Below are 55469 nucleotides of genomic sequence, written 5' to 3'. Positions count from 1 at the left end.
CTCGGCGAAACAGCGCTGTGGGTCAAGCGCCGACTCCCGAACCCGCCCGTCCGGCTCAGGCCTCGTCGAGCAGGCCCGCCGCGGCCAGCAGGTAGGCCGTCATGGGGTCGTAGAACCGCGGGTCGCGGACGTGGTCGTCGAGCGGGACCGCCACCTGGAGCGTGCCCTCGGCCTCGCCGAGGAAGAGCGCCGGGTCGTTGCAGTCGGCGTACCCGACGGCGTCGATGCCGCGCTGGGCCGCGCAGCCCGCCCAGCCGTGGTCTGCGACGACGAGGTCCGGCTGCGATCGGCCTTCGGCGGCGAGCCCGTCGAGGATCGCGGCCATCGGGGCCGGCGAGTGGGTGTGCCACAGGGTGGCCCCGCGCTCCTGTACGGCGACGCCCGCGAACTGCCACACGGAGCCCTCGTCGGCGATGAGGCCGCGCGGGATCACGACGATCTCGCACCCCGCGGCCCGCAGGGCGTCGGCGGTGGCGCGGTGGACGTCGAGGAGGCCACCGGGGTGGCCGGTGGCGAAGAGGACGGCCTGCCGGTCCAGGGCCGCCTTGCGCAGGCGCGCGGCGAGCCGTTCGAGGCCGGACACGGTCAGCTCGGGGTCGATGGTGTCCTGGCCGAAGCGGTGCGCCGGGTCGTCCACGACCCCGCAGCGCTCCGCCATGACCGCGAGCACGTCCTGCTCGTCGCTCCAGCGGTCCCCGAGCTCCAGGCCCAGCCAGTAGTGGCGGTCCCCGTTGGCGAGCTTGCGGTAGTGGCTCAGGTTGTTCTCGCGCGGGGTCGCGACCTCCCCCGCGATCCGCGTGCGGACCAGGTGTTCGACGAGTTCGGCACGGCTGGGTACGGGCGTCTCTATCGGCATGGCGCCCATTCTGCCGCCGTCCGGCCGGAGCCGTCTGCTCCGTCCCGGACGTCGGACACCCGGCTTCAGTCCGACAGCGCCCCGAAGGCCCCGTTCGCCATGCGCCTCAACAGGGACTCCGTGGCGTCCCGGCCGAGCGCCGCGAGGTGGGGGGTGGAGTTGAGGAGGCCGAACACCGCGTGCACGGAGACGCGCACCTCCGCTTCGCCCACCCGGGGGTGCAGTTCCCGTACGACCGCGACCCACAGCTCCACGTACTGGCGCTGGAGCTGGCGCACGAGCTTGCGGTCGGCCTCCCGCAGGCGGTCGAGCTCCCGGTCGTGGAGGGTGATCAGCGCCCGGTCGTCGAGCGCGAAGTCGATGTGGCCCTCGACGAGGGAGGCGAGGAGCTCCACCGGGTCCCCGGCGGCCTCCTCGACGCGCCGGCGGCCGCCGGTCAGCAGCCGCTCGCTGATGCCGACGAGCAGTTCGGCCAGCATGGCGTCCTTGCCCGCGAAGTGCCGGTACAGGCCGGGGCCGCTGATACCGACCGCGGCCCCTATCTCGTCCACGCCGACGCCGTGGAAGCCGCGCTCCGCGAAGAGACGAGCGGCCTCACTGAGGATCTGCTCGCGACGGGTCGGGGCGGCCGCTCTGGTGCTCATGGGAATCCATTCTAGACAGGGCCGTTAGCGCTCGTTAACCTGGTGGCGAGAGTGTTAACGCTCACTAACCAGCATGCACCGAGCAAGGGAGCTCGACCGATGCAGCAGGCACCAGTGCTGACGAGCGCCGCGGACCCGGCGTCCGAGGCCTGGCGGACCAATGAGGCCGCCCACCGCGAGCTGACCGAGGGCCTGCGCGCCCGGCTCGACGCGGCCCGGCTCGGCGGCGGCGAGCGGGCCCGCGCCCGCCACACCGCCCGCGGCAAGCTCCTGCCCCGCGACCGCGTGGACACCCTCCTGGACCCGGGGTCCCCCTTCCTGGAACTGGCCCCGCTGGCGGCGGAGGGCATGTACGGCGGCGCGGCCCCGGCCGCCGGGGTGATCGCCGGCATCGGACGGGTCAGCGGCCGCGAGTGCGTCATCGTCGCGAACGACGCCACCGTCAAGGGCGGCACGTACTACCCGATGACCGTCAAGAAGCACCTGCGCGCCCAGGAAGTGGCCCTGGAGAACCGTCTCCCCTGCCTCTACCTGGTCGACTCGGGCGGCGCCTTCCTGCCCATGCAGGACGAGGTCTTCCCCGACCGGGAGCACTTCGGCCGGATCTTCTACAACCAGGCCCGCATGTCGGGGGCCGGGATCCCGCAGATCGCGGCCGTCCTCGGCTCCTGCACGGCGGGCGGGGCGTATGTCCCTGCGATGAGCGACGAGGCGGTCATCGTGCGCGGCCAGGGCACGATCTTCCTCGGCGGCCCGCCGCTGGTGAAGGCCGCGACCGGTGAGGTCGTCACGGCCGAGGAGCTGGGCGGCGGCGAGGTCCACTCCCGGGTCTCCGGCGTCACCGACCACCTCGCGGAGGACGACGCGCACGCGCTGCGGATCGTACGGAACATCGTGGCGACCCTGCCGGAGCGCGGGGCCCTGCCCTGGTCGGTGGAGGCTCCCGAGGAGCCCAAGGTGGACCCGTACGGCCTGTACGGCGCGGTCCCCGTCGACTCGCGCACGCCGTACGACGCGCGCGAGATCATCGGGCGGATCGTGGACGGCTCCCGCTTCCAGGAGTTCAAGGCCGAGTTCGGGCAGACCCTGGTCACCGGCTTCGCGCGGATCCACGGGCACCCGGTCGGGATCGTCGCCAACAACGGCATCCTGTTCTCCGAATCCGCCCAGAAGGGCGCCCACTTCATCGAGCTGTGCGACCAGCGCGGCATCCCGCTGCTGTTCCTCCAGAACATCTCCGGCTTCATGGTCGGCCGGGACTACGAGGCCGGCGGCATCGCCAAGCACGGCGCCAAGATGGTCACGGCGGTCGCCTGCACCCGGGTCCCGAAGCTGACCGTGGTCGTCGGCGGCTCGTACGGCGCGGGCAACTACTCGATGTGCGGGCGGGCGTACTCGCCCCGCTTCCTGTGGATGTGGCCCAACGCCAAGATCTCGGTGATGGGCGGCGAGCAGGCCGCCTCCGTCCTGGCCACCGTCAAGCGGGACCAGATCGAGGGCGCCGGCCAGGAGTGGCCCGCCGAGGACGAGGAGGCCTTCAAGGCCCCGGTCCGCGCGCAGTACGAGGAGCAGGGCAGCGCGTACTACGCCACGGCCCGGCTGTGGGACGACGGGGTCATCGACCCGATGGAGACCCGGCAGGTGCTGGGACTGGCCCTGACCGCGTGCGCGAACGCCCCCCTGGGCGAGTCGGGCTTCGGCATCTTCCGTATGTGACGTGAGGACCTCACTGATGTTCAGCACTGTTCTGGTCGCGAACCGGGGCGAGATCGCGGTCCGGGTCATCCGCACCCTGCGGGAGCTCGGCGTCCGCTCCGTGGCCGTCTTCAGCGACGCGGACGCCGACGCCCGGCACGTGCGGGAGGCCGACACGGCCGTCCGGATCGGCCCGGCGGCGGCCGCCGAGAGCTACCTGTCCGTGGAGCGGCTGCTCGACGCGGCCCGCCGCACCGGCGCCGAGGCCGTCCACCCCGGCTACGGATTCCTCGCCGAGAACGCGGCCTTCGCCCGGGCCTGCGAGGAGGCCGGGCTGGCCTTCATCGGTCCGCCGGCCTCCGCCATCTCCCTGATGGGCGACAAGATCCGCGCCAAGGAGACGGTGCGGGCGGCCGGCGTCCCGGTGGTCCCCGGCTCCTCCGGCAGCGGCCTGACCGACGCCGAACTCGTCGCGGCGGCGCGGAAGATCGCCATGCCCGTCCTGCTCAAGCCCTCGGCGGGCGGCGGCGGCAAGGGCATGCGGCTGGTCCGCGACGAGGCCGTGCTGGCCGAGGAGATCGCGGCGGCCCGGCGCGAGGCGAAGTCCTCGTTCGGTGACGACACCCTGCTCGTGGAGCGGTGGATCGACCGGCCCCGGCACATCGAGATCCAGGTCCTCGCCGACGCCCACGGCAACGTGGTGCACCTGGGCGAGCGCGAGTGCTCCCTCCAACGGCGCCACCAGAAGGTGATCGAGGAGGCCCCGTCGGTGTTCCTCGACGAGGCGACGCGGGCGGCGATGGGCGCGGCGGCCGTGGAGGCGGCCCGCTCGTGCGGGTACGTCGGCGCGGGCACGGTGGAGTTCATCGTCCCCGGCGAGGACCCGTCCTCGTACTACTTCATGGAGATGAACACCCGCCTCCAGGTCGAGCACCCGGTGACGGAGCTGATCACCGGACTGGACCTGGTCGAGCAGCAGCTGCGGGTCGCCGCCGGCGCCGAACTGGGCTTCGGGCAGGCCGACGTCACGCTGACCGGCCACGCGATCGAGGCCCGCGTCTGCGCCGAGGACCCGGCCCGCGGGTTCCTGCCCTCCGGCGGTACGGTCCTCGCGCTCTCCGAGCCGTCGGGCGGGGCGGTGCGCACCGACTCGGGGCTGACCGCCGGCGTCGACACCGGCTCCACGTACGACCCGATGCTGTCCAAGGTGATCGCGTACGGCCCGGACCGGGCCGCCGCCCTGCGGGTGCTGCGCGGGGCGCTGGCCGACACGGTGATCCTGGGCGTCCAGACGAACACCGGGTTCCTGCGCCGGCTCCTGGCGCACCCGGACGTGGTCTCGGGGAACCTGGACACCGGCCTGGTCGAGCGGGACCTCGCCGAGCTCCTGCCCGACGGCGTGCCCCCGGAGGTGTTCGCGGCGGCGGCGCTGCTCGCGGCCGCCCCGCCGGCGCGGACGCCGGGCTGGGTCGACCCGTTCGACGTGGCCGACGGTTGGCGCCTGGGCGGCACCCCGGCCTGGACCGTCCACCACTTCCGGCTCCCCGGGCAGGAACCGGTGGAGGTCCGCACCCGCCCGTCCGGCGCCGGCACGGAACTGCTGACGCCCACCCCCGACGGCGCGGCCACCCCGGCCCACGGCCGGATCGTGGCCCGCACCGCGGACCGGGTGACCGTCGAACTGGACGGCGTCACCCACACGTTCAGCTGCGCCCCCTCCCCCGAGGGCACCTGGCTGGGCCGCTCGGGCGACTCCTGGCACCTCCAGCGGCACGACCCCGTCGCCGCCCAGGGCCGGGCGAGCGCGGGGGCCGACACCCTGGCCGCCCCGATGCCCGGGACCGTGACCGTCGTCAAGGTCGCCGTCGGGGACAAGGTCGTCGCGGGTCAGAGCCTGCTCGTGGTGGAGGCCATGAAGATGGAGCACGTCATCTCCGCCCCGCACGCCGGCACCGTCACCGAACTCGACGTCTCGCCCGGCACCACGGTGGCCATGGACCAGGTCCTGGCCGTGGTCACCGCCGACGAGGAGGCGGGCGAATGAACGGCCTGCCGATGACCGTCCCGGCCCCCGCCGGGCTGCCCGCGCGGGTGCGGATCCACGAGGTCGGCGCGCGCGACGGGCTCCAGAACGAGAAGACGGCCGTCCCCACGGAGGTGAAGGCGGAGTTCGTGCACCGCCTGGCGGCCGCCGGCCTCACCACCATCGAGGCCACCAGCTTCGTCCACCCGAAGTGGGTGCCGCAGCTCGCGGACGCCGAGCGGCTCTTCCCGCTGCTCGCCGACGTCGGGGCGGCGCTGCCCGTCCTGGTCCCCAACGAGCGCGGCCTCGACCGGGCGCTCGCCCTCGGCGCCACCCGCATCGCGGTGTTCGGCTCGGCGACGGAGACCTTCGCCGAGCGGAACCTGAACCGCACGGTCGCCGAGTCCCTGGCCATGTTCGAGCCCGTCGTGGCCCGCGCCAAGCAGGAGGGGGCGCACGTCCGGGGCTACCTGTCCATGTGCTTCGGCGACCCGTGGGAGGGCGCCGTACCCGTGGAGCAGGTCGTGGGGGTCGCCAAGGCCCTCCTCGACCTCGGCTGCGACGAGTTGAGCCTCGGCGACACCATCGGCGTGGCCACGCCGGGACACGTCCAGGTCCTGCTCCGCGAGCTGAACGCGCGGGGCGTGGGCACCGACCGGATCGGCGTGCACTTCCACGACACGTACGGCCAGGCCCTGTCCAACACCCTCGCCGCGCTCCAGCACGGCGTGACGACGATCGACGCCTCCGCGGGCGGCCTGGGCGGCTGCCCGTACGCCAAGAGCGCCACCGGCAACCTCGCCACCGAGGACCTGGTGTGGATGCTCGACGGCCTCGGCATCGAGACCGGCGTCGACCTGGCCGCCCTCACCGCCACGAGCGTGTGGATGGCCGAACAGCTGGGACGCCCCAGCCCCTCCCGTACCGTCCGCGCCCTCTCCCACAAGGAGTAGTCACACCATGCCCCTCGACCACCGGCTCACCCCCGAGCACGAGGAACTCCGCCGTACGGTGGAGCAGTTCGCCCACGACGTCGTCGCCCCGAAGATCGGCGACCTGTACGAGCGGCACGAGTTCCCGTACGAGATCGTCGCCGAGATGGGCCGCATGGGCCTGTTCGGCCTGCCCTTCCCCGAGGAGTACGGCGGCATGGGCGGCGACTACCTCGCCCTCGGCATCGCCCTGGAGGAGCTGGCCCGCGTCGACTCGTCGGTCGCGATCACCCTGGAGGCGGGCGTCTCCCTGGGCGCCATGCCGCTGTACCTGTTCGGTACGGAGGAGCAGAAGCGCGAGTGGCTGCCGAGGATGTGCTCCGGCGAGGTCCTCGGCGCCTTCGGCCTGACCGAGCCGGGCGCCGGCAGCGACGCGGGCGGCACCCGCACCACCGCCGTCCGTGACGGCGACGAGTGGGTCATCAACGGTTCGAAGTGCTTCATCACCAACTCCGGTACGGACATCACCGGTCTGGTCACCGTCACCGCCGTGACGGGCCGCAAGGCCGACGGCCGCCCCGAGATCTCCTCGATCATCGTCCCGTCCGGTACTCCGGGCTTCACGGTGGCGGCGCCGTACTCCAAGGTCGGCTGGAACTCCTCGGACACCCGCGAGCTGTCGTTCAGCGACGTACGGGTGCCGCTGGCCAACCTGGTCGGCCAGGAGGGCCGCGGCTACGCGCAGTTCCTGCGGATCCTCGACGAGGGCCGCATCGCCATCTCGGCGCTCGCGACCGGCCTCGCGCAGGGCTGCGTGGACGAGTCGGTGAAGTACGCGAAGGAGCGGCACGCCTTCGGCAAGGCCATCGGCGACAACCAGGCCATCCAGTTCAAGCTGGCGGACATGGAGACGCGCGCCCACATGGCGCGGATCGGCTGGCGCGACGCGGCCTCGCGGCTGGTGGCGGGCGAACCCTTCAAGAAGGAGGCGGCCATCGCGAAGCTGTACTCCTCGACGGTGGCGGTCGACAACGCCCGTGACGCCACCCAGATCCACGGCGGGTACGGCTTCATGAACGAGTACCCGGTGGCCCGCATGTGGCGCGACTCGAAGATCCTGGAGATCGGCGAGGGCACCAGCGAGGTCCAGCGCATGCTCATCGCCCGCGAGTTGGGCTTCGGGGGCTAGGAACGGCCCGTTCCGCAGCAGTGGGGTACCCGGGCGGTCGGTCCGCCCGCCCGGGCCCGCGAGGCAGTGCGCTCTTGGCACTTTCGGGGAAGGTTAGGCTAGCCTTCCTGGCGAACGGCCCTGTGGTCACCTCGCACGCACGCACGAAAGCGGACTTCGACATGCCCAAGCCCCGGACCTCCTCCCTCACCCGTCGCGGCCTCATCGCCGCCGGCGGCGCCCTCGGCCTCGTCGCGGTCCTCTCCGCGTGCGGGAGCACCGACGCGGCGAAGGACGGTACGGGCAAGGACACGGCCGCCGCCTCCGCCCCCGCCGGTCCGTGGAGCTTCAAGGACGACCTGGACAAGGACGTCACGGTCAAGTCCACCCCGAAGAACATCGTCGCGTTCACCGGCACGGCCGCCGCGCTCAACGACTACGGCGTCAAGGTCAAGGGCGTCTTCGGCCCCACGAAGACCGCCGACGGCAAGCCCGACGTCCAGGCCGGTTCGCTGGACATATCCAAGGTCGAGATCCTCGGCAACGTCTACGACGAGTTCAACGTCGAGAAGTACGCCGCCCTCCAGCCCGACCTGCTCGTCACCAACACCTGGGACGGCTCGTACTGGTACGTCCCCGAGGCCTCCAAGGACAAGATCCTGAAGCTGGCCCCGGCCGCCGCGATCTCCGTGGGCGGCAACGCCACCCTGGACAAGGCCCTGGAGCGCACCGCGGACCTCGCCAAGTCCCTCGGCGCCGACATGAGCTCCAAGAGCACCGTCGACGCCAAGGCCCGCTTCGAGGCCGCCTCCGCCAAGGTCCGCGAGGCCACCAAGGCCAACCCGGGCATCAAGGTGCTCGTCGGCTCCGGCTCCGCCGAGCTCTTCTACGTCTCCACCCCGAAGACCTCCGCCGACCTCAAGTACTTCGAGCAGCTCGGCGTCGAGTTCGTCACCCCGGACAAGGTCGAGGGCGGCTTCTTCGAGAGCCTCAGCTGGGAGAACGCCGGCAAGTACAAGGCCGACCTCGTGCTCCTCGACAACCGCACCGGCACCCTCCAGCCGGAGCAGCTGAAGGCGAAGCCGACCTGGGCCGAGCTGCCCGCCGTCAAGGCCGGCCAGATCACCCCGCGCGTGACCGAGCCGATCTACTCGTACGACCGCTGCGCCCAGATCCTGGAGGACCTCGCCAAGGCCATCCAGAACGCGAAGAAGGTCGGCTGACCCACCCGGCTCCGGCCACCGCCCCGGGACCGGCCCGACCCGCCGGCTCCCGGGGCCGCCCCGTACCCGAATCCCTGGGGGGACCCCGCATGACCGCCGCCGCATCCGACACCCCGGCCGCCGCGCACTTCCGGTTCTTCGTCCTGGAGGTCCTGCGCACGCGGCGGCTCGGACACTCCTTCCTGCGGGTCACCTTCGGCGGCGACCGCCTCGCGGACTTCCGCTCGGGCGGTTTCGACCAGAGCCTGTCGCTGTTCCTGCCGCCGCCCCACCGGGAGCACACCGAACTGCCCTCGACCGACGAGGACACCTGGTTCGCGGCCTGGCGCGCGATGCCGGACGAGGAGCGCCCGGTGATGCGTTCGTACACGGTGCGCGAGCAGCGGCGCGCGCCCGGGGGCGCGGTCGAGGTGGACGTCGACTTCGTCCTGCACGGCCCCGGCGCGGGCACCCCGGCGTCGGACTGGGCCGGACGGGCCGTCACCGGCCGCCGGATCATGGCGATCGGCCCGGCCGTGGCGGAGAACAAGTCCGTGCGCTTCCAGCCGCCGGCCGACACCGACGCGATCCTGATGTACGCGGACGAGACGGCGCTGCCCGCCGCCGCGTCGATCCTGGACCGGCTCGCCGCCGGCACCCGGGTCAGGGCCTGGTTCGAGGTGCCCCACGCGGGCGACCGCCTCGACCTGACGACGCTCGCCGACGCGGACATCACCTGGATCGTCCGCGGGGACACCGCGGGCCGCAAGCGGACCGAGCGGGTGCTGGACGCGCTGCGCGCCGCGCCCCTGCCCCCGGCCGAGGCCCCGTACGCCTGGGTGGCGGGCGAGGCGGGCACGGTCCGCGAGGTGCGCCGGCACTTCGTGCGGGAGCGTTCCGTGGACCGCCGCGCGGTCCGCTTCACCGGCTACTGGCGGCTGGGCGCGAGCGAGGAGCAACTCCTCGCGGAGGCGTACGCGGGCCGGGCGCCGAGCGAGGAACCCACTTCCGAGCTGTAGGGGAAGCAGCGAACCCCTTGCCCGTCCAATTAGGTTAGGCTAACCTAAACATCACACGCCGTCACGGGACCTGCCCCTGACGGTGGAGCAGACCCGGGCGGGCGATCGATACGGTCCCTCGATCGCCCGCCCGCTGCCTTTCCCTCGCGCGCCCCTGTCGCGGCCTGTCTCGACCCCGTCAGGACCAGGGGACGTCCGGCGCCCGGTGGTAGTTGACGTCCTGGGCGTCCAGCCGGGGCCCCTGCGCCGCCAGCCGCTCGCGGTACGAGGCCCAACCCAGCGCCCCCGCCGGGGACCAGCCGAGCTCCGCCACCCCGAGCACCCTCGGGAAGGCCATCAGCTCCCAGTCACCCCGCTCGGAGATCGTCTCCGTCCACAGCGGCGCCTCCACGCCGAGGACGGCGGATTCCGGGGCCCCGGCCAGGTAGGCCCCCGGGTCCCAGGAGTAGGACCGCTCCACCGGCACGTACCCGGCCCACGCCAGCCCCGGCTTCGTCGTCGTGTCGTACTTCATGTCCAGGTACGCCCGGTCCGCCGGCGACAGGATCACCGGGTGCCCGGCCTTCGCCGCCGCCACCACGGCCGCCTTCTCGGCGGCCGCAGTGCGGTCGTGCCCCCAGTACTGGATCACCGCACCCGGCGCCGGACGCCCCTGTGCGAGCTGGTGCCAGGCCACGACGGTCTTCCCGTGCCGGGCGACGACCGCCTGGGCCCGGTCCATGAAGGTCGCGTAGTCCGCGGCCGGCGTCGCGTGCGCCTCGTCGCCCCCGATGTGCAGGTACTTCCCCGGGGTCAGCTCCGCGATCTCGCTCAGTACCTGGTCCACGAACTCGTAGGTCCGCTCCTCGCCCACGCACAGGGAGCTGAAGCCGACCTTGACCCCGGTGTAGCGCTCCCGCGCCTTCCCGTCGCAGTTGAGCTCCGCGTAGGACGCCTGCGCCGCGTTCGTGTGGCCCGGCATGTCGATCTCCGGGACCACGTCCACGTACCGGCGGGCCGCGTACTCCACCAGGTCCCGGTACTCCTCCTTCGTCCAGTGGCCCCCGGGGCCGCCGCCGACCTCGCTGCCGCCCCCGTACTCCGCGAGCCGGGGCCACGAATCGATCGCGATCCGCCAACCCTGGTCGTCGGTCAGGTGCACGTGCAGTGTGTTGATCTTGTACTGGGCGAGCTGGTCCACGTACCTCTTGACCTGCTCCACCGGGAAGAAGTGGCGCGCCACGTCCACCATCGCCCCGCGGTAGGCGAACCTCGGCGCGTCCGTGACCGTCCCGCCCGGCACGTCCCCCGTCCCGCGCACCGGCACCAGCTGACGCAGCGTCTGCCCGCCGCGGAAGAGCCCCGCCGGGGTCCGGGCGGTCAGCGTCACCCCGGCGGCGGTGGTCCGGAGCCGGTAGCCCTCCACCCCCAGCTCCTGGGCACCCTCGTCCAGCAGGAGTCGGATCCCGTCCCCCTCCTGCCCGTCGACCACCGGCAGCGGCAGCCCGCTCGGCCCCCGCAACTGCTCCGCGAGGAGCTCGCCGACCTGGCGGACCTCCTCGGAGGCGCCCGCGCCGGTACGGATGACCGTGCCGGCCCCGAAGGCGTACCCGGCGCCCTCGGCGCGCGCGGAGGCGGGCGCCGGCAGGAGCCGGTCGTAGGGGGCGAGGGCGGCGGGGCGCGGGCCGCCGGGTTTGGCGTCGTCGCCGTGGGCGGCGGTGCAGGAGACGGCCGCGCCGAGGACGAGGAGGGTGCCGAGCGTGCGTCGCAGGACTCTCATGCAGCCCAGGTATAGACCCAACGGAGGGCCGTGACGATGGGAGAATCGCCGGATGGCGGAAATCATCCAGAAGGACGGTACGTGGACCTTCGACGGGGACGCGGTGCGCATCGTGCCGGGCCACGACAAGGGGGTGTCCCTGCTGCGCCAGCACCTCGGCGAGGTGACAGTACCCCTGCACGCGATAGCGGGGATCAGCCACGAACCGGGCCGCAAGGCGGGCCGGTTGCGGCTCCGGCTGCGTGACGGCGCGGACCCGCTCCTCCAGGTCACCGGGGGGCGGCTCCCGGAGGGCTCGGACCCGTACCGGCTGACGGTGGAGCCGGACCGCACGGGGGTCGCCGAGTACTTCGTCGACGCGGTCCGCAACGCACTGCTGCTGGACCGGGTCGACCCCGGACCGTCGGACGCGTACCTGATGCCCGGCCCCCCGGTGCCGATCTCGGTGAGCGCGGGCGACGGGACGGTGACCTTCGACGGGGACGCCGTCACCCTGCAGTGGAGCTGGACCGCCGAGGACGCCAAGACCGCCGGCGGATCGCGCACCTTCCGCACGGCGGACCTCAAGGCGGTCGAGTGGGTCCCCGCGCGGGGACTGGAGAACGGCTGGCTGCGCTTCTCCCTGGCGGGCGTCCCCTCGGCGGGCCCGCCCAAGTACGACCCCCACACGGTGGAGATCTTCGGGCTCAAGAAGGACCCGCTGATGGCGCTGGCCGCCGCCGCGGTCGTGGTGCGCCTGCCCCACCCGGCGGCGGCAGCGGCATCCGCCCCCGTCCCGTCCATCCCGCCGACGGCCGCCCCGGCCGCCCTCCCCACCCCGGCCCCGGCGGGCGACGACCACGACGCCCTGCTGCGCCGGCTGCGCGAGCTGGGCGAACTGCACACGACGGGCATCCTGACCGCCGAGGAGTTCGCCCTGGCAAAAGCGGCGATTTTGCGTCGCTTCTGACCGACCCGAGCCGGAATCACCCATTCCTCTGGTCCAGACCAGCGAGATCCTGCCCGATTCCGGGCAGGATCTTTGCGTTCCTCCCGTTCGCCGGTCAATATCTACGAGTGCTCGACCGCCGCCCGTCGCATGACGACCTCGTCGACCACCTGGTGCGCAGCACCGCGCTGCAGCGCGGCGAGGCCGCCCGGGTGGTGCTCGACGTACTCGCCTACTTCGACGAGACGACCGAGGAGTTCGTCCGGCGCCGCCACCGCGAACTGCAGTCCGGCGGGGCGGTCAACGCCGAGATCTTCGAGCGGATCGCGGCCGAACTGCCGCACCGCGCCGTGGCGCCCCCGGAGCTCTCCCTCCGGCAGCTGCGCCGCATCGTCTACGGCTGAGCACGGCATCCGAACTTCAGGAGGGGCAATACCGTATGTGCGGAATCGTGGGTTACATCGGCAAGCGCGACGTGGCACCGCTGCTGCTGGAAGGACTCCAGCGGCTGGAATACCGCGGCTACGACTCGGCGGGCATCGTCGTGAACAGCCCGAAGTCGGCGGCCCTGAAGGTCGTCAAGGCCAAGGGTCGGGTCCGTGAACTGGAGTCCCGCGTCCCCAAGCGCTTCGCCGGCACCACGGGCATCGCGCACACCCGCTGGGCCACCCACGGCGCGCCGAGCGACATCAACTCGCACCCGCACCTCGACGCCGAGAACAAGGTGGCGGTCGTCCACAACGGCATCGTCGACAACGCCTCGGAGCTGCGCGCCAAGCTGGAGGCCGAGGGCGTCGTCTTCGTCTCGGAGACCGACACCGAGGTCCTCGTCCACCTGATCGCCCGCTCGCAGGCCGAGACGCTGGAGGAGAAGGTCCGCGAGGCCCTCAAGGTCGTCGACGGCACCTACGGCATCGCCGTCATGCACGCCGACTTCGCCGACCGCATCGTCGTCGCCCGCAACGGCTCCCCGGTCGTCCTCGGCATCGGCGAGAAGGAGATGTTCGTCGCCTCGGACGTCGCCGCCCTGGTCGCCCACACCCGCCAGGTCGTCACTCTCGGCGACGGCGAGATGGCCACCCTCAAGGCCGACGACTTCCGCACGTACACCACGAGCGGTACGACGACCACCGCCACGCCCGAGACCGTGGAGTGGGAGGCCGCCTCCTACGACATGGGCGGCCACGACACCTACATGCACAAGGAGATCTCCGAGCAGCCCGACGCGGTCGACCGCGTGCTGCGCGGCCGGATCGACGACCGCTTCAACACCGTGCACCTGGGCGGCCTGAACCTGGACCCGCGCGAGGCGCGCGGCATCCGCCGGGTCAAGATCCTCGGCTGCGGCACCTCGTACCACGCGGGCCTCATCGGCGCGGGCCTCATCGAGAGCATGGCCCGGATCCCCGCCGACGCCGAGCCGGCGTCCGAGTTCCGCTACCGCAACCCGGTCGTGGACCCCGACACCCTGTACATCGCCGTCTCCCAGTCCGGTGAGACCTACGACGTGCTCGCGGCCGTCCAGGAGCTCAAGCGCAAGGGCGCCCGCGTCCTCGGCGTGGTGAACGTGGTCGGTTCCGCCATCGCCCGCGAGGCCGACGGCGGCGTGTACGTGCACGCCGGCCCCGAGGTCTGCGTCGTCTCCACGAAGTGCTTCACCAACACGGTCGTCGCCTTCGCGCTGCTCGCCGTGCACCTCGGCCGGATCCGGGACCTCTCCGTCACCGACGGCAAGCGGATCATCGAGGGCCTGCGCAAGCTGCCCGCGCAGATCCAGGAGATCCTGGACGGCGAGGAGGACATCAAGAAGCTGGCGGCCGAGTACGCCGAGGCCAAGTCGATGATGTTCATCGGTCGCGTCCGCGGGTACCCGGTGGCGCTGGAGGCCTCCCTCAAGCTGAAGGAGATCTCCTACATCCACGCCGAGGCCTACCCGGCCTCCGAGCTCAAGCACGGCCCGCTCGCCCTCATCGAGCCGGCGATGCCGACGGTCGCGATCGTCCCGGACGACGACCTGCTGGAGAAGAACCGCGCCGCGCTGGAGGAGATCAAGGCCCGCAGCGGCCGCATCCTCGCAGTCGCCCACCGGGAGCAGGAGAAGGCCGACCACACCATCCTCGTCCCCAAGAACGAGGACGAGCTGGACCCGATCCTGATGGGCATCCCGCTCCAGCTCCTGGCCTACCACACCGCCCTGGCCCTGGGCCGGGACATCGACAAGCCGCGCAACCTGGCGAAGTCCGTCACCGTCGAGTAGCCGGACCGCGCACATGAGGAACGGCCCCCCGGGATCCCCCGGGGGGCCGTTCCGCGTCCGCTCCCCCACCGCGCCTCAGCTTGCGGCGACCGCGCCGCGACGGGAGGACCTGCCGAACGCCACCGGCCAGTGCGCCAGGGCCGCCGTGGCCCCGTACCAGGCGAGCAGTCCGGCGACCGCCGCCACCCAGCCCGCCGCCTTGGCGAGGACGCCGCTGTCTGCGAAGGCGCCTATCGCGAGCAGCAGCAGGGAGAGGGTGAAGAGGCCGTACACACCCTGTCCGAAGAGCCCGCTCGCGGCCCCCACGGTGAGGGTCAGGCCGAGCAGGGCGAACAGGACGAGGAACGATCCGGCAGCGTCTGCCGAAACCTTTCCGTCGGCTCCGGCCGCCCAGGTGAACCAGAAGGCGCCGAGGCCCGCGAACGCCGTGCCGTTGAAGCCGTTGCCGCCGCGGAACTCCAGGAGTCCGAGGACGAACAGGGCGAGACCGCCGACGTAGGTGGCGAGCGACACGGAGTTGGCCGCGGAGACACCGTCGATGATGCCGGTGTGGCCGATACCGAACGCGAGAAGGGTGAGACCCAGGGCGATGTGCCCCAGGGTCGAGGTCGAGGCCGTGCTTCCCGCAGAGACACCGTTGTCCACGGCGGGCTCCCTTCGATCTGCAGTTGTTTGCTGCGTCCCAGCAGCATTTATCTACCCTTTACATGGGGGTTCACAACCGCACGAGCGACATACAGCGGGTTACGGAATGACAACAACGGGTCGCTGCGCCCGCTTCGCCAGCCGCCCCGCGACCGACCCGAAGATCCGGCCCACGATCCCGTGCGTGGAGCCGACCACGATGGCGTCCGCCGAGTACTCCCGGCCGACCTCCTCCAGCTCGTGGCAGATGTCCCCGCCCCGCTCCACCAGGATCCACGGCACCTCGGCCAGATAGTCCGCGCAGGCCAGCTCCAGCCCCAGCACCTCGGTGCGGTGGTCGGGCACGTCCACGAAGACGGGCGGCTCGCACCCGGCCCACACCGTGGTCGGCAGCCGGTTGGCCACGTGCACGATGATCAGACCGGACCCGGAGCGCCGGGCCATCCCGATGGCGTACGCGAGGGCTCGCTCACTGGACGTGGAGCCGTCGAAGCCCACCACCACCCCGTGCCGGAAGGCAGGGTCGCAGGGGTGGCGCGTCTGTTCCACCGCGCGCAGGTCGGCCGAGACGGAGTCGGCGAGGGGTTTGCGCTTGCGGTCCGCGGGTTCGGAGAATTCGTGACCGGCCATGGATGTCTCGGCGAAGGATCCTCGGGGGAAGCGACAGGGACAATTTCGGCGACGCAGTGTGACGGGGCTCTGTCCGGGAAGCATCTTCCCAAGCCCTTACCCACCAGGGTACGGCGACACTCCCGTCCTGCACAGGGCATGCCGCCCTTGGAGAGCGTCCCAGGGAGCATGCCGGAGGTCCGGCGCCTTGGCAATGTCCGCTGTCCCCTACAGCCAGTGACGAAGGACCCTTCCGTCACCCCCGCACACAGTGACCGAGCGGTGTCGCGGGCGTTGGACAGGCGTCCGACCGTCCAGGAAGAGCCCGCAGGGAGTACGCCGTGCCCGGCCATCCGGTTCACCCCGTCCAGCCCGCTCCGCCGACGCAGTCCGCCCCGACCGCCCCTCCTTCCCCCTCCTCATCGCATCCACTGCTTCACCCGTCCGTGCCATCCGGCAGGGCGTCCCATGATGACGACCCGGCGGGTGACGTGGTCCGTTGGGCCGCCTTCAGCTGCCTGCTCGTCCCCGTGGTGCTCGTCGTCTACGGCACTTCCTACGGCGGGGCCGCCGTGGCGACCCTGGGGCTCGCCGCCGTCACCGCGGCCTGCCGGGTGTTGCTGCGGTACTCCGAGAAGACCGAGCGGGCCGCCGCCCGGGTGTCGACGGAGGAGCCGCTTCCGTCGGGACACCGCGGCCGGCACTCGCGCACCGGGGGCGGCTCGCACCGCGGTTGCCACGGTTCCGGACCGGTGTCCCCTCACGACTGACCGGTTCGCACGTACACACCCGGTTGTTTTCAGCCAACTTCCCGATCGAGTGGCCTCCTTGCCGGAATGTCCCCCCAACCCCCCTACCACCAGCGACTACAGAGCCCCGGCGGCGTCGTGACCCTACGGGTACTGGCCATGGCCGGACAGGGCGCTTCCCACCCGGGTAGCGGAGTGGAACGCTTCCTGATCGAATGCTTTTCGCCAAGTTGCCAAGTCGACATAGCGCTGCGTGCTGAACTTGTCACGCCGACACCACGGGACGCAGTAGATTCGATCATGTATTTACGGCGGGGGAGCCACGTGCAAGGCCGAGGGGAAACGTGCAGGTGCGACCAGACCAAGGAGTCGCGACACCCAAGGGGGGCTTAGCGCCATGAGCCAGGATTCCACCGCCGTCGTCGCGGACGCGGGTCGGAAACTCGCGGGGCGTCGCCGCAGGGAGATCGTCGCGGTGCTGCTGTTCAGCGGCGGGCCGATCTTCGAGAGTTCCATTCCACTTTCCGTGTTCGGCATCGACCGGCAGGACGCGGGAGTTCCACGCTATCGACTGCTCGTGTGCGCCGGGGAGGACGGTCCGCTACGGACCACCGGCGGACTCGAACTGACCGCGCCGTACGGGTTGGAGGCGATCGCCCGGGCAGGCACGGTCGTCGTTCCGGCCTGGCGCTCCATCACCTCACCGCCGCCGCCGGAGGCGCTCGACGCACTGCGTCTGGCGCACGAGGAGGGGGCCCGGATCGTCGGTCTGTGCACGGGAGCCTTCGTGCTCGCCGCCGCCGGACTGCTGGACGGCCGGCCCGCCACGACGCACTGGATGTACGCGCCGACGCTGGCCAAGCGCTACCCGTCCGTCCACGTCGATCCGCGCGAGCTGTTCGTCGACGACGGCGACGTGCTCACCTCCGCGGGCACCGCGGCCGGAATCGACCTGTGCCTGCACATCGTGCGCACCGACCACGGCAGCGAGGCGGCCGGGGCCCTGGCCCGCAGGCTCGTCGTCCCGCCGCGGCGCACGGGTGGCCAGGAACGCTACCTCGACCGGTCGCTGCCCGAGGAGATCGGCGCCGATCCGCTCGCCGAGGTCGTCGCCTGGGCGCTGGAACACCTCCACGAGCAGTTCGACGTGGAGACGCTGGCCGCCCGCGCCTACATGAGCAGGCGCACCTTCGACCGGCGGTTCCGTTCGCTCACCGGCAGCGCACCGCTGCAGTGGCTGATCACCCAGCGGGTGCTCCAGGCACAGCGGCTGCTGGAGACCTCCGACTACTCGGTCGACGAGGTCGCCGGGCGCTGCGGGTTCCGTTCGCCCGTCGCGCTGCGCGGTCACTTCCGGCGGCAACTGGGGTCCTCCCCGGCCGCCTACCGCTCGGCCTACCGGGCGCGCCGCCCGCAGGTCGACGTGGCCCCGGTGACCCAGCTCTCCGACGTACCGGTGCCGCACCAACGCACCGCGCAGCCCCAGCGGGCGGCGGCGGCCCTGGCCGCTTCCGGTCCGAGCGTGACGGAGCTGTACGCCCCCGGCAGGGTGCTGCGCGAGCACGCGTAGCGTCCTCGGGGACCGTGCCCCAGCTCATGACGAAGGTCCCCCGCACCGGCCGAGCACCGATGTGGGGGACCTTCGGCATAAGGTGGGGCGCATGAACGATCGCATGGTGTGGATCGACTGCGAGATGACCGGGCTCTCGTTGACGGACGACGCACTTATCGAGGTGGCCGCACTGGTCACCGACTCGGAGCTCAACGTGCTCGGCGAAGGCGTGGACATCGTGATCCGCCCGCCGGACGCGGCCCTGGAAACCATGCCGGACGTGGTGCGCGAGATGCACACCTCCTCCGGGCTGCTCGACGAGCTGGCCGCCGGCACCACCCTCGCCGACGCCGAGGCCCAGGTCCTGGCGTACGTGCGGGAGCACGTGAAGGAGCCCCGCAAGGCGCCCCTGTGCGGCAACTCCGTCGGCACCGACCGCGGGTTCCTGCTGCGCGACATGGGAGCGCTGGAGAGCTACCTGCACTACCGGATCGTGGACGTGTCCTCGGTCAAGGAGCTGGCTCGCCGTTGGTACCCGCGGGCCTACTTCAACAGCCCGCCGAAGAACGGCAACCACCGGGCGCTCGCGGACATCAAGGAGTCCATCGCCGAGCTGCGGTACTACCGCGAGGCGGTCTTCGTGCCGCAGCCCGGGCCCGACTCGGACACGGCACGCACCATCGCCGCCAAGCACGTCGTGCCCGGCGAGTAACACCCGGGGGAACGGGCGCGGGAAAAGGGGGGAGCGAGCACCCTCCCGGACCCTGTACCCTTTTCTTCGGCCGGTCGTTCTGCGACCGGACATGGTGGGTGTAGCTCAGTTGGTAGAGCACCTGGTTGTGGTCCAGGTGGCCGCGGGTTCAAGTCCCGTCACTCACCCTGAAGGAAGGCCCCGGTACGCGGAAGCGGACCGGGGCCTTCTGCGTACCCGGGGCGCTACGAGGACTCCCGGACGACGAGCTCGGTCGGCAGGATCAGCGCCCGCTCCCCCGCCTCCTCGCCCGCGCCGTCCCGCAGGCCCGCTATGCGCTCCAGCAGGAGCCGGGCCATGGCCCGGCCCATCTCCTCGATCGGCTGGCGGACGCTGGTCAGCGGCGGGTCCATGTGGCGAGCCACCACCGAGTCGTCGAAGCCGACCAGCGCCACGTCCCGCGGGACCCGGCGGCCCGCCGCGCGGAGCTCGCGCAGGGCGCCCGCCGCCATCACGTCGGAGGCGGCGAAGACGGCGTCCAGGGCGGGGCGCCGCTCCAGCAGTTCGCGCATGGCCCGGCGGCCGCCGTCCTCCGTGAAGTCCCCGACGGCCACCAGCCGCTCGTCGACGGGGTGGCCTGCGGTCGTGAGGGCCTGCCGGTAGCCGTCGAGGCGGCACTGGGCTCCGTACACGTCGAGCGGGCCGGTGATCGTGGCGATCGTGCGGCGGCCCCGCCCGAGGAGGTGGCGCACCGCCCCGGCGGCGCCGGCCAGGTTGTCGGAGTCCACGCTCGGGAGGGTCTCGGCGGCCGAGCGGCGGCCGCTGATCACCGCCGGGATGCCCAGCTCGGCCAGCAGCTCGGGCAGCGGGTCCCCGGCGTGCACCGACGCCAGCAACACCCCGTCGACCCGGTGCCCCGACAGGTACTGCGCCAGCCGGCGGCGCTCGCGGTCGCTGCCCGCGAGGGTGAGCACCAGCTGCACGTCGGTCTCGGCGAGGGTCGCGCCGACTCCGCGCACCACGTCGGAGAAGTAGGGCTCCGAGAAGAAGCGGGCCTCCGGCTCGGGGATCACCAGGGCGATGGCGTCGGTCCGGTTGGCGGCGAGCGCGCGGGCGGCCCTGTTCGGCACGTACCCCAGCTCGGCGACGGCGGCCTCGACGGCCTCCCGCGTACGGTCGCTGACCTTGGACGATCCGTTGATCACCCGGGAGACGGTGCCCCGCCCGACCCCGGCCCGGACCGCGACCTCCTCCAAGGTCGGCCGTCCCCCACTGCGCCCGTGCCCGTTCATGGCTTCCTCCCGGTTGTGAATCTACCCCTTGACGACTGTGGGAGCGCTCCCACACTGTGGCACACGACACCCGGCACGTCCCGTCCTTCAGGGAGGACCCAGATGCGAGCCCGAAGAAATCTCGTCACCGCGGCCGGCGTGGCCGCCGCGACCGCCCTGCTGCTCGCCGGCTGCGCACAGGACCCGGAGGAGGGCCCGAAGGCGGGTTCCCCGACGGGCGGCTCGGGGCGGACGACCCTGACGGTCGGCGTGTTCGGCGCCTTCGGGCTCAAGGAGGCGGGCCTCTACGACGAGTACATGGCGCAGAATCCGGGGATCCGGATCGAGCAGACCTCCATCGAGCGGAACGAGAACTACTACCCGCAGCTCCTGACCCACCTGGGCAGCGGCAGCGGTCTCGCCGACATCCAGGCGGTCGAGGTCAACAACATCGCGGAGATCACCGCGACGCAGGCCGACAAGCTGGTCGACCTCGGCAAGGTGGCGGGGGTGGACAAGGCCGCGTACCTGCCGTGGAAGTGGGCACAGGGCACGGCTTCCGCCTCGAAGGGCGGGGCGACCGTCGGACTCGGCACCGACATAGGCCCGCAGGGCATCTGCTACCGCAAGGACCTCTTCGCGGCGGCCGGACTGCCCACCGACCGGGCGGCGGTCGGCGCGCTGTGGGACGGGGACTGGAACAAGTACCTGGAGGCGGGCCGCGCCTACAAGGCGAAGGCCGGGGAGGGCAAGGCGTTCGTCGACTCGGCGTCGGGCGTGATGGCGGCCGTCACCGCGAGCGGCGCCCAGCGGTTCTACGACGAGCGGGGTGAAGTCGTCTACAAGACGAATCCGGCGGTCCGCGGGGCCTTCGACCTCGCCGCCTCCTTCGCCTCCGAGGGGCTGAGCGCGAAGCTCCAACAGTTCACCCCGACCTGGGACCAGGGCTTCTCCAACGGCACCTTCGCGACGATCTCCTGCCCGGCCTGGATGCTCGGGTACATCCAGGACAAGGCGGGCCCGGCGGGCAAGGACAAGTGGGACGTGGCCCCGGCCCCGAAGCCCAGCAACTGGGGCGGCTCGTTCCTGGTGGTGCCGAAGGCGGGCAAGCACGCCGAGGAGGCGGCGAAGCTGGCCGCCTGGCTGACGGCTCCCGCCCAGCAGGCCAGGCTGTTCGAGAAGCGGGGCAGTTTCCCGAGCGCGAGCGCCGCGTACGGGCTGCCGGCGGTGGCGGGCGCACAGCACGCGTACTTCGGGGGCGCGCCCATCGGGGAGATCTTCGCGCGGGCGGCCGAGGGGGTGCCGGTCACGGTGATCGGCCCGAAGGACCTGGTGATCGCCCAGAACCTGGCGGACATCGGGATGCTCCAGGTCGACCAGAAGGGCCGCAGCGCGCAGGAGGGCTGGGACGCGGCGGTGAAGGCCATCGACAACGCCCTGGACCGGTGAGGTTCCGATGACGGACACGACCGCGGCGCCGGCCCCGGCCTCCTCCGCCCGCCGCGTGCGGAGCGGGGCGGGCGGGGCGGGGGGCGGGAGGTCCGGCCGGGGTCAGGTGTGGCGCTCGCGCCGCTACCGGTGGGACCTGCGCTGGAGCCCGTACGCCTTCGTGGCGCCCTTCTTCCTCTTCTTCGCCGCCTTCGGGCTGTTCCCGCTGCTGTACACGGGCTGGGCGGCACTGCACCAGGTGGAGCTGACCGACCCGGACTCCATGACCTGGGTGGGGCTGCGGAACTTCACCCGGCTGTGGGACGACGCCTTCTTCTGGAACGCCCTGCGCAACACCGTCACCATCGGGCTGCTGTCGACGGTGCCGCAGCTGGCCATCGCGCTGGGGCTGGCCCACCTCCTCAACTACCGGATGCGCGGCTCGGCCTTCTTCCGGGTGGTGGTCCTCACCCCGTACGCGACGTCCGTGGCGGCGGCCACCCTCGTGTTCGTGCTGCTCTTCGGTCGGGACTACGGGATGGTCAACTGGGCCCTGTCGACCGTCGGGTTCGGGGCGGTGGACTGGCAGAACGGCCCGCTGGCCTCGCAGCTGGCGGTGTCCGCGATCGTGGTGTGGCGGTGGACGGGCTACAACGCGCTGATCTACCTGGCCGCCATGCAAGCCGTACCCGGAGAGCTGTACGAGTCGGCCGCCCTGGACGGGGCCTCGCGGTGGCAGCAGTTCATCCACGTGACGGTGCCCTCGCTGCGGCCGACCATCTTCTTCACCTGTGTCGTCTCCACGATCGGGGCGACCCAGCTGTTCGGCGAGCCGCTCCTGTTCAACGCGGGGGCGGGCGCGACGGGCGGCTCGGACCACCAGTTCCAGACGCTGGGGCTGTACCTGTACGAGCAGGGGTGGGTGAACCTGCACCTGGGGCGGGCCTCGGCGATCGCCTGGGCGATGTTCCTCATGCTGCTGCTGGTCGCGGGGGCCGCCCGGCTGCTGCGGGGACGGAGGGCGGGGCGATGAGCTCACTGCGCGCGGGCAGGCTGACGTACGCCGCTCTCGCCCTGTTCACGGTCGGGTCGCTGTTCCCGCTGGTGTGGACGGCGATCGCGGCCTCGCGGAGCAGTACGCGGCTGGCGCAGACGCCGCCGCCGTTCTGGTTCGGCGGGAACCTGGGGCGGAACCTGAGGACCGCCTGGACGGACGCCAACATGGGCTCCGCGCTGCTGAACACGGTGGTCGTCGCCGGTACGGTCGCGGCCGTGACCGTCGTGCTGTCGACCCTGGCGGGGTTCGCCTTCGCCCGGCTGCGGTTCCGTGGGCACCGGGTCCTGCTGTCGCTGGTGGTCGGGACGATGCTGATCCCGCCGCAGCTGAGCGTGGTCCCGCTCTACATGCTGGTCGCCGAACTGTCCTGGACGGACCGGCTCCAGGCGGTGATCCTGCCGGCGCTGGTGTGCGCCTTCGGGGTGTTCTTCATGCGGCAGTACCTGGCGCAGGCGCTGCCGATGGAGCTGGTGGAGGCGGCTCGCACCGACGGGGCGAACTCTCTGCGGGTGGTGTGGCACGTGGTGTTCCCGGTGGCCCGGCCGGCGATGGCGGTCCTCGGGATGCTGACCTTCGTCATGACCTGGAACGACTTCTTCTGGCCGATCGTCGCGCTGACCCAGAACGGCAGCCCGACGGTGCAGGTGGCCCTGACGGGACTGGGTCGGGGCTACGTCCCCGACCAGTCCGTGATCATGGCGGGCGCGCTGCTGGGCACGCTCCCGCTGCTGCTGGTGTTCGTCGTATTCGGCCGCCAGATCGTGGGCGGCATCATGCAGGGAGCGGTGAAGGGATGAACGGCGTGGGGGACATGCGATTCCCGGAGGGGTTCTTGTGGGGGGCGGCCACGGCCGCCTTCCAGATCGAGGGCGCGGCCGGGCTGCGCGGGCCGTCGATCTGGGACACCTTCTGTCGTACGCCGGGCAAGGTGCACGGCGGTGACACGGGTGACGTGGCCGTCGACCACCACCGGCTGTGGCGCGAGGACGTCCGGCTGATGGCGGAACTCGGTCTGGGCGCCTACCGGTTCTCGGTGTCCTGGCCGCGCGTCCTGTCCGGCGGGATCGGCTTCTACGACGCGCTCGTGGACGAGCTCCTCGCCCACGACATCGAGCCCTGCGTGACGCTGTACCACTGGGACCTGCCGCAGCACCTGGAGGAGGCGGGCGGCTGGCCGGCCCGGGAGACGGCCTACGACTTCGCCGGGTACGCGCAGACCGTCGCCGACGCCCTCGCCGACCGGGTCGGGCTCTGGACCACGCTCAACGAGCCCTGGTGCAGCGCCTTCCTCGGCTACGCCTCCGGGGTCCACGCCCCCGGCCGCACCAACCCGGCCGACGCCCTGCGCGCCGCCCACCACCTGAACCTGGCCCACGGGATGGCGGCCGCCGCCCTGCCGTCCGGTGTCCGGACGGGCATCGCGCTCAACCCGAGCGCGGTGCGGCCGCTGACCGGATCGGCCGGTGACCTGGACGCCCAACGCCGCATCGACGCCCTCGCCAACCGGATCTTCACCGGCCCCCTGCTGCACGGCGCCTATCCCGACGACCTCCTCTCGGACACGGCGGCGCTGACCGACTGGGCTTTCGTCCGGCCGGGTGACGAGTCGCTCATCCACCAGCCGCTCGGGTTCCTCGGCGTGAACTACTACACCCCGGCGGTGGTCTCGGCCTCCCCCGACGGCCCCCGCGCCGACGGGCACGGTTCGACCGGCCACTCCCCCTGGCCCGCGGCGGACGGCATCGCCTTCCACCAACCACCGGGCGAACGAACCGACATGGACTGGTCGATCGACCCGACGGGCCTGTACGACCTGCTGATGCGGTTCAGCGCCGAGGCACCGGGCCTGCCCCTGCTGGTCACCGAGAACGGGGCCGCGTACGCGCCGGACCTGCACGACCCCCGGCGCATCGGCTACCTGCGCGCGCACCTGTCGGCGATCCACCGGGCGATCGGCGACGGCGCCCCCGTCGGCGGGTACTTCCTGTGGTCGCTGATGGACAACTTCGAATGGTCCTACGGCTACAGCAAGCGCTTCGGCATCGTCCACGTCGACTACGGGACCCAGACCCGCACCCCCCGCTCCAGTGCCCGCTGGTACGCCCGCCTGGCCCGCACGAGCACCCTCTGACCTCCGGCGCCCGGTCCTACGGAAGGCGGAAATCGGCGGCGTTCTCCTCGGCCCAGGTCTCGAAGGACCGAGCCGGGCGGCCGGTGAACCGTTCGACGGTGTCGGTGGTGGCGGCCGGAAGGCCTTCGGCAGCCGCCCAGTGGCCGAGGAGGGCATCGGCGTAGGGAGCGGGCAGGTACTCCGCCACATCGGCCTTCCACTGCTCGGGGGTGACGCTCTCGTAGGGCAGGGGCCGACCGAGGACGGATTCGAGTATCGCGAGCTGGTCCACGAAGGTCAGGGACTGCGGCCCGGTCAGGGTGTGGGCACCGCCGCCGCGGCCCGGGTCGGTGAGGAGGGCGAGGGCGGTCTCGGCGATGTCGGCCTCGTGGATCGGAGCGGAGTGGGCCCCCGGGTAGGGCAGCCGGACGGGCCGACCGGAGGCGAGGGACGAGAACCAGGGGCGGGCGTTGCCCGCGAAGGCTCCGGGGCGCAACAGGGTGGTGTGCAGCGCGGAGGCCGATAGGACGTCCTCGACGGCGAGGTGGGCGGCGGCGAGGGGGTTCACGGCGGCCTCCTCCGTGATCACCGCGGATGAGGACAGGAGCACCACGTGCTCCACCCCGGCGGCGCCCGCCTCCTCGACGAACGCCTCGATCCCGGCGGCCTCGGCGTAGAGGAAGACGGCACGCATCCCGGCCAACGCCCCGGGGAAGGTCGTGGGGTCCGCGAGGTCGCAACGCACGACGTCGGGGGTGTCCGGCTCACGTGAGGCGAGACGGTGAGGGAGGCCGCGGCCGGCGAGGAGGGTGGTGAGGGAACGGGCGACGGCGCCGCGGCCGCCGGTGACGAGGATCGACATGGTGATCTCCTGCTCTGCTCTGCTCGTGCGGTTGATGCGTTGGTGCGGGTGCTGAGTGAGGCGCGTGACCTAAGCTGAGTACGTGGCACAGATTCTGCGCGATACATTCTCTGCGCCACACAGTTAAAACTCAGGCATGGAGAGGCCGATGTCAACCGATTCCCCCCGTACGGGTGAGTGGAGCCGCGCCGAGCTGCTCGCGCGCATCGTCACGGAGAGCCAGCGGCACTACGCCGACTACTCGCTCTTCAGCCAGGCCATGGCCGATCACGTCGGCCTGCACCCCACCGACCTCCAGTGCGTCGGCCTCCTGGACCTGGAGCCGGATCCCGTCAGCACCGGCGACGTCGCCCGCCTCACCGGTCTGACCTCGGGGTCCGCCACCCGTCTCGTCGACCGGCTGGTCAAGGCGGGCATCGTCGAGCGTCGGGCCGATCCGCACGACCGGCGCCGCTCCCTCGTCGTCCTCTCCCCCACCGCACGGGAGCGGATCCACAAGGCCTGGGACACGCCCGGCCGGGCCTTCGGCGCCGTACTCGACCGCTACTCCGACGCCGAACTCGCCCTCATCGCCGACTACCTCCACCGCGCCGCCGAGGTAGGCCGGGCGCAGGCGCGGCGGCTGAACTCCGGCGACCCCGCCTGACCACCCCGCGATCGGGGGCTACCGAAGCCCCCCTTCCACGACCACCGTCCCGGCCGACGGGCAACGACGCGCACCGGGGACACGGGAGGGTCGGCTGGACGAGGTCGGCTTCATGGTCGGGCCCGCACTGGCCGGGATCCTCGCCATGACCGTGCACCCCGCCTCGGCCCTGGTCCTCGCGGCCGTACTGATCCTCGTCTTCGGAACCCTGTTCGCCGTCCATCCGACGGCACCCGGCCCGCTCGCGCCGGCGAACGCGACAAGCGCGACGGATACGACCGGCACGCGAACCCGCGTACGCCTGTGGTCGCCGGGCCTGGTCCTGCTGTTCGCGATGGCCGTGCTCCAGGGCGCGGCGTGGAGCGGCGCCAACACGGGGGTCAACGCGCTCGCCGAGTCCCTGGGCGAACCCGGTACGGCCGGGCTGGTGTGGGCGGCCATGGCCGTGACCAGTTCCGTCGCCGGGTTCGTGACCGTGGCCCGGCCGGGCGCGGTCGACCTGACGGTGCGGCCGCGGTGGACGATCGGCGTCCAGGCGGCGCTGTCGCTGCCGCTCCTAGCGGTGTCCGGAACGGTCGGCGCCGCCTTCGCGGTCGCCGGTATCGGCCTGGCCGTCGCCCCGCACCTCATCGCCCTGTTCGGGCTGGTGGAACGGGCCGGCCGGGCGGAACGGATGGGCGAGGCCATGACGGTGGTGGGCAGCGGCCTGATCCTGGGACAGGCGCTCGCGGCCGCCGCCGCCGGTCCACTGGCCTCGGCGTACGGGTACCGGGCCGCGTTCGTCGTCTCCGTCGCTGCGGCCGCCGGCTCGGCGGCACTGGCCCTGGTCGCGGCCCGACCGGCCCGGTTCCGCCCGGGACCGGCATGATCCGTACGGGGCACCGCCGGGCGGATGCCCCCTGACGGGATGCCGTCCCAGGGGTCGCCTAACGCCCCCCGTCCATCGCCGCGAGCCCCTTCGCCAGGTCCTCGGCGTTCATGACGGGAGCGACCTCGACCTCCGCGTTGAACTGGAGGAGAAGGTCCTCCACCAGGGCCGGGACCATGGCGCTGTCCTGGAGGTCGAAAACCATCCAGCAGGAGCGCACGCCCTCGTGCAGTCCGAAGTAGGCGGCCTCCGGCTCGACCGTTTCCATCAGTTTCTTGATGGCGCGCGGCAGCGAGCCGGTCTTGATGCCCTCGTTGGTGGCGGTGGTGTCCATGTGGGCGCGGAGCATGACTCTCATGCGGGGCTCCTTCCGTCACGCCCACGCTCCGTGCGCCGCGGGCGCGGGGCAACATCTGCGCCCCCGTCCGGGGCCGACCCCGGGAAGGAGGTCAGCCGGGGAGGCCGACGTCGAGGAAGGACCGGTGGCGGGTCGGTTCCTCCGGCAGGAACCAGTGGAAGCCCTCGTCCAGGAAGACGGCCGCCGCGCTGACGGCGATGACCACCCCGAGGAACCCCAGTGCGAACGTCCCCGCGGCCCGGTGCGGTCCGGGGCGGGCGGCCGGGACGGCCCGGTCGGCCGTCGCGTGGGCGAGGGCGAGGACGATGCCGATGGCGACGGCCGAGACGGTGAAAAGGATCCACGCCCACACGTACACGTGCAGACCGAACGGGGCGCTGCCGTGGCCCCCGTCCCCCGGCAGGGCGTGCAGCAGCGTCTGGCGCCCGGCGGCGACGGAGCCCCCGGTGACGGCGACCAGGGCCATGCCCCAGCCCGTCATGTAGTCCCGGCCGGTCACGGCGCCCTCGCTGAGCGCCCTGCGGATGACGTACCCGGCACCGACCGCCGCCAGCAGCATGAACATGCGCTGCACGACGCAGAGCGGGCAGGGCGTTTCCCGGAGCCCGAGCTGGTTGAAGAGGCCGGTGGCGACGAAGGCCGTCCAGCCGATGACGAAGGAGCACGCGAACCAGTACTGGACCCGTCCGAGCAGGCCGCCCTCCAGGGCGGTCTCCGGGACGAGGGTGTTCATCGCGGCCACGGGTCAGTGGCTCAGTTGGAGGGCGGGACCGCTGGTGATGTGGTGCGCCATCAGCAGCAGCACGGCGCCCAGCATGACCCACCAGGCGCCGAGCACCACGCTCCGGGACGACTCCCGGTACATGGCGATCAGGGTGGCGAGGAGGCCGCCGAAGATGAGGGTGTCCATGGGGCGGACCGTACCGACCTGCGGACTCGCCTCCCACGAGGCGCGCCCCGGGGGTACGTCGGTTGCGCCGACGCCCGCCCGTCGGCCGCCCCGGGCCCGAGCCGTGCCGTGCCGTGCCCGAGCCGTGCCGTGCCCGTGCCGTGCCGTGCCGTGCCCGATCCGAGCCGTGCCGGTGCGTCAGTCGCCGCGCCGCTTGCGGCGCGTGCGGCGCCCGCCGGCGCCCCGGTCGCCGCCGCGGGCGCGGTCGTCCAGGGCGATCCAGACCCGCACCTCGGTCCCGCCGAGGACGGAGCGGCCCAGCCGGACGTCGCCGCCGGTGGATTCCGCGACCCGGCGCACGATGTCCAGTCCGAGTCCGGTCGAGCCGTCGCGGCCGCCGTCGTTGCCGCGCCGCAGGGCGGCGTCCGGGTCGGCGATCCCGGGTCCGGCGTCGGAGACGAGGACGATGACGGCGTCGCCCGCGTCGTGCACGTCGACGGCGAAGGGGGTGGCCTCGGGGGTGTGCCGGAAGACGTTGCCGAGCATGGCGTCGAGCGCGGCGGCGAGCTCGGGCCTGGCGACGGGGATGCGGACGACGCGGTCCACGCCGGCGAGCCGCACCTCGCGCCCCTCGTCCTCGGCGAGCGCCGACCAGAAGTCCATGCGGTCGCGGATCACCTCGGAGGCGTCGCAGCCGGCTCCCGCGCCGCCGGCCGCGCCCGCGAACCCCTGGGACACGGGCCGTTGTTCACGGGCGGTACGGATGATCGTGTCGACCTCCCGTTCCAGCTGCTCCACCGCCGCCCGGGTGTGCTCGGCGGCCGGACCGTCGCCGAGGGAGGCCGCGTTGAGCCGCAGCACGGTCAGGGGCGTGCGCAGCCGGTGGGAGAGGTCGGCGGCGAGTTCCCTCTCGTTGGCGAGGAGTTCCACGACCTGGTCGGCCATCGAGTTGAACGCGACGGCCGCCGAGCGGAGTTCCTTGGGGCCGTCCTCGGGCACGCGGGCGCCGAGTCGGCCCTCGCCGAGCTGGTGCGCGGCGTCCGCGAGCCGTTCGGCGGGGCGTACGAGGCGGGCGCCGAGCCGGTCGGCGACCGCGACGGAGCCGATGATCAGGGCGAGGCCGACGCCGGCGAGGACCAGCCAGGCGGTGGTGACGCCGTTGCTGACCTCGTTCTCCGGCACCAGGATCTCGATGACCGCGATGTCCCCGGAGCCGAGCGCGGTGGGTTGGAGCACGACGGAGTCCCCGCCGGCGACGTGGGCGGTCGTCGCCCGTCCGAGGCTGCGGACCTCGGCGACGACGCCGGCGCCCGCCCAGCCGTCGCCGATGTCGACGGGGCCGGAGCCGCCGATGGCGGGCACGTGGACGGCCATCCGCCCGGCCGCGCCCATCTGCGTCGACTCGACGGCCTTGCGCAGTTGAACCGGGTCGGTGGTGATCGACAGGGTCGGCCCCATGGTGGCGGCCTGCCGCTCCGCGTTGGAGATGGCCCGGTCGCTGGCCATCTCCTGGACGACCATGCCGAGCGGGACGGCGAAGGCCACGACCACCATCACCGTGACGGCGAGGCACACCTTGACCAGGGCCCACCTCACGCCGGCGGCTCCAGTTTGACGCCGACGCCGCGCAGCGTGTGGAGGTAGCGGGGACTGGCGGCGGTCTCGCCGAGCTTGCGGCGCAGCCAGGACAGGTGCACGTCGATGGTCTGGTCGTCGCCGTACGACTGCTGCCACACCTCGGCGAGCAGTTCGCGGCGGGCGACGACCACCCCGGGCCGGCCGGCGAGGAAGGCGAGGAGGTCGAACTCGCGCCGGGTGAGGTCGAGGACGGCCCCGTCGAGTTCCGCCTGGCGGCGCAGCGGGTCGATGGCGAGTCCGCCGACGCGCAGGACCCGCGAGGGGGGTTCGGCCCCGGCGGCGCGGGCGCGGCGCAGGACGGCGGCCATCCGGGCGGAGAGGTGCTCGACGGAGAAGGGCTTGGTCAGGTAGTCGTCGGCGCCGTCGTTGAGGAGCCGGACGATCTCGGCCTCGTCGTCGCGCGCGGTGGCGATGATGACGGGTACGTCGGTGATGCCGCGCAGCATCTTGAGCGCTTCCGCGCCGTCGAGGTCGGGCAGGCCGAGGTCGAGTATCACCACGTCGAAGCGGTGGTGGGCGACCTCTCGCAGCGCCTCCAGGGCGGTGCCGACGCTCCGCACGGTGTGGGAGGCCTCGGTCAGGTGCCGGATCAGGGCGGAACGTACGAACTGGTCGTCCTCGACCACGAGCACACTTGCCATGGCCGCACGGTAGTCCATTCGGGGGACCCCGGGAGGCGCCGGGCCACCTCTGGGGCGGGTGGTGCAGTATGTCCCCGATGCGTCGAGGACTTGTACATGCCATGGCTTGGATCCTGGCGACCGCCGCGGCCGTGACCCTGTCGTGGTGGGGCGTGCGCACCGTCATGTCCGGTACGGCTTACGATCCTCCGCTCGCCGTCCCCCTGGCGACGCCGCCGTTGTCCTCCTCGACGCAGGGCACGGTGGCGCCGCCGCCCCCCTCGCCGTCGTCCTCTTCTTCCTCGTCGCCGTCGCCGTCCGCGACGCCCTCCTCCTCGGCTTCCGCGTCGGATCCGGCCCCGGCGGCGAGGCCGAAGTCCCCGCCGCCGGCCGCCGCCGCGCCGTCCCGGGGGGCGGACCCGACGGGCCGGGTCAAGGGGTACTCGGTGACGGGCGGCCGGGTCGTCCTCGACCTCGGGACCGCCTCGGCCGAGCTGGTGTCGGCGACGCCGGAGGCGGGTTGGCGGATGCAGGTGTGGAAGCAGGAGCTGTGGATCCGGGTCACCTTCACCCGTGACGGGCGGGAGTCGTCGGTGTTCTGCACCTGGCACGACACCGCCCCGCGCGTGGAGTTCGACGAGCGCTGAGCGGCCTTGTCCGGCGGCGGGCCCTTACCGGAACACCGACGGCGGCGGCTGCGGCGAGGCAACCGCCGAGGCGTCCTCGACGGGGGCGGCCCCGCCGGTGAAGTCGGCGAGGGCCCGGCCGTGTTCCACGCGGCCCGGGTGCGGGTCGCTCGCCACCCGCCGGGTGAACTCCGCGACGGGCAGTTCCCGGTCGGCGGCGACGAGCACCGCGTTGCCGAAGCGTTTCCCCCGCCACACCACCGGGTCGGCGGCCAGCGCCAGCTCGGTGAACCGGGAGGCGGCCGTGGCGATCTGGCTCCGCAGGTGGGTCAGCGGCGGACCGTCCGCGAGGTTCGCCACGTACCAGCCGGTGGGCGACAGGGCCCGGCGTACGTCGTCCAGGAACTCGGTGCTGGTCAGGTGCGCCGGGGTGCGGGCACCGCTGAACACGTCGGCGATGACGAGGTCGGCCCAGCCGTCCGGGATCCTGGCCAGGCCCGCCCGGGCGTCCACGGCGCGGACCCGGATCCGCGCCTGGGGGTCCAGCGGCAGGTGTTCGCGCACGAAGGCGACGAGGGCGCCGTCGATCTCGACGACCTGCTGGGTGGAGCGGGGGCGTGCGGCGGCGGTGTAGCGGGCCAGGGTGAAGGCGCCGCCGCCCAGGTGGACCACGTTCAGCGGCTGCCGGGCGGGCGCGACGAGGTCGATCAGGTGGCCGATCCGGCGCTGGTAGGAGAAGTCCAGGTACCCGGGGTCGTCCAGGTCCACGTGGGACTGGGGCGCTCCGTCGATCAGCAGGGTCCAGGCGCGGGCACGCTCGCGGTCGGGCGCCAGCTCCGCCAGGCCGCCGCCCACGGGCCCGGTGACCGGCTCCGCGCTCCCGCGCGGACTGCCGCCGCCGCTGCCGCCCTTGCCGCCCCTGTTTCCCTTGCTCTTGCCTGCCACGCCACCATTATGGCTGGTCAGCGCATCAGCGACAGTTGTCGGCCGCCTCGATGAGCCGGGCGGCCTCGCCGAGCGCCGCGCGCAGCACCGCCGGGTCGGTGACCGGTCCGACGGCCTCGGGCGGGAGCAGCCAGCCGGTGCCGCCCGCGGTGGGCGAGACGGCGTCGCCGAAGCGCATGCCGCGTCCGTTGGTCTGCGTACAGGCGCTGCCGGGCAGGTCCCAGGCGTCGGCGGTGCCGGGCGGGACGAGGAACCCGAGGGTGCCGCCGGAGCCGTCGTGCAGGACCGGGCCGACGCCGGGGGCGGTGAGGCCGGCGCCGCGGCGGATGATGTCGACCGCCTCCAGGCCCTGTCGCGTGGGGACGGTCACCAGGTCGGGGGCGTCGGGGGTGTCGGGGGTGTCGATGGCGGTCGCGCCGGTCTCGGGCGCGAAGTTCGTTCCAGTGCTGTCCATGCCGGCCTCCACCAAGGGAACCCCTCCTCGATCCGTATCCGCATGGGTCCAACGCGCGGGAGCGTCAACGGATGCGGCGGCAAGACGCCGCAAAGGATGGCAGTTCATGGCGGATCGCGGGTGAGATATCCGTTTTGTAGGCAAACATCGCGTGAACGGCCCTCCGCTGGCGGTACGTTCATGCGCGCCGGGGCCCTTCACGGGGCGAGCACGACCGGGATCACGGAGATTGCCGAGCTTGTCCAGAGAGGCCACGTCCATGGCGGCGTTCCCCCACTCACCCAACTCCTCCTTCCGCCGGCTGCGCGCGGCGCACTCCCCGGCCGAGTTCGCGGCCATGGTGCGCCGGGCCGCACGGGAGATCGGCGAAACGGTTTCCTGCGACGCCCGTTACATCGGCCGGGTCGAGTCCGGCGAGATCCGCTGCCCCAACTACGCCTACGAACGCGTCTTCCTGCACATGTTCCCCGGCCGCACGCTGGCCGACCTCGGCTTCTCCCCCCGCGAGACGGTACGCGGGAGGTCGGCGCAGCGCGCCGCCCCCGAACCGCCCGCGCCCATCCACCTCATCCACCGTTCCAAGGAGAGCGACGTGCTGCGTCGCGCGTTCATGGCGGGCGGCTCCGCGACCGTGGCGGCCGCGACGCTCGGCCTCACCCTGCTCGGCGACACCCGCCGGCTCCCCACCCGCGCCGGCGAGGCCGAGGCCGCCGCCGTCGAGGACGCGGTACGCCAGATCCGGCTGCTGGACGACCGGCACGGCGCGGACGCCCTGTACCGGCGCGCGGCCGGACCGCTGCGGACCGCCTACGCGCTCCTCGACGCGGGGGCCACCCGGCAGTCCACCGAGGACCGGCTGCACGCGGGCGCCGGGGAACTCGCCGTCTCGGTGGGCTGGCTCGCGCACGACTCCGGCCGCTTCGAGGACGCCCGCTCTCACTACGCGGAGGCCCTGGCCACCGCCCGGGTGTCGGGGGACTGCGGGCTGGAGGCCCACGCGTTCAGCAACATGGCCTTCCTGGCGCGGGACTGCGGCCGCCCCCGCGAATCGGTACGGGCCGCCCAGGCGGGCCGGCACGCGGCCCGCTCGGTCGGCTCCCCCCGGCTGCTGTCGCTGCTGGCGCTGCGGGAGGCGGGCGGCTGGTCGGGGCTCGCCGACCGCGGGGCCTGCGAGGAGGCCCTGGCCCGGGCGCACACCGAGTTCTCCAAGGGTCCCTCGGCGGCGGACCCGGAGTGGATGTCCTTCTTCGGCGAGGCCGAACTGGAGTCGTTGGAGTCCCGCTGCTGGGCCTCCCTCGGCGAGTTCGCGCGCGCGGCCCGGCACGCCCGCCGGGCCGCCGACCTCCAGGACCCGCACTTCGCCCGGAACGTGGCCCTTTACACCGCCGAGCTCGCCGACGACCTGGCCCTGGCGGGGGCGCCCGACGAGGCCGCCTGGGCGGGGGGCCGCGTACTGGACCTGCTCACCGAGGTCCGGTCGACGCGGATCCGGTCCATGGTCGCCGGCACGGCCAAGACCCTGGTCCCGCACCAGCGTTCCCCGCGCGTGGGCGCCTTCCTGACGCGGCACGCCTCGACCTGAGGGCCGCCGACCGGCCGTCAGCCGTCGAGGTGGCCGGTGTCGTTCCAGCGTTCCAGCGCGGGGGCCCCGTACGCCCATCCCAGGACGGACAGGGACGTCGGGTCCAGCCGGATGCGGGCGCCGAAGGAGGCCTCGAAGCCGAGCCAGCGGGCGGCGAGGGTGCGCAGGATGTGGCCGTGGGCGAAGACGAGGACGTCACGCTCCGCCGAACGGGCCCAGGCCACGACCTCGTCCGCGCGGGCCGCGACGTCGGCCACGGACTCGCCGCCGGGGACCCCGTCGCGCCAGATCAGCCAGCCCGGCCGGACCGCCTGGATCTCGGCCGGGGTCATGCCCTCGTAGTCGCCGTAGTCCCACTCCATCAGGGTGTCCCAGGGCTCCGCCCGGACCCCGAAGCCGGCCAGGTCGCAGCTCTCGCTCGCCCGGACCAGCGGGCTGGTGCGCACCTGGAGGTCGTGCAGGTCCGACCAGGGCTTGCGGGCGAGGCGTTCGCCCAGCAGCTTCGCGCCCTGCCTGCCCTCCTCCAGCAGCGGCACGTCGGTGCGGCCGGTGTGCTTGCCGAGGCGCGACCAAGCCGTCTGGCCGTGGCGGGCCAGCAGGATGCGGGGAGCCATGTGAGTTTCTCCTGGTCCGTGGGGGTTCGCTCCGGTACGGGCGAATCCGTCGTACGACCATCATCCATCACATGAACAGCAGGCAACTCCTCCCCTTCCTGAGGCGTCGTACACCGTATGACCATTCGACGGCGACCCACGTGGTGGGCGGAACTGCTGCTCCTGGCCCTCGTCTACGGCGCCTACTCCGGCGGCAGGCTCCTGGTGCGGGGCGACGTGAACCTCGCCGTCGACCACGGGCTGGCGATCCTGCGCGTCGAGGAGTCGCTGTGGATGGACTTCGAGAAACCGCTGAATCGTCTCTTCTCCGGGTCGGGGCTCCTCGGCATACCCGCCGACTTCGTCTACGCGTCCCTGCACTACCTCGTCACCCCGGCGGTCCTGGTCTGGCTCTACCAGCGCCGCCCGCACCACTACCGCGCCGCCCGGACCTGGCTGGTGGCGTCCACCCTGCTCGGGCTCGTCGGCTTCTCCCTGATGCCCACCTGCCCGCCCCGGCTGCTCGACGCCTCGTACGGGTTCACCGACACGATGGCGCAGTTCAGCGCGTACGGCTGGTGGGGCGGCGAGGCCAGTGCCCCGCGCGGGCTCGGGTCCTTCACCAACCAGTACGCGGCGATGCCGAGCCTGCACGTCGGATGGGCTCTGTGGTGCGGGGTCCTGCTGTGGCGGCACGCCCGCACACCGCTGGTGCGGGCGCTGGGGATCGCGTACCCCGTCCTCACGACGGTGGTGGTCATGGGGACCGCCAACCACTACTTCCTCGACGCCGTGGCCGGGGCGGCCGTGATGGGCGCCGGCGCCCTGATCGGCCGCCGGCTGCTCGCGCCGCGCACCCCGGCGGACGACGTCGCGCCGGACGCCGCGGGGACGGTCCCGACGGCGGTTCCCGCAGGACGAGGAGCCGGTTTCCGCGGTAAGTCCCCGATTGTCGGTGGCGGATGGGACACTTCCGCCCGTGAGCTCCTTCCCGCCCAGCGGCCGCCCGCAGCCGACACCGCAGACGACGACACTGCGGCAGCGGCTCGCTGACCTGCGCGGCCCCGCCGTACCGCCCCGCCCGCTCGACGCCAGGGCCCTCGCCGCCCTCGCCGCCAACCCCGGTTGCGGCAGACGGGCCCTGCTCGACGGCGCGGGCGTGGACAAGACGGCGCTCGCGGCGGCCCTCGGTTCGCCCGCCTCCTTCGGACAGTCGCAGTTCGCGATCGTGCGCGGGAACTCCTTCGAGGCCAAGGTCAAGGGCGACGGCGGCGCCGAACTCCTGCGGCTGGTCCACGACCGCGTCGGCGCCGGCACCGAACCGCCGGGCACGGACGCCCGCGTCCCCGACCTCACCGCCGCCGGACCCGAGGGCCGCGCCGCCCGTACGGCGCTGGCGCTGCGCGAGGCCACCACCGCCCGGGCGTGGACGCTGCTCGACCATCCGATGCTGGCCCTGGAGGTGGCGGGCACGCCCGCCTACCTGGAACCGGACGCCGTCGTGGTGCACCCCGACGGCCGCTGGACCGTGGTGGAGATCAAGTCGTTCCCGATGATCGACGGGGCGGCCGACGCCGCGAAGGTGGGGGCCGCCGCACGGCAGGCCGCCGTGTACGTGCTGGCACTGGAGCGGACCGCCGGGAAGCTGGCCGACGCCGAGGTGGGGCAGCGGATCGTGCTCGTCTGCCCGAAGGACTTCTCCAACCTGCCCACCGCCGCCCTGGTCGACGTGCGCCGCGAGCACGCGGTGACCCGGCGCCAGCTTGAGCGGCTGACCCGGGTCGAGGACCTCGCCGCGGCCCTGCCCGAGGGACTCTGCTTCGACCCGGCCCGCCCCGCCGAGGAGCTCCACGAGGCCGTCTCCGCCGTCACCGCGGCCTACGCCCCCGAGTGCCTGGCCGCCTGCGAACTGGCCTTCCACTGCCGCGAGCGGTCCCGCGCCGCGGGCGACCCGGGCGCGCTGGGCCGTTCCGTACGGGGCGAACTGGGCGGCCTGACCACCGTGGAGGCGGCCCTCGCGGCGGCTTCCGGGGCGGGCCCCGCCGACGATCCCACGGCCGCCGCGCTGCACCACGCCGCCCGGCTGCGCGCCGAGGCGCTGGAGCAGGCCGCGGCCCGTCCCCCGCACCACGCCCCGGAGACCCCCGAATGCCCCTGCTGAGCACCCTGGCCCGGCTGGAGGCGGTCCGCGCGGGCCGCGCCCAGCCGCTGGCGACCGTACGGCACCGCCACCTGAGCGCACGCCCGATGGTCTTCGTACCGCTGACCACCGCGGGCGAGGCAGGGGCTCCGCTCGGCGCGATGGTGGGCACCGACCGGCACGCGCCGCGGGTGTTCGTGATACCCCAGCCCCGCGACCGGGACCTGCGCTGGGCGTTCCTGGCGGAGCTGGCCGTCCACGTGCTGGCGCACATCGAGGCGTACGCGGACACCGTCGAGCCCGCGGAGCGGACGGAGACCGACCCGGAGAGCGGCAAGCGCGTCAAGGTCGAGACCGAGCTGTGCGTTGACGCGCCGCAGCTGATCGTGCCGAGCCGCGCGGGCATCGAGTACGTACGTCTGCTCGGCCGGTCGATGCGGTTCCGCCGCACCGCCGAGGAGGACCCGGAGAACCCCTACCCGGCGCCCTCGCAGGTGCCGATGCTGGGGCGCTGGTTCTCGCACCTCGCCGAGCGTTCCCGGGTGCCCGGCTCCTCGATGCTGCTGTCGGCGACCGATCTGCTGTCCCGGCACTGGGCCACGGGGCAGAGCAACCTGGAGGACCAGCACCTGGGCGCGCTGCTGGGCTGGATCGACCCGCCCGAGGGCACCTCGGGGGCGCGCGCGGCGTACGAGGCGGAACTCGCCCGGGACGGGAAGGGCCGGTTGTCCTGCCCTCCGGCCGGGCCGGCGACCGATCCGGCGTTCGACAACACGCTGCTGGCGCCCGCCATCGCCCGCTTCGACGCGGCCCGCTCGGCCCTCGCGGCCGGGACCGCCGGCGACGGCCCGGTGCGCCTGGCCGAGGGCGCGGTCCACGCGCTGGTCGTCTCGCAGATGGAGAACACCTGGCAGCAGACCTGGCAGGCGCTCGACCTGGTGCGCGCCCTGCCCGCGGGCGAGCGGACCGAGGAGCGCTGGACCCGCGACCGCTGGTCCTACACCGGCCACCGGGACCGCGTCCGGGCGGGCGAGCCGCCGCAGCCGCGCCGCGACGACGCGGTGACCGCCGCGCAGAAGCTCGCCACCCGGGAGACCGAGCAGGTGCGCCTGGACGCCCAGGAGGCCCTGGACGACCCCCTGGTCATGGCGGGCCGGCGGCTCGCTGGCGAGGCCTTCGCCGGTGAGGTCACCGAGGTGGTGATGGAGTGGACGGACTCGAAGCGGCCCAGTCCGCGCCCGCTGGTGACGGTGGCGACCGAGGACCGGCCGCAGCTCTCCGAGGACGGCGGCGGAAAGGTGTACCGCTCGCTGGACGGCCGCCCCCAGTCGGCGCTCTTCGTACGCCGGGAGGACGACGGGCACCTCGTGCTGCGGCTGCTGGACAAGATGGGCCGCACCCGGGAACCGGAGCCGGGCTCGGTGCCGGAGAAGGGCGACCGGATCTGCTGGACGTTGTTCGAGCACGACGCGCGCGGCGGCCCGAAGCTGCCCGACCCCGAGAACACCCCCTGGACGCACGGAGGGCCGCCCGGATCCGCGGCGTCAGCCCCCGGTGGCCCGCTGCCCGACGCCGTGACCGACGAGGACATCCTTTGACCGCCTTCGACCCGGGCGCGGCCGCCGCCCAGGCGACCGCCGCCATCCTGCACGACACCCTGAACGGCACCGAGCGGGGCGTGGTGGTGGATTCGCCGCCCGGCGCCGGCAAGTCGACGCTCGTGGTGCGCGCCGCGCGGGAACTGGCGGCGGCCGGGCGCCGGCTGATGGTGGTCGCGCAGACCAACGCCCAGGTCGACGACCTGGTGCTGCGGCTGCACGACAAGGATCCGGAGCTGCGGGTCGGCCGGCTGCACAGCAGCGACGGCGACGCCTACGACCCGGCGCTGCGCGAGCTGCCCTCGGTCACCCTGTCGTCCAAGCCGGGCGACCTCGCGGAGCTGCCGATCACCCTGTCGACGGCGGCGAAGTGGGCGTACGTGAAGGACGTCGAGCCCTGGGAGCACGCCATCGTGGACGAGGCGTACCAGATGCGCTCGGACGCGCTGTTGGCCGTGGCGGGGCTCTTCGACCGGGCGCTGTTCGTGGGGGACCCGGGTCAGCTGGACCCGTTCAGCGTGGTCGGCGCCGAGCAGTGGGCGGGCCTGTCGTACGACCCCTCGGCGTCGGCGGTCTCCACGCTGCTGGCGCACAACCCGGGGCTGCCGCAGCACCGGCTGCCGGTGTCGTGGCGGCTCCCGGCGACGGCCGCGCCGCTGGTCTCGCGCGCCTTCTACCCGTACAGCCGGTTCCGCAGCGGCACCGACCACGGCGACCGGCGGCTGTCGTACGGGGTCGCGGCCGACGGTTCGGGCCCCGACCGGGTGCTGGACGAGGCCGCCGAGTCGGGCTGGGGTCTGCTGGAGCTGCCGGCGCGGCACACCCCGCGCACCGATCCGGAGGCCGTCCGGGCGGTGGCGCTGGTGGTCCGTCGGGCCCTGGACCGGGGCGCGGTCACGGTCGACGAGCAGTCCCCGGACCCGTCGCCGCTGACGGCGGACCGGATCGCCGTCGGCACCGCGCACCGCGACCAGGCGGCCGCGGTCCGCGCCGCCCTGGCCGCGCTGGGCGTGTCCGGGGTCACCGTGGACACCGCGAACCGGCTCCAGGGCCGCGAGTACGACCTGACGGTGGTGCTCCACCCGCTGTCGGGCCGCCCCGACGCCACCGCCTTCCACCTGGAGACGGGCCGCCTGTGCGTCCTGGCCTCCCGGCACCGCCACGCCTGCGTGGTGGTGGCCCGGGCGGGCATAGCGGACCTGCTGGACGCCCACCCGTCGACGGAGCCGGTCCAGCTCGGGGTGACGGTGAAATTTCCGGATGGTTGGGAGGCGAACCATTCGGTGCTGGCGCACCTGGCGGAGCATCGCGTGGTCTGGCGGCCCTGACGGGACGGGCTCGGTGTCCCCGACGGGGGGACGGGCGGGCCCGACTTTGACATAGTGCGCGGTCCGCGTTTCGCCCGGTGGGACGCCCGCGTCCACAATGGCGGCCGATCAGCACGGTGCGGCCGCCTTCGGCCGCACCACGGCACCACCCACGGGGAGTTCACCCATCATGACCCGCCTGCACGTCATCTCCGCCGCCACCCGGCCCACCTCCAACGGCCGTCCGCTCGCCGCCTGGGTCGCCGACCGGGCCCGCGCCCACGGCGGTTTCGAGGTCACCCCGGTGGACCTGGCCGAGATCGCGCTGCCCTTCCTGGACGAGCCCGAGTACGCCTCCAGTGGCGTCTACGCGCACCAGCACACCCGCGACTGGAGCGCCCTGGTCTCGTCCGCCGACGCGTTCCTGTTCGTGCTGCCGATGTACAACGGCGGGTTCACCGCGCCGTTCAAGAACGCCGTCGACTTCCTCTACAGCGAGTGGCAGGGCAAGCCGGTCGGTCTGGTCAGCTACAGCGCGGGCGGGACGGGCGGCGCGCCGGCCGCCGAGATGCTGCTGCCCGTCCTGACCCGGCTCGGCATGCTGCCGGCCGGCCGTTCGGTGGCGGTTCCGGGCATCAACGCCCTGGTCGGGGAGGCGGGCTTCGAGGCTCCGGCCGCGCTGTCGGACGAGCTGGACGGGGTGCTCGACGACGTCGCGGCCCTGGCGAAGGAGCCCGTCGCCGTGTGACGCGGGGCACTCTTGCGCGACGTTGGACAATGGAGGGTGGCCCGGAAGGATTTCGTACGCGCAGCAGGAGGACACGCATGGCAGAGCCCGAGCGGACCGAGCGGAGGCTGCGGCCCGCGCCGTTGCTCTTCGAGCCCTCGGACGCCGCCACGGACCCGGAGCACTTCTTCGACCTGGAATCCATCGAGGATCCGCGTGAGCTGCTGGCCCGGGCCACCGAGCTGACGCTGGCCTTCCGGGCGGCGCACGACCGGGCCGTGGAGTTCCAGGCCCTGGCGGCGGCCCAGCTGGCGGATCCCCGGCGTTTCGACCGGATCCCGCCGGAGGCGATCGCGGCGGTCGCGGAGTGGACCGAGGACTACGCGCGCAAGATGATCGAGTTCGGCGAGGACCTCCAGCGCGGCGCCGCCCCCGACGGACCGTAGGGCATGGCGACCGTCGGGCGGGTGCGGTCCCGTACCCGCCCGACGGAGGCACCTGGCATATGCGGGGCGCAACATACCCCAGCGCCGCCCGCCCTGTCCCGGTTTTCGGTAACTCCAGGGAATGGTCACATCACGCCCGGTAGACATTGGGCATGACGACGCTGACGACGGCCCCCGGCTGCCCCTCCCTCGACGGCACGGACGGGCGCCCCGCGTCCGCGACCCACGTCACACCGCAGGGCGCGGCCTGGCTGGCGTCCGCCTCCGCGCACCCCGAGCACACGCTGGTCGCCTGGCAGGCCCGGCCCGCCACGCCCGCCGTGCTGCCCTGCGGGACCGCCTTCGACGTCGTCAACGTCCCGGTCGTCCTGGGCCGCCGGATGCTCGACCTGTTGTGGGAGCGCGGCCCCGGCTCCGGCCCGGCCGCCGTGCACCGGGGCCGGATGCTGCTCTTCGCCACCCCGGGGACGGCCCAGCGGCTGCCCGCCCTGCTCGCCTGGGAGGAGTGGAACCCGGGCGCGCCGGCGCCGCTCTGCCACGGCCACGGCGACGCCGTCACCGTGCCCCCGCTCGCCGCCGCGCCCGGCCCCTCCCGCTGGCTCGTGGCCCCCGGATCCCGGCTCCCGTGGCTGCCCGGCCCGGACGCCCTGCTGTGGGCGTTCCTGCACGCCACCCGGGGTGCGGCGGCGATTTTTCCTTCGGCGGATCCGGATGCTAATGTCTACGACGTCAGCAGGCGCCGCTAGCTCAGTTGGTTAGAGCAGCTGACTCTTAATCAGCGGGTCCGGGGTTCGAGTCCCTGGCGGCGCACAGACGGAAGAAGGCCCCCCACGCGAGTGGGGGGCCTTCTTCGTGTGCCGTGCGGCGGCCTACGTGGTGATCTTCACCGTGTAGGCGCCGGACCGGGTCCGGTCGGCGACCTCGATCGTGATGCCCTCCCCCGGCACGGTGAAGGTCTCGCCGACCTCCACGGGCGCGTCCGCCAGTGGCGGGTACACCGAGCGGTCCCAGCAGGCCTCCGTGCGCGGGTGCGCGTCGAGGACCTCGATCGGGCCGCCGCCGGAGGACGCCTCGTTGCGGACCCGGTAGACCAGCACGCCCTCGGTGCAGGTCTCCCCGTCGTTGCCCACCGAACCCCGCGCCTCGACGGCGATCGCGCTGCCGGGTCCGGTACGGATCACCGCCAGCCGGGTGCCGCCGCTGCTGCCGGGCTCCGGGGCCTGCGCGAGCGGCTGGAGGGTGTGCATCGAGGAGCCGGACCGTACGCAGTCCACCTGCGAGCGGTCCAGCCAGCCCAGCTTCCACTTGTGCCAGGCGAACAGGTCGGGGGCCATGCCGAACTGGCTGCCCATGACGTCCCAGTCCCCGACGTACGTGTCCCAGTCGCCCTTGCCGTCCGACGGGCGGTGGTAGAGGTCGGGCAGGTCGAAGACGTGCCCGGTCTCGTGGGCGAGGACGTTGCGGTCCGGCGGGTGCCGCTCGAAGACGGTGACGATCCGTCGCAGCGGCACGCCGTCGGCGGTCAGCGGCCGGTCGAAGTTGACGACCTTGGTGGCGTCGGAGTCCACCCCGGGCGCTTCCGGGTCGGCGACGAAGTAGACGACGTCGTACGCGCCGAAGTCCACCTCGGGGTCCGCGACGGCGACCGCGTCCCGCAGGTAGGCCGCCCGGTCCTCGGGGGCCCAGTCGCGCCTTATCCCGTACTCGGTGGAAGCCTTGGGCATCCGGATCCACCGCTTCTGGGGGTGGGGGACCAGCCGGAACCGCCCGTACGAGGCCCGCTCGAAGAAGTCGCTGGTGGCGGGGAAGTAGTCGGAGGTCAGTTGCTCCGGGGTGAGATCGGCGCGGTGGTCGGGGAAGGAGAGGAAGACCATGACCGCGTTGAGGGTGCGTTCCGGCTTGGGGTAGGAGCGGTTCCAGGTGTCGAGTCCGAGCGAGTGGTGCGCCGCCGTGCGGGTCAGGGCGCAGGGGCCCGCCTCGGAATCGGCCGCGGCGGGGCCGGCGATCAGCGACATCGCGGCGAGGGCCGCCATGGAGGTGAGGACCGCCGCCGCACTTCGGGCGCGGGAGCCTTCCACTCCCCCGGGTGTCTGCTGTCGCGGCACATCGACCTCCGGTGGTGGATTGGTTACCTTTCATCCACTTTGAGGCGATTGTCTTACTAATGCCCTGTTCCGGTGCCCCACACGAGTGAGCACTACGGCAAGCCGGTGACCCCCGGGGTTCACGCACACGCATACGGAACGTCACGACCGATCACGGGGGATCAGGCGCGACCCCCGCGCGCTCAGAGGTGCGCAGAAACGATCGCCCCGGGTCGGCCGGCGAGGTGTCCGACGGGGCGTCAGTACGACGTCATCACGACGAAGGACCGTGTTCCGTACGGCGACGCCGCTGGATAGGGCCTCCCGGCAGCCTCTATGATCGGCACACTTTCCTGCACGGACACTCACGAGCACTGCGGGAGCCAACGGTGAGCGGAACCTCAGAGGGGACCGGTTCGGCGGCCGACAGCATCCGATCGGCCCTTACGGAGCGTCACCCGGCAGTGCCGGCCGTACCTGGCATGGCGGCGGCGCCGGCCAGGTTCGCGACGGAACCACTCGACTACCGGGCCGCCTTCGACGCGGCCCACCTCGCCATGGCCGTGGTCGGCCGCGACGGCGACGTCATCGCCGCCAACCAGGCCCTCGCCGGGCTGCTGGGCGCCGAGCCGCGCGCGCTGGCCGGGCAGTCGGCGGCGGACCTGGTGGACCTGGCGGCCGAGGCCCGTACCTGGCAGGCGTACCAGGAGGTGTTGCGCGGACGGCAGGCCCGGCTGCGCTGCACGCGCCGCCTCAAACACCCCGACGGGCACTCGTTGTGGACGGAAGTGACGCTGGGGCCGGTCCCCGGCACCAAGGACGTCCTGCTGTCGGTCGCCGACATCAGCGACCGGCGCGACCTCCAGGCCCGGCTGCGGCACCTCCAAATGCACGACCCGGTGACGAGACTGCCGAACCGGGCACTGTTCTTCGAGCGGCTCTCGGCCGCCCTGGAGGCCTCCGCGTACGGGCAGGGCGGTACGGGGCGGATCGGGCTGTGCTACCTCGACCTGGACGGCTTCAAGGCCGTCAACGACACCCTGGGGCACCGGGTCGGGGACCGGCTGCTGACGGCCGTGGCGGCCCGGCTGACGCAGTGCGCGGACCAGTCCGGCTACGGCCGCACCGGTGGGCACCTGGTGGCGCGGCTCGGCGGCGACGAGTTCGCGCTGCTCGTCGAGGACTCCACCGGCACTGACCAGCTCACTGACCTGGCGCGGAGCGTGCTGGCCGCCGTGCAGGAGCCGTTCGACCTGGCCGGGCAGCGGCTGTCGGTCTCGGCGTCGATCGGCGTAGTGGAACGCGACACGGAGGGGACGACGGCGACCGGTCTCATGCAGGCCGCCGATACGACGCTGTACTGGGCGAAGGCGGACGGCAAGGCCCGCTGGACGCTCTTCGACCCGGAACGCAACGCGCACCGCATGACCCGGCAGGCGTTGTCCTCGACGCTGCGGCCGGCGGTGGAGCGGGGAGAGTTCGAGCTGGAGTACCAACCTCTGGTGGATCTGGAGAGCGGCGCCGTGCGCGGGGTGGAGGCCCTGGTGCGCTGGAACCACCCGCAGTTCGGCATGCTGACGCCGAATCGGTTCATCGGGATCGCCGAGGAGGACGGCTCGATCGTCCAGCTCGGCGGCTGGGTCCTGCGGACGGCCTGCCGGCAGGCCCGGCGCTGGCAGATCGAACAGCCCAGCGACGCGCCGGTGTTCGTGTCCGTCAACGTGGCGGTGCGGCAGGTGTGGGACTCCGACCTGGTCGGGGACGTCGCCGAGATCCTCGCCGAGACGGGGCTGGCCCCGCAGCTGCTCCAGCTGGAGCTGACGGAGTCGGCGGTGATGGGCTCGGCGGGCCGCCCGTTGCAGGCCCTCCAGGCGCTGAGCGACATGGGCGTACGGATCGCCATCGACGACTTCGGCACCGGCTACTCGAACCTGGCCTACCTGAGCCGGCTGCCCGTGTCGGTGCTGAAGCTGGACGGCTCCTTCGTGCACGGCTTCCGCTACGAGGACGGCGCGCACCCGAACCCGGCCGACGAGACCATCGTGGAGGCCCTGGTCCAGCTCGCCCACCGGCTGGGCCTGACGGTCACCGCGGAGTGCGTGGAAACCGCCGGCCAGGCGGCCCGCCTGCGGCGCGTGGGCTGCGACACGGGCCAGGGCTGGCTGTACTCGCGGGCGGTGGCCCCGGACGTGATCGCCCGCATGATCGGCCGCCAGGCCGCGGCCCCGCATCCCGCGGTCTGAGGGGGTGCGGGGCGGCGGGGCCGTACGGTCAGAGGCTCCGCACGAAGACGGCGAACGCCTCGGGGGCCACCGCGAAGACGGGACCCCCGGGGTTCTTGGAGTCCCGCACGGCGACCGCGCAGGACTGGGGGGCGACTTCTACGCAGTCGCCGCCACTTGATCCGCTGTACGAGGCCTTGCGCCAGGTGGCTGCGCCGATGGGGGCACACTCGACGCACTCTCCGCCCGTGGTCCCGCTGTAGGACGACTTACGCCATTGCACCCTCGTCATGTGCAGGCCGTTCTCCATAACGTTCCTCCATTACGCGAGCGATCAGCGTGGCCGAGCGTTCGGGCGAGAGCGCCGCAGCCTGCAGGCGAGAGTAGCCGACCGCTCGCTCCTTGATCACTGACGGGTTGGCCGTCATATGTCCTTGTGCATAGCCCTCTTGGTAGATGACATCCGGATCGCCATCGAAGCGTAGGAGCGTGAAAGAACCCATCATTCCGGGGTGTTGCCCGACCGAGAAGGGGAGAACCTGAATCTGCACCCAAGGATGCTCAACGAAGCCCTGGAGATGTGCGAGCTGGCTTCGCATGACCTCACGGCCGCCGACTTCCTGGTACAGCACAGCCTCCGTGAGCACCACCCACAACGCGGGCTGGTCCTCCCGCTTCAGGATGTGCTGTCGATCCATGCGGGCGGCCAGCAGCCCTTCGGCCTGGTCGGGTCGGTCAACGCCGAGCAGGGCGCGCGCGTAGTCCTCCGTTTGAAGGAGGCCATGAACCAACTGGCACTGGAACGTCGAGATGTACGTCGCCCGGGCCTCCATCTCCGCGTACGCCTGGAACCATGTCGGCAAGACGCTCCGCAGCACGAGCCCCACCAGGCGGGAGAAGTGGCCGTCCGTGTCCAGCGCCGCGTCCAGCCGTTCCGAGAAGTCGCGGGTCGGGACGCGGGCGGTGGTTTCCACCTGGCCGATCAGGGAGCCGGTGCAGTAGATGACGGCGCCCAGCTGCGTCTGCTTCAGGCCGGCCGCTTCGCGCAGGCGGCGCAGTTCGGAGCCGTAGTAGTCCAGCGGCGAGGCGCTGGGATCGAGGTCGCGGGTCAGGACCACGGGACGGTCACCCCCATGAATGCGTGGGTCCGGTTCGGTCGTGACCAACCGTAGCCACCCCGCCACGCGCTGATGGGGGAAATCGGGCAACCATGTGACACACCCAGCCCCGCACCCGGAATCCGGGGCGGGGCGGGGTGGCGCTCGGCGCGGGGTGGGGGGAGATCAGCAGGCGCCGAGGTCCTTCCAGACACCCCATTCACCGGTGGTGCCGGGCGCCTCGTTCTGGGTCCACCACTGGGCCTTGTACTTGCGGCCGTTGTGGGAGACCTCCGTGCCGCCGGTGTAGACGGTGCCCGCGACGTAGGCCGGGACGGAACCGCAGCCGGTGGGCGGCGTCGTCGGAGGCGTGGTCGGCGGGGTCGTCGGCGGGGTGGTGGGAGGCGTGGTCGGCGGGGTGGTCGGCGGCTGGGTGGTGCCGCCGAGGGCGTCCGAGATCTGGTTCAGCAGGGTGGTGTTGTTGTCCAGACCGAGGAGGGAGTACATCATCGCGCCGGCCAGGCCGCGCTGCTTGCCGTAGTCGACCCGGGCCTGGATGGCCTTCTGGTTCAGGCCGGTGAAGAACTCGCCGTCCTTGTAGAAGTAGGCGGACTTGGCGCCCTCGTCCCAGAAGGTGGTCGCCGGGTTGTCGACGATCCCGCCGAGCTCCTTGTAGTGGGCGATGCCCGCCTGCTGGCTGACCGGGCGGACGTTGGAGGCTCCGGTGGCCGACTGGGCGAGACCGTTGTTCGCGCCGGCCGGAACGCCCTTCCAACCGCGGTAGTAGAACTCGTAGCCCAGGGTCAGCTTGTTGGCGGGGAAGCCGCCGGCGATCCCGTAGGCCGGGTTGCCGTCGATCCAGGAGTCGATGGCGTTGTCGACGCTGTACTTCTGGGTGCCCGGGGCGATCGGGTCGGTCGGGTCACCGGCCGGGGAGTACAGCGGGGACTGGTGGTAGGTCGGGCCGTCGCTGTCCCAGGCGCCGTGCATGTCGTACGTCATGATGTTCGCGTAGTCGAGGTACGCGCCGATCTTGTCCGTCTCGATGTACTTGATCTTGTCCTGGCCGGCCGGCAGGGCCGCCGTCAGCAGGTACTTCTTTCCGCCGTTGGCCGCGCCCTCGGCGTCGAGCTGCTTGCGGAACTCCTGGAGCAGCAGGGTGAAGTTCTGCTTGTCCTCGGGGCCGTAGTGGTTGCCCAGGTGGCCGCCGGAGGAGCCCGGGTACTCCCAGTCGATGTCGATGCCGTCGAAGATGCCCGCCGCGGTGCCGGGGCCGCCGAAGCCGCCCTCCACCGGGAGGTCGCCCTTGATGTACTGCTTGATGCAGGAGGCGACCAGCTTCTTGCGGGAGGCGTCGGTCTTCGCCGCGTCGTGGAAGAACTTCGAGTAGGTCCAGCCGCCCAGCGAGATGTTGATCTTCAAGTGGGGGTACTTGGCCTTCAGTTCCTTGAACTGGTTGAAGACGCCCACGATCGGCTGGTCCCACTTGTCGGCGACGCCGTCCACGCTGTCGGCCGCGCTGAAGGACTTCTGGTAGTCGGCGTAGCTGTCGCCCGCGCCGTCACCGGCGTTCGGGTTGTTGTCGTCCCCGGCCGCCTTGTTCGCCTCGAAACAGGTGAGGTCGGTGGGGTGGATGTTGCCGAACGAGTAATTGATCACGTCCAGCTTCCCCGCTATGCCCCGGGTGTCGAGGTGCTTGGGGTAGAAGGCGTTGCCGTAGACGCTCCACTGGTCGTAATAGGCGATGCGGACGCCGCCGCTGCTCGCGGTGGTGGACGTGTCCGCGGCCTGCGCGGTGCCGAGTCCCGCGAAGGTGGCCAGCGCTCCGGCTGCCAGCGCGGCCGTGGCGGCGGCCGCGATGAGGGGTTTACGGATGTGCATGAACTGCCTCCGGGGGGTGGGAGGGGAGGACATCAGCTTCAGGTGAGAGAAGTGATAGCGATCACCGACCACCCCAGTCAATGGTTTGGACCAAAGAAGGACTAGACCACTGAGCGGACAAATGTGCTCGTCAGAGACCTGAGAGCACGTCAAAAACCGCTCGCCACCCCGGATGACGAGCGGTTTAAGACTCCCTTAGGCCATGCTCCGGCAAGGTTTCGGCAACAAACCAGCCAAACCCCGTTCGCAGGCGCTCAAGCCGGAATCGAGACGTCCGTCGGCATGCCGTACGCATCTGCGACGAGCCCGTAGGACCGCAGCCGGGCGTCGCCGCCGTGGGCGTTGGCCGTCAGCATCAGCTCGTCGGCGCCGGTCCGCTTCACCAGCGCGTCGAGTCCGGAGCGGACCTCGTCGGGCACGCCGTGGACGATGTTCGCGAGCCAGCCGTCGACGAACTCCCGCTCCAGCGGGGAGAAGGGGTACGCCGCCGCCTCCTCGGGCGTCGGGACCAGCCCGGGCCGACCGCCGCGCAGCCGGAGCATCGACAGCGCGCCGGTGAGGACTTGGGCGCGGGCCTCCTCCTCGGTGTCGGCGGCGAGCGCCGAGACGCCGATGACGGCGTACGGGGCGTCCAGGACGGCGGAGGGCCGGAAGCTCTGCCGGTAGAGGTCGAGCGCGGGCAGGGTGCCGGCGGCCGAGAAGTGGTGGGCGTACGCGAAGGGCAGGCCGAGCTCGCCCGCGAGGCGGGCGCTGAAGCCGGAGGAGCCGAGCAGCCAGACCGGCGGGCGCCCGGCGGGCCCCTGCACCGGGCCGGGGACGGCGTGCACGCGGGCGTACGGGTGCCCGTCGGGGAAGTCGTCGTCGAGGAAGCGGAGCAGCTCCGCGAGCTGCCGGGGGAACTCGTCGGCGGCCTCGTCGAGCCGCCCGGAGCCGCGCAGCGCGGCGGCGGTGCGCGGGTCGGTGCCGGGCGCGCGGCCGAGTCCGAGGTCGACGCGGCCGGGGGCGAGGGCCTCCAGGGTGCCGAACTGCTCGGCCACGGTCAGGGGGGCGTGGTTGGGCAGCATGACCCCGCCCGAGCCGAGCCGGATGCGGGAGGTGTGGGCGGCGAGGTGGGCCAGGATCACGGCCGGGGAGGAACTGGCGACCCCGGGCATGGAGTGGTGCTCGGCGACCCAGTGCCGGTGGTAGCCGCGGGACTCGGCGAGCCGGGCGATGTCCACGCTGGTCCGCAGCGACGCCGTCGCCGTGCTGCCGCTGCCGACGGTGACGAGGTCGAGGACCGACAGCGGCACCGGCGCCCCGCCCCGGACGGTCCCGCGGATCGGATCCGCGGCCCCCCGGCCCTCGTCCGTGTGCCGGCCGGCGTCCCCGTTGTCGCTCATCGTCGATCCCGTCCCGTCCCGTTCGCCTCGTTCGGTGGTTCTACGAAGTAATCGAACGGTCCCGGTGGCCCCGGGCATTCCCGGCAGACCGGGACGGGATCATGCTTCTGGCATATGCCAGACGAGTAGCGCCTGATGGAGGGACTTGATTAAGCCATCAATCTCATCAACACACGCTCCACGTGGGCCTCTTGATGGCTATCGTGGTAGAGCAAGCGGTAACAACCTGGTAGGGGGAAACCGTGGCGCTGAAGCCCGAGCCGACCGCGCCGTTCCACTCGGTGCAGTACGCCCTGCGCGTACTCGAAACGATCGCCCGCCACACCGGCGGTGTGACCGACGTACAGATCGCGCGCGAGACAGGCCTGCCCGCGGCCCATCTCGCCCCGATGCTGCTGATGCTGCGCCGGGAGGGGTACGTCCTGCAGGTGTCGGACGGCGCCTACGCCATAGGGGATTCCCTCGTCCTGCTCGGTTCCGGGATCGACCGGCAGCAGGCACTTCAGGAGAAGCTCCAGGAAACCCTGGACCGGCTGCGGGACTCGGTCGGCGCGGCCGTGTACATCAGCCGGTACGTCGACGGCGAGGTCCGCATCACCCAGTTCGCGGACAGTCCGCGCACGCCGAAGGTGCACGAATGGGTCGACTTCCGTTCGGCGGCGCACGCCAGCGCGGTCGGCAAGTGTCTGCTGACCCAGCTCGACCTCAACGGGCGGCGCGACCACCTGTCGCGACACAAGATCGCCCGGCTCACCTCGAAGACGATCGTGAACGAGCGGATCCTGTTCTCCAAGCTGGACAGCCAGCCGGCCACCGTGCCCATGCTGGACCTGCAGGAATACGCGGTCGGCACCGTCTGCGCGGCCGTACCGATCACCGCCGGCGCCGCCGTGGGCTGCCTGGCCCTCTCGCTTCCCGTCGAACACGCCCACCGACTGCGGGCCGCGGCCGACACCCTGAACCGGAAGGCGGCACCGCTGCTGCTGTCGCTCACGCTCTGAGGCACCGGGACCCGCCGCGGGGACCGGTGGTCGCGGGCCCGCAGGGCCCTGAAAACACTTCGGGCGGTTTCCGGTGAACCGGAAACCGCCCGAAGTACAGGTGCGCCGCCAGGGACTCGAACCCCGGACCCGCTGATTAAGAGTCAGCTGCTCTAACCAACTGAGCTAGCGGCGCCTGACAAAGAAAATACTACCTGCTCCCCGAGGGTGCTCAAAACCATTACCGCGCGCGCGGGCGGGGTCAGCGGTCCAGGAGGGCGCGCCGGCCGTGGGTGTCGTACGCGGCGAGCAAGGCGCGCAGGTCAGGTGGGTCGAGCGGGCGGTAGCCGGGAGCGCCGGGCGGTCGCCACCAGACGGGTTCCGGGCAGCGGAATCCGGTCCGGCGCAGGGTGACCCGGTGGACCTTGTTCGTCGCCGTCACGGGCATGGCGTCGAGGATCCGCAGGAAGCGGGGGGCCATCTTGGTGCCGAGGTCCGGCTGCGCGGCGAGGAAGCGGGCGAAGGCGTCGGGGTCGAACGCCTCTCCCCCGCGCAGGGCCAGGGCGGCCATCACCTGGTCCCCGGCGGCCTCGTCCGGGACCGCGTAGACGGCGACGGCGGCCGCCGCGTCCCAGCGGGCCAGGATGTTCTCGATCATCGCGGCGGCGAGGTTCTCGCTGTCGACGCGCAACCGGTCGTCCGTGCGGCCCGCGAACCAGAGGAAGCCGCGGGGATCGCGGAAGAAGAGGTCACCGGTCCAGTACCAGCCGTCGCGGGTGCGGTCGGCCTCCGCGTCGGGGTTGCGCCAGTAGCCCTCGAAGTGGCTGCGCCCCCGGTTGACCAGCTCGCCGATGGCCTCCTCGCCGTTCAGGAGGCGGCCGTCGGCGTCCAGGAGGGCCGGGGGGCATTCCCGTCCGGTGTCCGGGTCGATGACGGCGAGGTCGTCACCGGCTCCGGCCCGGCCCAGTGCGCCCGCCGGGGTGTCGGGGGTGCGCTGGACGGAGGCGCCGCCCTCGGTGGCCCCGTAGCCCTCGACGAGCCGGACCCCGAACCGCTCGGCGAAGCGGGCCGCGTCGACGGCCCCGGCCTCGGTGCCGAAGCCGAGGCGCAGGGTGTGCTCGCGGTCGTCGGGGCGGGGGGCGGTCGCGAGGAGGTACTGGACGGCCCGGCCGACGTAGGTGAAGTAGGTCGCGCCGTAGTCGCGTACGTCGTCCAGGAACGCGGAGGCGGAGAAGCGGCGGCGCAGGGCGACCGAGGCGCCGCCGGCGAGGGCGGGCAGCCAGTCGGCGATGACGGCGTTGCCGTGGAACAGCGGCATGCAGACGTAGTGGACGTCGTCCGGGCCGACCGAGAAGTGGCGGGCCAGGGAGTGTCCGGCGGCGGCGAGCCGGCCCTGGGTGCGGATGGCCGCCTTGGGGGCACCGGTGGAGCCGGAGGTGAAGTAGAGGAGGAGTCGGTCGGCGGGGCCGGGCGGGCGGCGGCGCACGGCCGCGTCTCCGGGCGCGGCGCCGGCGTACGGGGCGAGCAGGGCCTCGTACTCCTCGGTGCCGGTGATCAGGATCCGTACGCCGGGCAGGTCGAGGCCGCGCAGCAGTGGCAGGTGGGCGGCCTCGGTGACCAGGATCCGGCAGTCGGTGTGCAGGACGTCCCGGGCCAGTTCGGGGCCGCGCCGGGTGGGGTTGATCCCGGCGACGGCGGCCCCTGCCAGGGCCGCCGCGCCGAGCCAGAACGGGAACTCGGGAGTGTTGTCGAGCAGCACCCCGACGTGGGGCCGGGCCCCCGGCGGCAGCAGGTCGACGAGCAGGGCCGCGCGGGCGGCGGCCTCCCGGGCGGTCCGGTGGTGGCTGAGCACGGTGGGGCGACCGTCGTCGTCCCGGTACTTCAGGCCGGGCCGATGGTCGCCCCAGCCGCGCGCCACGAGTTCCGCGACGGTTCCGGGTGCGTCGGATGCGTGGGGGGCATCGGGTGCAGTCGTCGTCCGCATGCCGCCGGAGGTTAGCTGACGTTCCGTCAGAATTGAACGTCGGAGCAGGAGTAGAACGCCATCGGGGTGTCATGGACGGTCCACACGGCCAGGATCACGTGCCGGCCGGTCTTGCCGCTCGGCATGGCGCCCTGGTGGACGGTGGTCATGGCGGGACGGGCGCCGTTGTAGGCCACGGTCAGGAAGGGCTGGAGGTCGAGCGCGGAGCGGGTGAGGGGCCTGCTCGGGTCCCAGCCGTTCTTGGTGACGTAGTACTTGATGTCGGTGGTGGCGTGATTGGCGGTGAACTGCCAGCGGAAGCTGTAGCCCTGCCCGGCGCTCACGCTCGTGGCGGGCCAGGAGCCGCCGCGCGGGTCGTCGAGCTGCGCGAACTCGGGGTGGCCGGCGGCACATATCGTGCCGTCGGACGGGCCGAGCGCCGGGAAGCCCTTGGGGCCCTCGGCGCTCTGCGGCTCCCACTGGATGGGCCCGCAGTCGGAGACGGTCTTGTTGGCACAGAGCTTCTGGCGGCTGATCGGGGTGTCGGTGTAGCCGTGGCTGCTCGCGGTGGGCGCCGTGATCAGGGCCGCGCCGGCGAGGAGGCCGAGGCCGAGCACGGCGGCGCCGGTGCGGCCGGGTCGCGCGGGGCGGTCGGGGCGTATGGGCATGCGGAAGAGACGCATGATGCTCCTTGGACGTGGGGGGACCTGACGAGAGCGTGCGCACGCGTGGGGATGATTTCAGGTCTAGACCAAGTTCCACATTATTGACGGGAGTTGGCCATGTCTATACCAATGCGAGAACGGGTGGTCCGGTCATGACCGGCCACCCGTTCCCTTTGGTCCGGTCCGTGCGCCGGACCGGTGCGTTCGCTGTTCCTGTTTGTTGTTGGGGCTCCTGTCGCTCCCGGTGTTGTCGTTCTCGGTGCTACTGCTCGGCCCGGCCGGTGTAGAAGGCGACGGTGAGGTCCTTCACCAGGGCCTTGCGCTCGTAGTCGTCCAGTTCGACGATCCCGCGCGAGGTCAGCCGGTGGACGGTGTCGTCCACGGCGTCGACCACCGAGGTCAGGACGGTGTCCCGGTGCTTGGCGTCGATCGCGGCGACCCGGCGGCGGCGCATGGCCTCCGCCACCTCCGGGGCGTACTCGATCCGGGTCGGCTGGGCCGAGAACACCTCCACCCCGACGGCCTCGGTCTCGGCCGCCAGCATCCGGGTCAGCGCGTCGCCGACGGCCTCGGCGTCGCGCAGGGTCGGGGCGTCCTCGTGGAAGGCGTCGGCGGGGAGCTGGGACAGCACCCGGGCCATGGCCGACTCCACCTGCTCGGCGAGGTACTCGGTGTGGTCCTCGACGGCGAGGGTGGCCCGTGCGGTGTCCTTGACCTGCCAGACGACCTGGACGACCACCCGCAGGGCGAGGCCGCCGGAGTCCACGGCCGGCATCGGCTCGCTGCGCCAGTGCCGCAGGCGCACGTCGACCCGGCGGCGCAGCAGGAGGGGACTGACCCAGGTCAGGCCGGTACGACGGACCGTGCCGCGGTAGCGCCCGAACAGGGTGAGCACCCAGGCGTGACCGGCCTTGGCCCGTCCGAGACCGCCCAGCGCGAGGAGGGTCACGACGCCGAGGAAGGCCAGCGGGGGCCAGTGCGTGCTGCGGAGCCCGCGGTAGGGGCGGGGCGTCACCCCGAAGGCCTCCGCGAGGGCGGCCGGGACGACGCCCGCCCGCCACAGCAGGGCCGCGCAGCCGGTCATGGCCAACGCGCCGACGGCGAGCGCGAACCAGCCGGGGAGCACCGGGCCGCGGTGTTCGCGGAGCCGGTCGTCACCCCGGGGGACGCGGCGGCCGGCGGGCAGCCGGGTGCTGCCGCCGGGGCGCCGGGGGGTCCTCGCGGCCTCGGACGTCGGGGTCGGGGTCGGGGTCGGGGTCGCGAGGACGGTCGGGGCCGGGGTCGGGGTCGGGTGGGCGCGGAACGGGAGGTGTACGGGGATCTCCGTCACCGCCGCTCCGCGCGGGGTCCGGACGTGGGGCAGGTCCTGCGTGTCGTCGTCCTCGCGCGTCGCGTCCATGCCGCGGGCGACGGCCCGGGCCACGAGTTCGGCCACGTCGGGGGCGGGGGCCGGGGCGGGGGCCGGCCCGGCGTCTCCGTCGGGGCCGGGAATCCCGCTCCCCCTCGGGGGGTCGGTGGGGGCTTCGGCCGGCCAGAGCTCGCCCTGGGGGTGGCTGCGGGCCGCCTCCGGAACCGTCTCGGGGGCCGGGTGGGGGATGCCCAACGCCGGTGCGGGATCAGCCGGTCCGGCCTCCGCCCCGGCGGGGGCCGGCCGTACGTCGCCGCGCGGGTCCGGAGCGGCCGGGACGCCGTCGTGCCGAGACGCGGAGCCGAACGCGTCCCCGTCACGCGCTTCCGGTGCGGCGGGCCGCCCGTCCGACGTCGACGCGGAGCCGAACGCGTCTTCGCCGCGCGGGTCCGGAGCGGCCGGGGCCTGCTCCCGCTGCGGCGCGGAGCCGAACGGGCCCCCGTCACGCGGGGCGGAAGCCACCGGGGCGGCCTGCCGCCACGACGCGAACCCGGAGGAGGAAGAGGAGGAACCTTGGCCGCGCGGGTCCGGAGCGGCCGGGTCCTGGTCCCGCCGCGGCGCGGAGCCGAACGGGCCCCCGGCACGCGCTTCAGGTGCGGCGGGCCGCCCGTCCCGCGTCGCCCCCGCGCCGAACGAACCCCCGCCACGCGGGGCCGAAGCCGCCGGGGCGCCTTCCCGCCACGACACGGCCCCGGCGGAATCACCGCCGCGCTGGTCCGGAGCGGCCGGGGCGTCGTCGTACCGCGGTACGGGACTGCCGGTGTCCGCGCCTCGCGGGTCCGGAGCGGCCGGGTCCCGTTCCCGGTCCGGTGGCGCGAGGGACAGGCCCCGCCCCGCGGTCGGGACCTCGACCCACCGGCCGCGGCGCGGGGCAGGGGCCGCCTCCGGCTCGG

General features: G+C 72.8%; 53 protein-coding genes and 3 tRNA genes. 31 read left to right on the top strand and 25 right to left on the bottom strand.

What is annotated here, in order from left to right:
- Positions 1 to 55: 55 nt before the first annotated feature.
- Both NOD94_RS15535 and NOD94_RS15530 read right to left on the bottom strand, forming a co-directional pair.
- Positions 56 to 856, bottom strand: a complete 801-nt coding sequence (locus NOD94_RS15535) for a phosphatase (protein WP_281206502.1) — start codon at positions 854 to 856, stop codon at positions 56 to 58.
- Positions 857 to 921: 65 nt separating this feature from the next.
- Positions 922 to 1500, bottom strand: a complete 579-nt coding sequence (locus NOD94_RS15530; protein ID WP_281206501.1) for a TetR/AcrR family transcriptional regulator — start codon at positions 1498 to 1500, stop codon at positions 922 to 924.
- A 99-nt stretch (positions 1501 to 1599) separates the two neighbouring features.
- On the opposite strand from NOD94_RS15530, the gene NOD94_RS15525 reads away from it, so the two are divergent.
- The 6 genes from NOD94_RS15525 to NOD94_RS15500 all read left to right on the top strand — a co-directional run bounded on the left by NOD94_RS15525 (position 1600) and on the right by NOD94_RS15500 (position 9539).
- The gene (locus tag NOD94_RS15525) at positions 1600 to 3216 is read left to right on the top strand and encodes a carboxyl transferase domain-containing protein (protein WP_281206500.1); all 1617 of its coding nucleotides are present in this window, start codon (positions 1600 to 1602) and stop codon (positions 3214 to 3216) included.
- A gap of 16 nt (positions 3217 to 3232) precedes the next feature.
- A complete protein-coding gene (locus NOD94_RS15520; RefSeq protein ID WP_281206499.1) occupies positions 3233 to 5239 on the top strand; it encodes a biotin carboxylase N-terminal domain-containing protein in 2007 nt (668 codons plus the stop codon).
- A complete protein-coding gene (locus tag NOD94_RS15515) occupies positions 5236 to 6171 on the top strand; it encodes a hydroxymethylglutaryl-CoA lyase (protein WP_281206498.1) in 936 nt (311 codons plus the stop codon). Before NOD94_RS15520 ends, NOD94_RS15515 begins: the two co-directional genes overlap by 4 nt.
- A 7-nt stretch (positions 6172 to 6178) precedes the next feature.
- A complete protein-coding gene (locus NOD94_RS15510) occupies positions 6179 to 7339 on the top strand; it encodes an acyl-CoA dehydrogenase family protein (protein ID WP_281206497.1) in 1161 nt (386 codons plus the stop codon).
- 161 nt (positions 7340 to 7500) lie between these two features.
- Positions 7501 to 8541, top strand: a complete 1041-nt coding sequence (locus NOD94_RS15505; protein ID WP_281206496.1) for an ABC transporter substrate-binding protein — start codon at positions 7501 to 7503, stop codon at positions 8539 to 8541.
- 89 nt (positions 8542 to 8630) lie between these two features.
- Positions 8631 to 9539, top strand: coding sequence for a siderophore-interacting protein (locus NOD94_RS15500; protein WP_281206495.1), 909 nt, complete (start codon positions 8631 to 8633; stop codon positions 9537 to 9539).
- 178 nt (positions 9540 to 9717) lie between these two features.
- On the opposite strand, the gene NOD94_RS15495 is transcribed toward NOD94_RS15500, so the two are convergent.
- A complete protein-coding gene (locus tag NOD94_RS15495) occupies positions 9718 to 11298 on the bottom strand; it encodes a beta-N-acetylhexosaminidase (protein WP_281206494.1) in 1581 nt (526 codons plus the stop codon).
- Positions 11299 to 11350: 52 nt separating this feature from the next.
- Between NOD94_RS15495 and NOD94_RS15490 the strand changes: the two genes are divergently transcribed.
- The 3 genes from NOD94_RS15490 to glmS all read left to right on the top strand — a co-directional run bounded on the left by NOD94_RS15490 (position 11351) and on the right by glmS (position 14483).
- Complete coding sequence (locus NOD94_RS15490; protein ID WP_281206493.1) at positions 11351 to 12247, top strand: DUF4429 domain-containing protein; 897 nt, start codon at positions 11351 to 11353, stop codon at positions 12245 to 12247.
- Between the two features lie 107 nt (positions 12248 to 12354).
- Entirely contained in the window at positions 12355 to 12630 is a 276-nt protein-coding gene (locus NOD94_RS15485) for a hypothetical protein (protein WP_030008735.1), read from the top strand.
- Between the two features lie 35 nt (positions 12631 to 12665).
- Positions 12666 to 14483, top strand: a complete 1818-nt coding sequence (gene glmS, locus NOD94_RS15480) for a glutamine--fructose-6-phosphate transaminase (isomerizing) (RefSeq protein WP_281206492.1) — start codon at positions 12666 to 12668, stop codon at positions 14481 to 14483.
- Between the two features lie 75 nt (positions 14484 to 14558).
- On the opposite strand, the gene NOD94_RS15475 is transcribed toward glmS, so the two are convergent.
- Both NOD94_RS15475 and NOD94_RS15470 read right to left on the bottom strand, forming a co-directional pair.
- Positions 14559 to 15128, bottom strand: a complete 570-nt coding sequence (locus NOD94_RS15475; RefSeq protein ID WP_281206490.1) for an acetate uptake transporter — start codon at positions 15126 to 15128, stop codon at positions 14559 to 14561.
- A 99-nt stretch (positions 15129 to 15227) separates the two neighbouring features.
- Entirely contained in the window at positions 15228 to 15758 is a 531-nt protein-coding gene (locus NOD94_RS15470) for a universal stress protein (RefSeq protein WP_281206489.1), read from the bottom strand.
- A 410-nt stretch (positions 15759 to 16168) separates the two neighbouring features.
- Between NOD94_RS15470 and NOD94_RS15465 the strand changes: the two genes are divergently transcribed.
- The 4 genes from NOD94_RS15465 (at position 16169) to NOD94_RS15450 (ending at position 18917) form a co-directional block, all read left to right on the top strand.
- On the top strand, positions 16169 to 16507 hold the full coding sequence (locus tag NOD94_RS15465) for a hypothetical protein (protein WP_281206514.1): 339 nt from the start codon (positions 16169 to 16171) through the stop codon (positions 16505 to 16507).
- Between the two features lie 376 nt (positions 16508 to 16883).
- The gene (locus NOD94_RS15460; RefSeq protein ID WP_281206488.1) at positions 16884 to 18056 is read left to right on the top strand and encodes a helix-turn-helix domain-containing protein; all 1173 of its coding nucleotides are present in this window, start codon (positions 16884 to 16886) and stop codon (positions 18054 to 18056) included.
- A 91-nt stretch (positions 18057 to 18147) separates the two neighbouring features.
- Complete coding sequence (gene orn / locus NOD94_RS15455; protein WP_281206487.1) at positions 18148 to 18750, top strand: oligoribonuclease; 603 nt, start codon at positions 18148 to 18150, stop codon at positions 18748 to 18750.
- Positions 18751 to 18844: 94 nt separating this feature from the next.
- Positions 18845 to 18917 (top strand) — tRNA-His (locus NOD94_RS15450).
- Between the two features lie 57 nt (positions 18918 to 18974).
- On the opposite strand, the gene NOD94_RS15445 is transcribed toward NOD94_RS15450, so the two are convergent.
- Positions 18975 to 20021 carry a LacI family DNA-binding transcriptional regulator gene (locus NOD94_RS15445; RefSeq protein ID WP_281206486.1) on the bottom strand — a complete coding sequence of 349 codons (1047 nt, stop codon included), beginning with the start codon at positions 20019 to 20021 and terminating at the stop codon, positions 18975 to 18977.
- A gap of 102 nt (positions 20022 to 20123) precedes the next feature.
- On the opposite strand from NOD94_RS15445, the gene NOD94_RS15440 reads away from it, so the two are divergent.
- The 4 genes from NOD94_RS15440 to NOD94_RS15425 are packed head-to-tail and all read left to right on the top strand — an operon-like array spanning position 20124 to position 24616.
- A complete protein-coding gene (locus tag NOD94_RS15440; protein WP_281206485.1) occupies positions 20124 to 21449 on the top strand; it encodes an extracellular solute-binding protein in 1326 nt (441 codons plus the stop codon).
- Positions 21450 to 21456: 7 nt separating this feature from the next.
- Entirely contained in the window at positions 21457 to 22461 is a 1005-nt protein-coding gene (locus NOD94_RS15435; RefSeq protein ID WP_281206484.1) for a sugar ABC transporter permease, read from the top strand.
- Positions 22458 to 23282, top strand: coding sequence for a carbohydrate ABC transporter permease (locus NOD94_RS15430; protein ID WP_281206483.1), 825 nt, complete (start codon positions 22458 to 22460; stop codon positions 23280 to 23282). The genes NOD94_RS15435 and NOD94_RS15430 overlap by 4 nt, the downstream gene beginning before the upstream one ends.
- 14 nt (positions 23283 to 23296) lie before the next feature.
- Positions 23297 to 24616 (top strand): GH1 family beta-glucosidase, encoded by a 1320-nt coding sequence (locus tag NOD94_RS15425; protein ID WP_281206513.1) that lies wholly within the window; start codon positions 23297 to 23299, stop codon positions 24614 to 24616.
- Positions 24617 to 24632: 16 nt separating this feature from the next.
- On the opposite strand, the gene NOD94_RS15420 is transcribed toward NOD94_RS15425, so the two are convergent.
- Positions 24633 to 25457, bottom strand: a complete 825-nt coding sequence (locus tag NOD94_RS15420; protein WP_281206482.1) for an NAD(P)H-binding protein — start codon at positions 25455 to 25457, stop codon at positions 24633 to 24635.
- A 148-nt stretch (positions 25458 to 25605) separates the two neighbouring features.
- Here NOD94_RS15420 and NOD94_RS15415 point away from each other — a divergent pair, with 148 nt between their 5' ends.
- Together NOD94_RS15415 and NOD94_RS15410 are read left to right on the top strand one after the other, a co-directional pair.
- Positions 25606 to 26103: a MarR family transcriptional regulator gene (locus tag NOD94_RS15415; protein WP_281206481.1), complete on the top strand. Its 498-nt coding sequence runs from the start codon at positions 25606 to 25608 to the stop codon at positions 26101 to 26103.
- A gap of 112 nt (positions 26104 to 26215) precedes the next feature.
- On the top strand, positions 26216 to 26971 hold the full coding sequence (locus NOD94_RS15410) for a hypothetical protein (RefSeq protein WP_281206480.1): 756 nt from the start codon (positions 26216 to 26218) through the stop codon (positions 26969 to 26971).
- 58 nt (positions 26972 to 27029) lie between these two features.
- Here the strand turns inward: NOD94_RS15410 and NOD94_RS15405 are convergent, their stop codons facing one another.
- The 6 genes from NOD94_RS15405 to NOD94_RS41410 form a co-directional block, all read right to left on the bottom strand.
- A complete protein-coding gene (locus tag NOD94_RS15405) occupies positions 27030 to 27329 on the bottom strand; it encodes a hypothetical protein (protein ID WP_281206479.1) in 300 nt (99 codons plus the stop codon).
- 91 nt (positions 27330 to 27420) lie between these two features.
- Positions 27421 to 28062: a disulfide bond formation protein B gene (locus NOD94_RS15400; protein WP_281206512.1), complete on the bottom strand. Its 642-nt coding sequence runs from the start codon at positions 28060 to 28062 to the stop codon at positions 27421 to 27423.
- A 12-nt stretch (positions 28063 to 28074) separates the two neighbouring features.
- Complete coding sequence (locus NOD94_RS15395; protein ID WP_281206478.1) at positions 28075 to 28239, bottom strand: DUF5993 family protein; 165 nt, start codon at positions 28237 to 28239, stop codon at positions 28075 to 28077.
- A 177-nt stretch (positions 28240 to 28416) separates the two neighbouring features.
- Positions 28417 to 29814, bottom strand: coding sequence for a HAMP domain-containing sensor histidine kinase (locus NOD94_RS15390; protein WP_281206477.1), 1398 nt, complete (start codon positions 29812 to 29814; stop codon positions 28417 to 28419).
- A complete protein-coding gene (locus tag NOD94_RS15385) occupies positions 29811 to 30497 on the bottom strand; it encodes a response regulator transcription factor (protein WP_281206476.1) in 687 nt (228 codons plus the stop codon). The genes NOD94_RS15390 and NOD94_RS15385 overlap by 4 nt, the downstream gene beginning before the upstream one ends.
- Positions 30498 to 30675: 178 nt before the next feature.
- Positions 30676 to 30912: a hypothetical protein gene (locus NOD94_RS41410; protein WP_348652331.1), complete on the bottom strand. Its 237-nt coding sequence runs from the start codon at positions 30910 to 30912 to the stop codon at positions 30676 to 30678.
- 10 nt (positions 30913 to 30922) lie between these two features.
- On the opposite strand from NOD94_RS41410, the gene NOD94_RS41405 reads away from it, so the two are divergent.
- The gene (locus NOD94_RS41405) at positions 30923 to 31123 is read left to right on the top strand and encodes a hypothetical protein (RefSeq protein WP_319193679.1); all 201 of its coding nucleotides are present in this window, start codon (positions 30923 to 30925) and stop codon (positions 31121 to 31123) included.
- A 24-nt stretch (positions 31124 to 31147) separates the two neighbouring features.
- Here NOD94_RS41405 and NOD94_RS15375 read toward each other — a convergent pair whose 3' ends face one another.
- Together NOD94_RS15375 and NOD94_RS15370 are read right to left on the bottom strand one after the other, a co-directional pair.
- Positions 31148 to 32047: a fused MFS/spermidine synthase gene (locus tag NOD94_RS15375; RefSeq protein ID WP_281206474.1), complete on the bottom strand. Its 900-nt coding sequence runs from the start codon at positions 32045 to 32047 to the stop codon at positions 31148 to 31150.
- A gap of 25 nt (positions 32048 to 32072) precedes the next feature.
- The gene (locus tag NOD94_RS15370) at positions 32073 to 32501 is read right to left on the bottom strand and encodes a hypothetical protein (protein WP_281206473.1); all 429 of its coding nucleotides are present in this window, start codon (positions 32499 to 32501) and stop codon (positions 32073 to 32075) included.
- A 259-nt stretch (positions 32502 to 32760) separates the two neighbouring features.
- Here NOD94_RS15370 and NOD94_RS15365 point away from each other — a divergent pair, with 259 nt between their 5' ends.
- Complete coding sequence (locus NOD94_RS15365; protein WP_281206511.1) at positions 32761 to 34083, top strand: tetratricopeptide repeat protein; 1323 nt, start codon at positions 32761 to 32763, stop codon at positions 34081 to 34083.
- Between the two features lie 17 nt (positions 34084 to 34100).
- On the opposite strand, the gene NOD94_RS15360 is transcribed toward NOD94_RS15365, so the two are convergent.
- Entirely contained in the window at positions 34101 to 34697 is a 597-nt protein-coding gene (locus tag NOD94_RS15360) for a histidine phosphatase family protein (protein ID WP_281206472.1), read from the bottom strand.
- 117 nt (positions 34698 to 34814) lie between these two features.
- Here NOD94_RS15360 and NOD94_RS15355 point away from each other — a divergent pair, with 117 nt between their 5' ends.
- The 8 genes from NOD94_RS15355 (at position 34815) to NOD94_RS15320 (ending at position 41704) form a co-directional block, all read left to right on the top strand.
- On the top strand, positions 34815 to 35729 hold the full coding sequence (locus tag NOD94_RS15355; protein ID WP_281206471.1) for a phosphatase PAP2 family protein: 915 nt from the start codon (positions 34815 to 34817) through the stop codon (positions 35727 to 35729).
- The gene (locus tag NOD94_RS15350) at positions 35656 to 36837 is read left to right on the top strand and encodes a hypothetical protein (protein ID WP_281206470.1); all 1182 of its coding nucleotides are present in this window, start codon (positions 35656 to 35658) and stop codon (positions 36835 to 36837) included. Before NOD94_RS15355 ends, NOD94_RS15350 begins: the two co-directional genes overlap by 74 nt.
- Entirely contained in the window at positions 36825 to 38414 is a 1590-nt protein-coding gene (locus tag NOD94_RS15345; RefSeq protein WP_281206469.1) for a hypothetical protein, read from the top strand. Before NOD94_RS15350 ends, NOD94_RS15345 begins: the two co-directional genes overlap by 13 nt.
- Positions 38411 to 39742 (top strand): AAA domain-containing protein, encoded by a 1332-nt coding sequence (locus tag NOD94_RS15340; RefSeq protein ID WP_281206468.1) that lies wholly within the window; start codon positions 38411 to 38413, stop codon positions 39740 to 39742. Before NOD94_RS15345 ends, NOD94_RS15340 begins: the two co-directional genes overlap by 4 nt.
- Before the next feature lie 169 nt (positions 39743 to 39911).
- The gene (locus tag NOD94_RS15335) at positions 39912 to 40469 is read left to right on the top strand and encodes an NAD(P)H-dependent oxidoreductase (protein ID WP_281206467.1); all 558 of its coding nucleotides are present in this window, start codon (positions 39912 to 39914) and stop codon (positions 40467 to 40469) included.
- 77 nt (positions 40470 to 40546) lie between these two features.
- Positions 40547 to 40894 carry a hypothetical protein gene (locus NOD94_RS15330; RefSeq protein WP_281206466.1) on the top strand — a complete coding sequence of 116 codons (348 nt, stop codon included), beginning with the start codon at positions 40547 to 40549 and terminating at the stop codon, positions 40892 to 40894.
- Positions 40895 to 41046: 152 nt separating this feature from the next.
- The gene (locus NOD94_RS15325) at positions 41047 to 41640 is read left to right on the top strand and encodes a bifunctional DNA primase/polymerase (protein WP_281206465.1); all 594 of its coding nucleotides are present in this window, start codon (positions 41047 to 41049) and stop codon (positions 41638 to 41640) included.
- Positions 41631 to 41704, top strand: a tRNA-Lys gene (locus tag NOD94_RS15320). Before NOD94_RS15325 ends, NOD94_RS15320 begins: the two co-directional genes overlap by 10 nt.
- 59 nt (positions 41705 to 41763) lie before the next feature.
- On the opposite strand, the gene NOD94_RS15315 is transcribed toward NOD94_RS15320, so the two are convergent.
- Positions 41764 to 42999: a M6 family metalloprotease domain-containing protein gene (locus NOD94_RS15315; RefSeq protein WP_281206464.1), complete on the bottom strand. Its 1236-nt coding sequence runs from the start codon at positions 42997 to 42999 to the stop codon at positions 41764 to 41766.
- A gap of 461 nt (positions 43000 to 43460) precedes the next feature.
- Between NOD94_RS15315 and NOD94_RS15310 the strand changes: the two genes are divergently transcribed.
- Positions 43461 to 45221, top strand: coding sequence for an EAL domain-containing protein (locus NOD94_RS15310; protein WP_281206510.1), 1761 nt, complete (start codon positions 43461 to 43463; stop codon positions 45219 to 45221).
- 28 nt (positions 45222 to 45249) lie between these two features.
- On the opposite strand, the gene NOD94_RS15305 is transcribed toward NOD94_RS15310, so the two are convergent.
- The 4 genes from NOD94_RS15305 to NOD94_RS15290 form a co-directional block, all read right to left on the bottom strand.
- The gene (locus tag NOD94_RS15305; protein WP_281206463.1) at positions 45250 to 45492 is read right to left on the bottom strand and encodes a DUF397 domain-containing protein; all 243 of its coding nucleotides are present in this window, start codon (positions 45490 to 45492) and stop codon (positions 45250 to 45252) included.
- Positions 45470 to 46318 carry a helix-turn-helix transcriptional regulator gene (locus NOD94_RS15300; protein ID WP_281206462.1) on the bottom strand — a complete coding sequence of 283 codons (849 nt, stop codon included), beginning with the start codon at positions 46316 to 46318 and terminating at the stop codon, positions 45470 to 45472. Before NOD94_RS15300 ends, NOD94_RS15305 begins: the two co-directional genes overlap by 23 nt.
- A gap of 165 nt (positions 46319 to 46483) precedes the next feature.
- Positions 46484 to 48178, bottom strand: a complete 1695-nt coding sequence (locus tag NOD94_RS15295) for a glycosyl hydrolase family 18 protein (RefSeq protein ID WP_281206461.1) — start codon at positions 48176 to 48178, stop codon at positions 46484 to 46486.
- A gap of 254 nt (positions 48179 to 48432) precedes the next feature.
- Positions 48433 to 49560 carry an LLM class flavin-dependent oxidoreductase gene (locus NOD94_RS15290; protein ID WP_281206460.1) on the bottom strand — a complete coding sequence of 376 codons (1128 nt, stop codon included), beginning with the start codon at positions 49558 to 49560 and terminating at the stop codon, positions 48433 to 48435.
- 242 nt (positions 49561 to 49802) lie between these two features.
- Between NOD94_RS15290 and NOD94_RS15285 the strand changes: the two genes are divergently transcribed.
- On the top strand, positions 49803 to 50561 hold the full coding sequence (locus NOD94_RS15285) for an IclR family transcriptional regulator C-terminal domain-containing protein (protein ID WP_281206459.1): 759 nt from the start codon (positions 49803 to 49805) through the stop codon (positions 50559 to 50561).
- A 101-nt stretch (positions 50562 to 50662) separates the two neighbouring features.
- Here the strand turns inward: NOD94_RS15285 and NOD94_RS15280 are convergent.
- The 4 genes from NOD94_RS15280 to NOD94_RS15265 form a co-directional block, all read right to left on the bottom strand.
- Positions 50663 to 50736 (bottom strand) — tRNA-Lys (locus NOD94_RS15280).
- Positions 50737 to 50802: 66 nt separating this feature from the next.
- Entirely contained in the window at positions 50803 to 52524 is a 1722-nt protein-coding gene (locus tag NOD94_RS15275) for an AMP-binding protein (protein WP_281206458.1), read from the bottom strand.
- 26 nt (positions 52525 to 52550) lie between these two features.
- Positions 52551 to 53186, bottom strand: coding sequence for a lytic polysaccharide monooxygenase auxiliary activity family 9 protein (locus NOD94_RS15270; protein WP_281206457.1), 636 nt, complete (start codon positions 53184 to 53186; stop codon positions 52551 to 52553).
- Positions 53187 to 53430: 244 nt separating this feature from the next.
- Positions 53431 to 55263 (bottom strand): SPFH domain-containing protein, encoded by a 1833-nt coding sequence (locus NOD94_RS15265; RefSeq protein WP_281206509.1) that lies wholly within the window; start codon positions 55261 to 55263, stop codon positions 53431 to 53433.
- Between the last annotated feature and the right edge of the window lie 206 nt (positions 55264 to 55469).

The organism is Streptomyces sp. Isolate_45, assembly GCF_024721315.2.
Taxonomy (GTDB): Bacteria; Actinomycetota; Actinomycetes; order Streptomycetales; family Streptomycetaceae; genus Streptomyces.
Note: the sequence above shows the minus strand (reverse complement) of the source record. Positions and strands in the feature narration are given on the sequence as shown.

What these genes read in the sequence shown, in the direction of transcription:
- NOD94_RS15535 (WP_281206502.1), bottom strand. Translation starts at nt 856, where the DNA reads ATGCCGATAGAGACGCCCGTACCCAGCCGTGCCGAACTCGTCGAACAC.
- NOD94_RS15530 (WP_281206501.1), bottom strand. Translation starts at nt 1,500, where the DNA reads ATGAGCACCAGAGCGGCCGCCCCGACCCGTCGCGAGCAGATCCTCAGT.
- NOD94_RS15525 (WP_281206500.1), top strand. Translation starts at nt 1,600, where the DNA reads ATGCAGCAGGCACCAGTGCTGACGAGCGCCGCGGACCCGGCGTCCGAG.
- NOD94_RS15520 (WP_281206499.1), top strand. Translation starts at nt 3,233, where the DNA reads ATGTTCAGCACTGTTCTGGTCGCGAACCGGGGCGAGATCGCGGTCCGG.
- NOD94_RS15515 (WP_281206498.1), top strand. Translation starts at nt 5,236, where the DNA reads ATGAACGGCCTGCCGATGACCGTCCCGGCCCCCGCCGGGCTGCCCGCG.
- NOD94_RS15510 (WP_281206497.1), top strand. Translation starts at nt 6,179, where the DNA reads ATGCCCCTCGACCACCGGCTCACCCCCGAGCACGAGGAACTCCGCCGT.
- NOD94_RS15505 (WP_281206496.1), top strand. Translation starts at nt 7,501, where the DNA reads ATGCCCAAGCCCCGGACCTCCTCCCTCACCCGTCGCGGCCTCATCGCC.
- NOD94_RS15500 (WP_281206495.1), top strand. Translation starts at nt 8,631, where the DNA reads ATGACCGCCGCCGCATCCGACACCCCGGCCGCCGCGCACTTCCGGTTC.
- NOD94_RS15495 (WP_281206494.1), bottom strand. Translation starts at nt 11,298, where the DNA reads ATGAGAGTCCTGCGACGCACGCTCGGCACCCTCCTCGTCCTCGGCGCG.
- NOD94_RS15490 (WP_281206493.1), top strand. Translation starts at nt 11,351, where the DNA reads ATGGCGGAAATCATCCAGAAGGACGGTACGTGGACCTTCGACGGGGAC.
- glmS (WP_281206492.1), top strand. Translation starts at nt 12,666, where the DNA reads ATGTGCGGAATCGTGGGTTACATCGGCAAGCGCGACGTGGCACCGCTG.
- NOD94_RS15470 (WP_281206489.1), bottom strand. Translation starts at nt 15,758, where the DNA reads ATGGCCGGTCACGAATTCTCCGAACCCGCGGACCGCAAGCGCAAACCC.
- NOD94_RS15460 (WP_281206488.1), top strand. Translation starts at nt 16,884, where the DNA reads ATGAGCCAGGATTCCACCGCCGTCGTCGCGGACGCGGGTCGGAAACTC.
- orn (WP_281206487.1), top strand. Translation starts at nt 18,148, where the DNA reads ATGAACGATCGCATGGTGTGGATCGACTGCGAGATGACCGGGCTCTCG.
- NOD94_RS15445 (WP_281206486.1), bottom strand. Translation starts at nt 20,021, where the DNA reads ATGAACGGGCACGGGCGCAGTGGGGGACGGCCGACCTTGGAGGAGGTC.
- NOD94_RS15440 (WP_281206485.1), top strand. Translation starts at nt 20,124, where the DNA reads ATGCGAGCCCGAAGAAATCTCGTCACCGCGGCCGGCGTGGCCGCCGCG.
- NOD94_RS15435 (WP_281206484.1), top strand. Translation starts at nt 21,457, where the DNA reads ATGACGGACACGACCGCGGCGCCGGCCCCGGCCTCCTCCGCCCGCCGC.
- NOD94_RS15430 (WP_281206483.1), top strand. Translation starts at nt 22,458, where the DNA reads ATGAGCTCACTGCGCGCGGGCAGGCTGACGTACGCCGCTCTCGCCCTG.
- NOD94_RS15425 (WP_281206513.1), top strand. Translation starts at nt 23,297, where the DNA reads ATGCGATTCCCGGAGGGGTTCTTGTGGGGGGCGGCCACGGCCGCCTTC.
- NOD94_RS15420 (WP_281206482.1), bottom strand. Translation starts at nt 25,457, where the DNA reads ATGTCGATCCTCGTCACCGGCGGCCGCGGCGCCGTCGCCCGTTCCCTC.
- NOD94_RS15415 (WP_281206481.1), top strand. Translation starts at nt 25,606, where the DNA reads ATGTCAACCGATTCCCCCCGTACGGGTGAGTGGAGCCGCGCCGAGCTG.
- NOD94_RS15410 (WP_281206480.1), top strand. Translation starts at nt 26,216, where the DNA reads ATGGTCGGGCCCGCACTGGCCGGGATCCTCGCCATGACCGTGCACCCC.
- NOD94_RS15405 (WP_281206479.1), bottom strand. Translation starts at nt 27,329, where the DNA reads ATGAGAGTCATGCTCCGCGCCCACATGGACACCACCGCCACCAACGAG.
- NOD94_RS15400 (WP_281206512.1), bottom strand. Translation starts at nt 28,062, where the DNA reads ATGAACACCCTCGTCCCGGAGACCGCCCTGGAGGGCGGCCTGCTCGGA.
- NOD94_RS15395 (WP_281206478.1), bottom strand. Translation starts at nt 28,239, where the DNA reads ATGGACACCCTCATCTTCGGCGGCCTCCTCGCCACCCTGATCGCCATG.
- NOD94_RS15385 (WP_281206476.1), bottom strand. Translation starts at nt 30,497, where the DNA reads ATGGCAAGTGTGCTCGTGGTCGAGGACGACCAGTTCGTACGTTCCGCC.
- NOD94_RS15370 (WP_281206473.1), bottom strand. Translation starts at nt 32,501, where the DNA reads ATGGACAGCACTGGAACGAACTTCGCGCCCGAGACCGGCGCGACCGCC.
- NOD94_RS15365 (WP_281206511.1), top strand. Translation starts at nt 32,761, where the DNA reads ATGGCGGCGTTCCCCCACTCACCCAACTCCTCCTTCCGCCGGCTGCGC.
- NOD94_RS15360 (WP_281206472.1), bottom strand. Translation starts at nt 34,697, where the DNA reads ATGGCTCCCCGCATCCTGCTGGCCCGCCACGGCCAGACGGCTTGGTCG.
- NOD94_RS15355 (WP_281206471.1), top strand. Translation starts at nt 34,815, where the DNA reads ATGACCATTCGACGGCGACCCACGTGGTGGGCGGAACTGCTGCTCCTG.
- NOD94_RS15345 (WP_281206469.1), top strand. Translation starts at nt 36,825, where the DNA reads ATGCCCCTGCTGAGCACCCTGGCCCGGCTGGAGGCGGTCCGCGCGGGC.
- NOD94_RS15335 (WP_281206467.1), top strand. Translation starts at nt 39,912, where the DNA reads ATGACCCGCCTGCACGTCATCTCCGCCGCCACCCGGCCCACCTCCAAC.
- NOD94_RS15330 (WP_281206466.1), top strand. Translation starts at nt 40,547, where the DNA reads ATGGCAGAGCCCGAGCGGACCGAGCGGAGGCTGCGGCCCGCGCCGTTG.
- NOD94_RS15325 (WP_281206465.1), top strand. Translation starts at nt 41,047, where the DNA reads ATGACGACGCTGACGACGGCCCCCGGCTGCCCCTCCCTCGACGGCACG.
- NOD94_RS15310 (WP_281206510.1), top strand. Translation starts at nt 43,461, where the DNA reads ATGGCGGCGGCGCCGGCCAGGTTCGCGACGGAACCACTCGACTACCGG.
- NOD94_RS15305 (WP_281206463.1), bottom strand. Translation starts at nt 45,492, where the DNA reads ATGACGAGGGTGCAATGGCGTAAGTCGTCCTACAGCGGGACCACGGGC.
- NOD94_RS15295 (WP_281206461.1), bottom strand. Translation starts at nt 48,178, where the DNA reads ATGCACATCCGTAAACCCCTCATCGCGGCCGCCGCCACGGCCGCGCTG.
- NOD94_RS15290 (WP_281206460.1), bottom strand. Translation starts at nt 49,560, where the DNA reads ATGAGCGACAACGGGGACGCCGGCCGGCACACGGACGAGGGCCGGGGG.
- NOD94_RS15275 (WP_281206458.1), bottom strand. Translation starts at nt 52,524, where the DNA reads ATGCGGACGACGACTGCACCCGATGCCCCCCACGCATCCGACGCACCC.
- NOD94_RS15270 (WP_281206457.1), bottom strand. Translation starts at nt 53,186, where the DNA reads ATGCGTCTCTTCCGCATGCCCATACGCCCCGACCGCCCCGCGCGACCC.